38 protein-coding genes and 1 pseudogene (1 of these 39 running past the window's edge) are annotated in these 57,671 nt (G+C 49.3%); 12 read left to right on the top strand and 27 right to left on the bottom strand.

Going from position 1 to position 57,671, the window contains the following annotated elements; genetic code table 11:
• The 4 genes in view from zorD to zorA1 are tightly spaced (at most 13 nt apart) and all read right to left on the bottom strand, a layout consistent with a single transcriptional unit that may run on beyond the window.
• Positions 1–351 carry the beginning of a type I Zorya anti-phage system protein ZorD gene (zorD, locus tag DK872_RS16375; RefSeq protein WP_035886626.1) on the bottom strand. 2,895 nt of this gene lie to the left of the window's left edge, so only the first 351 of its 3,246 coding nucleotides appear in the window; it begins with the start codon at positions 349–351; its stop codon lies off the left edge, out of view.
• Positions 351–2,066 (bottom strand): type I Zorya anti-phage system protein ZorC, encoded by a 1,716-nt coding sequence (gene zorC / locus DK872_RS16370; RefSeq protein WP_161518559.1) that lies wholly within the window; start codon positions 2,064–2,066, stop codon positions 351–353. Before zorC ends, zorD begins: the two co-directional genes overlap by 1 nt.
• The gene (gene zorB1, locus DK872_RS16365; RefSeq protein ID WP_007372952.1) at positions 2,063–2,806 is read right to left on the bottom strand and encodes a type I Zorya anti-phage system protein ZorB1; all 744 of its coding nucleotides are present in this window, start codon (positions 2,804–2,806) and stop codon (positions 2,063–2,065) included. The genes zorC and zorB1 overlap by 4 nt, the downstream gene beginning before the upstream one ends.
• 13 nt (positions 2,807–2,819) lie before the next feature.
• Positions 2,820–5,009 (bottom strand): type I Zorya anti-phage system protein ZorA1, encoded by a 2,190-nt coding sequence (gene zorA1 / locus DK872_RS16360; RefSeq protein ID WP_161518558.1) that lies wholly within the window; start codon positions 5,007–5,009, stop codon positions 2,820–2,822.
• Positions 5,010–5,670: 661 nt separating this feature from the next.
• On the opposite strand from zorA1, the gene hsdR reads away from it, so the two are divergent.
• The 4 genes from hsdR to DK872_RS16340 all read left to right on the top strand — a co-directional run bounded on the left by hsdR (position 5,671) and on the right by DK872_RS16340 (position 12,749).
• Positions 5,671–9,180 carry a type I restriction-modification system endonuclease gene (hsdR, locus tag DK872_RS16355; RefSeq protein WP_161518557.1) on the top strand — a complete coding sequence of 1,170 codons (3,510 nt, stop codon included), beginning with the start codon at positions 5,671–5,673 and terminating at the stop codon, positions 9,178–9,180.
• 71 nt (positions 9,181–9,251) lie between these two features.
• Positions 9,252–10,841: an N-6 DNA methylase gene (locus DK872_RS16350; protein ID WP_161518556.1), complete on the top strand. Its 1,590-nt coding sequence runs from the start codon at positions 9,252–9,254 to the stop codon at positions 10,839–10,841.
• Positions 10,838–12,208, top strand: coding sequence for a restriction endonuclease subunit S (locus DK872_RS16345; RefSeq protein WP_161518555.1), 1,371 nt, complete (start codon positions 10,838–10,840; stop codon positions 12,206–12,208). The genes DK872_RS16350 and DK872_RS16345 overlap by 4 nt, the downstream gene beginning before the upstream one ends.
• A gap of 244 nt (positions 12,209–12,452) precedes the next feature.
• Positions 12,453–12,749: a SymE family type I addiction module toxin gene (locus DK872_RS16340; protein WP_035886633.1), complete on the top strand. Its 297-nt coding sequence runs from the start codon at positions 12,453–12,455 to the stop codon at positions 12,747–12,749.
• Positions 12,750–12,804: 55 nt separating this feature from the next.
• Here the strand turns inward: DK872_RS16340 and DK872_RS16335 are convergent, their stop codons facing one another.
• From DK872_RS16335 to DK872_RS16320, 4 genes are all read right to left on the bottom strand, one after another.
• Complete coding sequence (locus tag DK872_RS16335; RefSeq protein WP_035886634.1) at positions 12,805–13,815, bottom strand: restriction endonuclease; 1,011 nt, start codon at positions 13,813–13,815, stop codon at positions 12,805–12,807.
• A gap of 123 nt (positions 13,816–13,938) precedes the next feature.
• Positions 13,939–20,250 (bottom strand): DEAD/DEAH box helicase, encoded by a 6,312-nt coding sequence (locus DK872_RS16330; RefSeq protein WP_161518554.1) that lies wholly within the window; start codon positions 20,248–20,250, stop codon positions 13,939–13,941.
• Positions 20,251–20,252: 2 nt separating this feature from the next.
• On the bottom strand, positions 20,253–23,549 hold the full coding sequence (locus DK872_RS16325; protein ID WP_161518553.1) for an STY4851/ECs_5259 family protein: 3,297 nt from the start codon (positions 23,547–23,549) through the stop codon (positions 20,253–20,255).
• Between the two features lie 464 nt (positions 23,550–24,013).
• Positions 24,014–24,907 carry a LysR substrate-binding domain-containing protein gene (locus tag DK872_RS16320; protein ID WP_035886639.1) on the bottom strand — a complete coding sequence of 298 codons (894 nt, stop codon included), beginning with the start codon at positions 24,905–24,907 and terminating at the stop codon, positions 24,014–24,016.
• Positions 24,908–25,037: 130 nt separating this feature from the next.
• Between DK872_RS16320 and DK872_RS16315 the strand changes: the two genes are divergently transcribed.
• Positions 25,038–26,387, top strand: a complete 1,350-nt coding sequence (locus tag DK872_RS16315) for an MFS transporter (RefSeq protein ID WP_007372941.1) — start codon at positions 25,038–25,040, stop codon at positions 26,385–26,387.
• A 7-nt stretch (positions 26,388–26,394) separates the two neighbouring features.
• Here DK872_RS16315 and DK872_RS16310 read toward each other — a convergent pair whose 3' ends face one another.
• Positions 26,395–27,015, bottom strand: coding sequence for a DapH/DapD/GlmU-related protein (locus tag DK872_RS16310; RefSeq protein ID WP_227136111.1), 621 nt, complete (start codon positions 27,013–27,015; stop codon positions 26,395–26,397).
• A gap of 510 nt (positions 27,016–27,525) precedes the next feature.
• On the opposite strand from DK872_RS16310, the gene DK872_RS16305 reads away from it, so the two are divergent.
• Together DK872_RS16305 and DK872_RS16300 are read left to right on the top strand one after the other, a co-directional pair.
• Entirely contained in the window at positions 27,526–28,338 is an 813-nt protein-coding gene (locus tag DK872_RS16305; RefSeq protein ID WP_071920146.1) for an EAL domain-containing protein, read from the top strand.
• Positions 28,339–28,343: 5 nt separating this feature from the next.
• Positions 28,344–28,862, top strand: a complete 519-nt coding sequence (locus DK872_RS16300; RefSeq protein ID WP_007372938.1) for a hypothetical protein — start codon at positions 28,344–28,346, stop codon at positions 28,860–28,862.
• A 76-nt stretch (positions 28,863–28,938) separates the two neighbouring features.
• On the opposite strand, the gene DK872_RS16295 is transcribed toward DK872_RS16300, so the two are convergent.
• The 17 genes and pseudogenes from DK872_RS16295 to DK872_RS16215 all read right to left on the bottom strand — a co-directional run.
• Entirely contained in the window at positions 28,939–29,940 is a 1,002-nt protein-coding gene (locus DK872_RS16295) for a hypothetical protein (protein WP_161518623.1), read from the bottom strand.
• 10 nt (positions 29,941–29,950) lie between these two features.
• Positions 29,951–30,880, bottom strand: a complete 930-nt coding sequence (locus tag DK872_RS16290; RefSeq protein WP_035886642.1) for an ACP S-malonyltransferase — start codon at positions 30,878–30,880, stop codon at positions 29,951–29,953.
• 13 nt (positions 30,881–30,893) lie between these two features.
• On the bottom strand, positions 30,894–32,294 hold the full coding sequence (locus tag DK872_RS16285; protein ID WP_370520914.1) for a hypothetical protein: 1,401 nt from the start codon (positions 32,292–32,294) through the stop codon (positions 30,894–30,896).
• Positions 32,279–33,064, bottom strand: a complete 786-nt coding sequence (locus DK872_RS16280; protein WP_161518552.1) for an outer membrane lipoprotein-sorting protein — start codon at positions 33,062–33,064, stop codon at positions 32,279–32,281. Before DK872_RS16280 ends, DK872_RS16285 begins: the two co-directional genes overlap by 16 nt.
• Before the next feature lie 13 nt (positions 33,065–33,077).
• On the bottom strand, positions 33,078–34,382 hold the full coding sequence (locus DK872_RS16275; RefSeq protein WP_161518551.1) for an ABC transporter permease: 1,305 nt from the start codon (positions 34,380–34,382) through the stop codon (positions 33,078–33,080).
• On the bottom strand, positions 34,383–35,039 hold the full coding sequence (locus tag DK872_RS16270) for a hypothetical protein (RefSeq protein ID WP_161518550.1): 657 nt from the start codon (positions 35,037–35,039) through the stop codon (positions 34,383–34,385).
• Entirely contained in the window at positions 35,023–35,730 is a 708-nt protein-coding gene (locus tag DK872_RS16265) for an ABC transporter ATP-binding protein (RefSeq protein WP_161518549.1), read from the bottom strand. The genes DK872_RS16270 and DK872_RS16265 overlap by 17 nt, the downstream gene beginning before the upstream one ends.
• Positions 35,731–35,740: 10 nt before the next feature.
• Positions 35,741–36,697 (bottom strand): ATP-binding protein, encoded by a 957-nt coding sequence (locus DK872_RS16260; RefSeq protein ID WP_202626066.1) that lies wholly within the window; start codon positions 36,695–36,697, stop codon positions 35,741–35,743.
• A 21-nt stretch (positions 36,698–36,718) separates the two neighbouring features.
• Complete coding sequence (locus DK872_RS16255; protein WP_161518547.1) at positions 36,719–37,933, bottom strand: beta-ketoacyl synthase; 1,215 nt, start codon at positions 37,931–37,933, stop codon at positions 36,719–36,721.
• Between the two features lie 4 nt (positions 37,934–37,937).
• Complete coding sequence (locus tag DK872_RS16250) at positions 37,938–40,496, bottom strand: beta-ketoacyl-[acyl-carrier-protein] synthase family protein (RefSeq protein WP_107146932.1); 2,559 nt, start codon at positions 40,494–40,496, stop codon at positions 37,938–37,940.
• Between the two features lie 99 nt (positions 40,497–40,595).
• Positions 40,596–41,756 (bottom strand): aminomethyltransferase family protein, encoded by a 1,161-nt coding sequence (locus DK872_RS16245; RefSeq protein ID WP_007372926.1) that lies wholly within the window; start codon positions 41,754–41,756, stop codon positions 40,596–40,598.
• 35 nt (positions 41,757–41,791) lie between these two features.
• Entirely contained in the window at positions 41,792–42,073 is a 282-nt protein-coding gene (locus DK872_RS16240) for an acyl carrier protein (RefSeq protein ID WP_007372925.1), read from the bottom strand.
• Between the two features lie 19 nt (positions 42,074–42,092).
• Positions 42,093–42,641, bottom strand: coding sequence for a 3-hydroxyacyl-ACP dehydratase FabZ family protein (locus tag DK872_RS16235; protein WP_161518546.1), 549 nt, complete (start codon positions 42,639–42,641; stop codon positions 42,093–42,095).
• 3 nt (positions 42,642–42,644) lie between these two features.
• Positions 42,645–43,406, bottom strand: a complete 762-nt coding sequence (locus DK872_RS16230) for an SDR family NAD(P)-dependent oxidoreductase (protein ID WP_161518545.1) — start codon at positions 43,404–43,406, stop codon at positions 42,645–42,647.
• A 14-nt stretch (positions 43,407–43,420) separates the two neighbouring features.
• Entirely contained in the window at positions 43,421–43,789 is a 369-nt protein-coding gene (gene acpS, locus DK872_RS16225) for a holo-ACP synthase (protein WP_079517002.1), read from the bottom strand.
• Positions 43,790–43,807: 18 nt separating this feature from the next.
• Entirely contained in the window at positions 43,808–45,427 is a 1,620-nt protein-coding gene (locus tag DK872_RS16220; RefSeq protein ID WP_202626065.1) for a ShlB/FhaC/HecB family hemolysin secretion/activation protein, read from the bottom strand.
• A gap of 94 nt (positions 45,428–45,521) precedes the next feature.
• Positions 45,522–48,164, bottom strand: a pseudogene (locus DK872_RS16215) (filamentous hemagglutinin N-terminal domain-containing protein); the annotation flags it as partial.
• 854 nt (positions 48,165–49,018) lie between these two features.
• Here DK872_RS16215 and DK872_RS16210 point away from each other — a divergent pair.
• The 5 genes from DK872_RS16210 (at position 49,019) to DK872_RS16190 (ending at position 55,012) form a co-directional block, all read left to right on the top strand.
• A complete protein-coding gene (locus DK872_RS16210; RefSeq protein WP_161518543.1) occupies positions 49,019–49,585 on the top strand; it encodes a fimbrial protein in 567 nt (188 codons plus the stop codon).
• 83 nt (positions 49,586–49,668) lie between these two features.
• Positions 49,669–50,382 (top strand): molecular chaperone, encoded by a 714-nt coding sequence (locus tag DK872_RS16205; protein WP_072440709.1) that lies wholly within the window; start codon positions 49,669–49,671, stop codon positions 50,380–50,382.
• Positions 50,383–50,430: 48 nt separating this feature from the next.
• Positions 50,431–52,953, top strand: a complete 2,523-nt coding sequence (locus tag DK872_RS16200) for a fimbria/pilus outer membrane usher protein (RefSeq protein ID WP_237656210.1) — start codon at positions 50,431–50,433, stop codon at positions 52,951–52,953.
• A gap of 14 nt (positions 52,954–52,967) precedes the next feature.
• Complete coding sequence (locus DK872_RS16195; protein ID WP_007372912.1) at positions 52,968–54,308, top strand: fimbrial protein; 1,341 nt, start codon at positions 52,968–52,970, stop codon at positions 54,306–54,308.
• Positions 54,305–55,012 (top strand): molecular chaperone, encoded by a 708-nt coding sequence (locus DK872_RS16190; protein WP_072440713.1) that lies wholly within the window; start codon positions 54,305–54,307, stop codon positions 55,010–55,012. Before DK872_RS16195 ends, DK872_RS16190 begins: the two co-directional genes overlap by 4 nt.
• A gap of 161 nt (positions 55,013–55,173) precedes the next feature.
• Here DK872_RS16190 and DK872_RS16185 read toward each other — a convergent pair whose 3' ends face one another.
• A complete protein-coding gene (locus DK872_RS16185; protein ID WP_007372910.1) occupies positions 55,174–57,087 on the bottom strand; it encodes a methyl-accepting chemotaxis protein in 1,914 nt (637 codons plus the stop codon).
• Between the last annotated feature and the right edge of the window lie 584 nt (positions 57,088–57,671).

Raw genomic sequence — 57,671 nt, 5'->3', positions numbered from 1 at the left:
ACGGATATAAATGTTAAAATCAGCATCGCTCAGGCTTCCGCTGCCTGCGAGACAAACCTTCAGCGGCTTAATCTCAGGGATCCCCAGTAATGACAGGCTGGTTTGATGATCCTCATCTGTTGCCAGACGATACAGTTCATCCCAGGTGAGCAACCAGCGATCGGATAACTCAACAACATATTCTTCTTCTGCAAGCTGCTCCATATAGGCGACCAAAGGCCACAATGCATCTTCATCAGCAAGCTTAAACAAAAACGATAGCCCTGACTCTTCAACCTGATAACGATGACTTACCCGTTTTTCTGAAGATATATTGTTACCTTTGAATTTGCTGAGCAGACGGTTGAGCATTATTTACTCCAGAAGGTCAGTGGATCGCCATTTTTTTGTTTAAAACCTAAGCGGACAAGCTTTTCAACGACTTCTGCATTACGTGAGGAAAGCCGAACATGCAGGGCACCGCCAATATTACGTTTGTCACTCACAGTGGCATCGAGCTGTTTAAGCAAGCTGCGAATCGCTTGCTCACGGGAGCCTTGCATTGCATCAGCGGGCGGCGGATTTACCATGTTTGTCGATATTGGCGATGGCGATGGCGATGGCGATGGCGATGGCGATGGCGATACAACTATATCCGAAGGCTGGTATCGGATACCTAATCGGCGAAGCTCATCCTCATAGTTAACCATCCATCCGGTGAGATGATTATCGCTATAGCCATAAGCTGTTGGTGCATGACGATGCTTTATCGCTCCCGCTTTTAATTCATAATTTAAATGCAGGTCGCTTTTTTCCGGGTTAAACGGTGCAGAAGACAACTCATAAACATATAACGCATTGCCTGTACGAGAAAACTCAACAAAAAGATAATTACCGATCTGCATAATTACGGCATTATCTGCACTATTTCCTCCAGACAGAGTGCTTAACCGTCCCTTATTTTTTTGCCTGAATGCAACAAAATCGGAATGCATATTCTGACGGGCATCCTGCCCTATTACTATCCGTGTGAATCCCATCTGATTGGTAAACCGTAACCAATAGAACAAACGGGCCTGATCCACATCATCTTTCCCCTTCAGCAACTGGAAGAAATGCGTTAAATCCTCTTTCGCCAGCCAGCTGCGTACCATGCCGCAAATTTTCTCGCTGGTATCAGGATCTTTCAAATGAGTAAGCCAGAGGTTTTGTTTACTGTGTAATTGCGGGCTTCCCCAGTTTTCCAGTGCCATTTGCTTAAGCTGTGGATGCGGAGTATTTCTGAAAGAAGAGCGGTAATACTGCATTAAACACGCACGTAAGATGAGATTTTTATACCTTTCGCGCTGGCGAGCGAGTTCCAGCAGGTTGGGCAGATGTTCTTTAAATGCGTCATCATCCAGCTCTAAGATCTTTGCCAGCAGAACAACAAAGGCCCGGTACCAAAGCCAGCTATTATCGGGAACCTGAGCCACGGTCTCCAGCGCTGAAAAATCGACCAGCTCGCCAGCACTCATTTTATTTGCCAATAAGTTCCCGGCATCTGGCGTGAACAGATCCTGATATTCATCTATTACCGCCATCCAGCGTTTTTCTCGACGCACCTGACCCTTAATCACGCCATAACCAATACGAAGTTGATCGCGTAACGAACACCAATTGTTATTCTCGTCGGGCTTTTTCGCGTGATAGCCAAAATAACTGCTACATAAAAACTTCCATTCGCGCCGTTTGAGTTTTTTGCTATCAATACGCTGCTGAATCTCTTGTTCAACCCGGTTATAAAGCGAATCATCCTCCAGCAGAACCGGAAATGCCGCATCGGGATCGCTATCAGCCAGGCCCGCAAATATCAGTTGCCAGTCGTACCTCGTTAGCACTTTCAACTGGCGAAGCGCAGTGATCGCTTTAAGTCGTTTTGTCAGCGGAGGGACTGTCGTGCGCTCGCTTTTCTCCATTTTGACGGACAGATATTGCTCTGCAGCCCTGAGCTTAGGGAAATCGCCAAAAGCAGCCGCTTCCGTGTCAATATGCCGTTTAACGGTGGCAGCAATATCTGACGATAAGCGAGATAACGCGGAGATCATAACGGCATCTCCAACTGACATTTTTCGGTTGTAGGTACGGTAACGCTACCCACATCAACTGCCGCCTTATCATGTTCATCTTTCAGACCAAAGAACTGCATGCGCAATTCAACGCGACGGCTGGCCTCTTTACTCTCTTTAGCGTTGTTAAACGAAACACCGCCCGCAAGGAAGAGCTTACGGATCTGCTCCTGCTGCAAGGGCGTTATCTGCTGTTGCAGGCGGCTACGGCTGTCGAGCAGGCTACACATTACCCATTCTGAGCGCTGCAACGAAAGATGCAGGTTATACAGATAGGAACCGTCGGTATCAGTAAAACCTTCAATGACAATCTGTTTAAACCATTTTTGCCCTTCCTCGCTGTTTGCCGCTTCCAGCACCAGCGGCACAACATCCTGTAGCGCTTTCTGTCCGTCAGCATTCAGGAAAAAGCGATTGTGGTCGAAGCGGCCCGCTTCTCCAAAACTGATGCGGTTATCACGGCAATCAACGACAATGGTTTTATTGAGATTGCGGGCGTGCAGCTCTAAACGCTCACACAGACGGGTAATATCTTGTCCACGCAGTTTCTCACCTTGTTCTACCCGCTGGATCCGTTGTGTTACTGAGCTTAATGAAGCCACCATAACGACCAGAAACAGCACCATCATGGCCGTCATCAGGTCCGCATAGGAAATCCAGAAGGGTTTCTCTGCCTCATCCGAACGCCGGGGCTTAATACGAAATGTTTGACCGAACATGATTCAGCCCCCTTTACGCCGGCACTTTAGAAAGCACTTCTTCAAGGTTTTCAATACTTTCACTAAGCTCGTCAATACCGCTTCCCAGACGTTTAACCGCGCTGTCTAAATTCGCGTCCAGCGCCCCTAACGTGGCGTCGAGGCTTGTTTTCATGCTGTCTGAGAATTGGTTGAACCCATTAGCCAGCACTTGTCCTGCGTTTTCGAGGAACTCTTTTGCTTCGCGATTATAGTCATGCAATCCTTCATTGTGCTGTTTCAGCTCTTTGAGGAATTGGCTACGCGCTTCCAGCTCAGATTGCGCATTGGCAATGACACCTTCCAGTAGCGTAATAGATTTCGCCACCGCTTCGCGGTTATTACGATAATCCGCCACCACGGAACTCAGCGCCTGGCTGGCCTGGCTTAACGTATTGCCTGCACCTTGCGCTTTAGTAAGTGCATCAGCGGTAAGAAGATTTGCTTCTTTAACTTTGTCTCCTGCCGTTTCAAAACGCTCGGCAGCCAGGCGCATTTTGTCAGCACCGGTGTGCATATCCTGTAAATGGGCGGAAGTCTGCTCTGCCAGTCTGCGCAGCGTGCTTTCCGTCGCCCCCTGCTGTTCATTCAATGCATTCAGCAGCAAGCGGACCTGCTCGTCGAAACCAGCAATGATCTGCTGCGTTTCCTGATGGAGAGATGTCTGAGTATCCTGTTGATGACTGGCCAGTTGCTGTTGTCCCTGTTCAAGTTGCGTAAACAGTGACCCCAGTTTCTCGCCCAGCGCCTCAACGGACGCCGCCATTTGCTTCATGGTTTCACTTTGGCCTTGCTGGGACGTTTGCTGGATAGAGTCGATAAACGCTTTCATCTGTTCAGCCATCGCTTTTTCACGCGCTTCGCTATCGGCAAACATTTTTTCCAGCTGCTGTGCCATCCGCTCACCTGCGCCTTCACCTTCTGCACCAATTTTGGCGACGGACGATTGCAGGCTGGCCAGCATATCATTCATCCCGGCTTGCATCGCGACCTGTCCGGATTTCATCTCACTGAGCAACTGTGACATCAGCTCAGCACTGCCCTGACGAGTATCCTCGCTGGCGTTACGCATATCCTGCAACAAACCGGCAAAACCTGATTGCATTGCCTCAATGGCCCCCACAGATTGCCCCATCATCTGGTGCATATTTTCGAACTGCTTGCCGAAGGTATTGTCGAGTTTGGACATAAATGCCGTCAGGACATCCTGCAACATATTCTGTACCTGACCCGACTGATCGCCGCTGGCGGTCTGTACCGCACCAGCAATTTTATCTAACGGGGATTTCAGGCTATTTTCGATGGCTCCACTCACCTGCTCGGCAAACTGCTGGCCGGTATCGCGATAAGTGGAAGATAAGGTGTGCGCTAACTTTTCATTTTCAGCGACCTGGCTTGCCACCAGATTCTGTAGCATATCGCGGAGATCGGTCACCAGGCTGTCTTTAAGCTGCTTAGCCTGGGTAGCACTTTCGTTGCTCGATTTCACCAGTTCGGCAAGGTATTCCTCACCCACACCGGTTTCAAATAGCTGATCAACAGCGGCAGTAAACTGTTCAAGATATTTATAACACTTCGCTATCGACAGCTTTTCCAGCCACGTTACGAAGATGGACGCTGCGATGGCGGTAAACGACCCTAAAAAAGCATAAAGCACATCCCGCAAGAGAGAAGCCACGCTGCTGGTAACTTGCTCGGGCGTACTGGGGTCGAAATGATTTAAACCAATCATCAGCCCATAAAACGTACCGATAATGCCGACCCCTGTCAGAATCCCGGGAAGATGTTTAAAAAATTCAGTGTTAAGCGGAATATCGATTAATTGCTGCTCGGTAAAAAATGCCGCTGCGGGAGCCGTTGCCCGAACATCTTTTAATTTCAGTTCGCCATCGACAAGCATTTTTTGTTGATGGAGTGACTCTGCAAACTCACTCCAGGAGTGGGCCAGTGGCGTCCCGGTAAATAACTCGCTCAGCTTCTGTAGTTTTACTGCCGTTGTCTCATTCTTCCAGTCTGAAATGATCCCTGACTGCTTCTTCAGTTTATTGACAATTTTAATTGCCCGATAAACATACAAAGCAGCAAAAAATGCCAGCGCAATAGCAACGACAATAATAACGACCAGCGGAACCTTTTCAGGTTGCACGGAAGTCAATATAGTTAAAAACGAGTTAAGCCATTCCATTTTTCATCCCGAGTCAACAACAGTTATTTTTTCTGATAGCTACCACAGGCGCTAATAACAAGGGGTTATAGCGCAACAATAAACTGATATGCAGTATTCGAATTCTGAAGAGAGATGACGCAAGCAAAAGGAGTAAACGTCCATAATCCTGTGCCCCACAGCGCCAGACCACCTAATCCTTGAGGCAATCAGATTGTTCTCACAAATCATAACCTGCTGCACAGGGATAACAAGTAGCAAATGGCCAGCCAATATCTTTTTCATGAATAATTAAAAAAATCTAATGGATACAGGTTCGGCCTTAAAAATATATAGTATATAGTCGCATAGCAATACGTAACCTTTATAAATAATTAGTTTATTTATGGTAAACCAATGAAATTATCGCGCCATAAATAATGCCTTACTTCTGAAAATTATGGTAAGTCTGAACAAACACAACGCAACTGACACGTCCTGTCATTCCTGCTGCCGATAATACAAACCAGAACACTCATAACCGCGGCTCCTTACTATTTAATTCATATGAAAGAGTAAGTTATCGCATCTTCCGTTGATTGATCGCATTGGCTGCGGGAGGTAACATGATTAGGTCGCTTTTTCTTACCGATTAACGTAACACGTCAGTAGCTCCAGGGGCTGGCCTTAACGCGGAAGGCACATGAACAAATCTAACTTTGATTTCCTGAAAGGCGTTAACGACTTTATTTACGCTATCGCCTGTGCAGCGGAAAACAATTATCCGAACGATCCCAACACCACGCTGGTAAAAATGCGCATGTTCGGTGAAGCGACGGCGAAGCATTTAGGGCTGCTACTGGATATTCCCCAATGCGAAAACCAGCATGACCTGCTGCGTGAATTAGGCAAAATAGCTTTTGTTGATGACAACATCCTGTCGGTATTTCATAAATTGCGCCGCATTGGCAATCAGGCCGTCCACGAGTATCACAACGATCTTGATGATGCGCAGATGTGTCTGCGCCTCGGTTTTCGTCTCGCAGTCTGGTATTACCGTCTGGTCACCAAAGATTATGACTTCCCGGTTCCGGTTTTTGTGTTACCGGAACAGAGTAGCGATCTCTATCATCAGGAAGTGCTGACGTTAAAACAGCAGCTGGAACAACAGGCGCAAGAAAAAGCACACAACCAGGCCGAATTAGAGGCCCAGCAGCAAAAGCTGGTGGCACTCAACGGCTATATCGCCATCCTCGAAAGTAAGCAGCAGGAAACTGAAGCCCAATCTCAGGCTCGCGTCGCAGCCCTCGAAGCACAACTGGCAGAAAAAAATGCCGAGCTGGCGAAACAGACCGAGCAAGAGCGCAAGGCCTACCACAAAGAGATCACCGATCAGGCCATCAAACGCACGCTGGATTTGAGCGAAGAAGAGAGCCGCTTTTTGATCGATGCCCAGTTGCGTAAAGCGGGCTGGGAAGCAGACAGCAAAATGCTGCGCTTTTCCAAAGGCGCGCGGCCGGAACCGGGTGTCAACAAAGCAATCGCCGAATGGCCCACCGGTACCGATGAAACGGGAAAACAGGGTTTTGCCGACTACGTATTATTCGTTGGCATGAAACCCATCGCGGTAGTGGAAGCCAAGCGCATCAACACCGATGTCTTCAGTAAACTGAATGAGGCGTATCGCTACAGCAAACGTTTCGATAATGCCCTGCTGCGTAACATTTTACTGGAGCAGTATCCTGCAGATGAAGTGCGGGAAGCGGTACCGGAATATGAAGTCAGTTGGGCGGATACCAGCGGCAGCCAACGCTATAAAATTCCTTTTTGCTACTCCACCAATGGCCGCGAATACCGCGCAACGCTGAAAACCCGCAGCGGCATCTGGTATCGCGATGTCCGCCATACCAGCAACATGTCGAAAGCGCTACCGGAGTGGCATCGCCCGGAAGAACTGATCGCCATGCTGGGCAGCGATCCGCAAAGGCAAAACCAGTGGTTTGCAGATAACCCAAATATGAGCGAGCTGGGGCTGCGCTACTACCAGGAAGATGCCGTTCGCGCCGTTGAAAACGCCATAGTCAATGGGCAGCAAGAGATCCTGCTGGCCATGGCCACCGGCACCGGGAAAACGCGTACCGCTATTGCCATGATGTTCCGCCTGATCCAGTCCCAGCGCTTTAAGCGCGTGCTGTTCCTTGTGGATCGCCGCTCGCTGGGTGAACAGGCGCTGGGCGCCTTTGAAGACACGCGCATCAACGGTGATACTTTTAACAGCATTTTCGACATCAAAGGGCTGACGGATAAATTCCCGGAAGACAGCACCAAAATTCACGTTGCGACCGTCCAGTCGCTGGTTAAACGCACGCTGCAATCCGATGAGGCAATGCCGGTGGCACGCTACGACTGCATTGTGGTCGACGAAGCGCACCGTGGCTATATCCTCGATAAAGAGCAGACCGAGGGCGAGCTACAGTTCCGCAGCCAGCTGGAGTATGTGTCGGCTTACCGCCGCATCCTCGATCATTTTGACGCGGTGAAAATCGCCCTGACCGCCACGCCAGCACGCCATACGGTAGATATCTTCGGCGAGCCGGTTTACCGCTATACCTACCGCACGGCGGTGATCGACGGCTATCTGATCGACCAGGATCCACCCATCAAGATCACCACCCGCAATGCGCAAGACGGTGTTTATCTGTCGAAGGGTGAAGAGATCATTCGCGTGACGCCACAGGGTGAGATGATCAACGACACGCTGGCTGACGATCAGGATTTTGAAGTCGCAGATTTCAACCGTACGCTGTTGATCCCCGGTTTCAATACCGCCGTCTGCGAAGAGTTAACCAAACACCTCGATCCGACCGGCAAGCAAAAAACGCTGGTATTCTGCGTCACCAACGAGCATGCCGATATGGTCGTCAATGAGCTGCGCACCGCCTTCAAAAAGAAATATCCGCAACTGGAGCATGACGCGATCATCAAGATCACCGGTGATTCCGATAAAGATGCGAAGAAAGTGCAGACCCTGATCACCCGTTTTAATAAGGAGCGGCTACCGAACATTGTGGTGACGGTTGATTTGCTGACTACCGGCGTCGATATCCCGTCAATCTGCAATATCGTCTTTCTGCGCAAGGTGAGAAGCCGCATTCTCTACGAGCAGATGAAAGGCCGCGCCACCCGTTTATGCCCGGCAGTAGATAAGATCCGCTTTAAAATTTTCGACTGCGTCGATATCTACAGCACGCTGGAAAGCGTCGATACCATGCGCCCGGTGGTGATGCGCCCGAGCGTGGAACTGCAAACGCTGGTGAACGAAATCACCGACTCGGAAACCTATAAAGTGACCGAAGCCGATGGCCGCTGCTTTGCCGAACACAGCCATGAGCAGCTCGTCGCCAAACTGCAACGGATCATTGGCCTGGCAACTTATAACCGCGACCGCAGCGCCGGCATCGATAAGCAGGTGCGCCGTCTGGATGAATTATGTCTGGATGCCGCTGGCGTCAGCTTTAACAAGCTGGCTTCGCATCTGCGTGAAAAAGGCCCCCACTGGAGTGCCGAGGTGTTCAATAAACTCCCCACCCTGATTGCGCGTCTGGAGAAACTCAAACTCGACATCAACGAACTGCGCGAGCGCCCGATCTTCCTTGATATTCCGGATGAGGTGATCAACGTCGAGCCGGTTTACGGCGCTTACCATAATGCGGAAGATTTCCTCGAAGCCTTTGATGATCTGGTCAAGCGCTCTCCCAATGCACAGCCCGCGTTGCAGGCAGTGATTGCCCGCCCGCGCGATCTCACCCGCAAAGGGCTGGTGGAGTTGCAGGAGTGGTTTGACAGCCAGTATTTCGAAGAGTCTTCCCTGCGCAGCGCGTGGAAAGAGACGCGTAACGAGGATATCGCCGCCCGGCTGATCGGTCATATTCGCCGTGCGGCAGTGGGCGATGCGCTGAAGCCGTTTGATCTGCGTGTTGATCATGCCCTGGCGCGCATCAAAGGCGAAAACGACTGGAGCAGCGAACAGCTGAAGTGGCTGGATCGCTTAGCTACCGCGCTGAAAGATAAAGTGGTGCTCGACGACGACTCGTTTAAAACCGGCAACCTTCACCGCTTCGGCGGCAAAGCCGTGTCGCAGCGCGTGTTTGAGGACGACCTCGACGGCGTGCTGGCGAAATTCAGTGATTACATCTGGGACGAACCCGCCTGACGCGTTAGAATCCCCGGCAATTTCTTCTTCTGCGGCCCGTTCAGGGCCGCTGCTTTTACACGGAACCTGTGATGAACAATAACGATCTGGTCGCTAAACTCTGGAAACTCTGTGACAACCTGCGTGACGGCGGCGTTTCCTATCAGAACTATGTTAACGAACTGGCTTCACTGCTGTTTCTGAAAATGTGTAAAGAGACCGGCCAGGAAGCCGAGTATCTGCCTGCTGGCTACCGCTGGGACGATTTGAAAGCGCGTATCGGCCAGGAGCAATTGCAGTTCTACCGTAAACTGCTGGTGGAATTAGGCCAGGACGAGAAAAACCTTGTACAGGCGATTTTCCACAACGTCAGCACCACCATTGAGCAACCGAAGCAACTGACCGAACTGGTGAGCTATATGGATGCGCTGGACTGGTATAACGGCAGCAAGGGCAAATCCCGCGACGACTTTGGCGATATGTACGAAGGGCTGTTGCAAAAGAACGCCAACGAAACCAAATCCGGCGCGGGCCAGTACTTCACGCCGCGCCCGCTGATCAAGACCATTATTCATCTGTTAAAACCGCAGCCGCGCGAAGTGGTGCAGGATCCGGCAGCCGGTACCGCAGGCTTTTTAATCGAAGCGGATCGCTACGTTAAATCGCAGACCAACGATCTGGAAGATCTCGATACCGACACCCAGGATTTCCAGATCCGCAAAGCCTTTGTCGGCCTTGAACTGGTGCCCGGCACTCGTCGGCTGGCGCTGATGAACTGCCTGCTGCACGACATTGAAGGCAACCTCGATCACGGTGGCGCAATTCGCCTCGGTAACACGCTGGGCAGCGACGGGGAAAACCTGCCGCCAGCGCATATCGTGGCAACCAACCCGCCGTTTGGCAGCGCGGCGGGCACCAACATCACCCGTACCTTTGTTCACCCGACCAGCAACAAACAGCTCTGCTTTATGCAGCACATTATTGAAACCCTGCATCCGGGCGGTCGTGCAGCGGTGGTGGTGCCGGATAACGTGTTGTTTGAAGGCGGTAAAGGCACCGAGATCCGCCGCGATCTGATGGATAAGTGCCGTCTGCACACCATTCTGCGTCTGCCGACCGGCATCTTTTACGCCCAGGGCGTGAAAACCAACGTGCTGTTTTTTACCAAAGGCACGAAGGCAAACCCGAACCAGGACAAGAACTGCACCGACGACGTCTGGGTGTACGATCTGCGCACCAATATGCCGGGCTTTGGTAAGCGCACGCCGTTTGGCGATCAGCATCTGCAACCGTTTGAGCAGGTGTTCGGTGACGATCCGCACGGCCTCAGCCCGCGCACCGAAGGCGAGTGGAGTTTTAACGCCGAAGAGAGCGAAATCGCCGACAGCGAAGAGAACAAAAACACCGACCAGCATCTGGCCACCAGCCGCTGGCGCAAGTTCAGCCGCGAGTGGATCCGCACTGCCAAGTCGGACTCGCTGGATATCTCCTGGCTGAAAGATAAAGACAGTATCGATGCCGACAGCCTGCCGGAGCCGGATGTATTAGCGGCAGAGGCGATGACCGAGCTGGTGCAGGCGCTGGGCGAGCTGGATGCCCTGATGCGCGAGCTGGGTGCAGGTGATGAAGCCGATGCGCAGCGTCAGTTGCTGGAAGAAGCATTTGGTGAGGTGAAGGCATGAGTGCGGGAAAATTGCCGGAGGGATGGTCGCAGATCGTTTTAGGCGATGTGGTTGAAGTAAATAGTGGAGTTGGTTTTCCTGAAAAATACCAAGGGAAAAATGCTGGAGATTATCCAGTATATAAAGTTCGAGATATATCAGTTGCAGTTCTAGAAAAAAAAGGTTTCCTTAATAGTGCGGGCCATTATGTAACGGAAAATGAGGCATTTGAACTTAAAGGAAAAATTTTCCGTTCTGGTTCAACTTTATTTGCCAAAATTGGTGAGGCCGTAAAATTGAATCGCCGCGCTTACGTTAGGACCGCAGGATTGGCCGATAATAATGTAATGGCTGTTAGTTCCATATTAGAAGATATGGATAAATTTATATATTACATATTAAATACGGTTGATTTAACTGAGACATCAAGGTCTACAACTGTTCCTTCTATTCGAAAAGGTGATATCGAGAATATTACATTATCGCTTCCACCACTTGCCGAACAAAAAATCATCGCTGAAAAGCTCGATACGCTGCTGGCGCAGGTAGACAGCACCAAAGCACGTCTTGAGCAAATCCCGAAAATCCTGAAACGCTTTCGTCAGGCAATATTGGTTGCCGCGGTTAATGGGAAATTATCATCTGAGTCAAGAAGGCTTCAAAAATATACTATTGGTTCTTTATGCGTTAGTTCATTTGATGGTCCATTTGGCTCAAAGTTAAAGACCTCAGACTATACAATATCGGGGGTGAGGGTCGTAAGGCTCGAAAATATTGGACATTTAGAATTCAAAAACGATAAAAAAACTTTTATCAGTTCAGATAAATATGAAGAACTGCAAAGTAATACGTTGTGCGAAAATGATCTGCTATTTTCCTCGTTTGTTGATGAGGATGTAAGGGTATGCCTCGTTCCTAAAAGTAATGAGACCTTCATCAATAAAGCTGACTGCTTTTGCCTCAGAACTAACCCAGATCTTGTGTCACCACATTACCTGGCATTCATTTTGGCAAGCAAGGCGTCTTATGATCAAATAAAGAATAAAGTACAAGGTATCACTCGTCCTAGAATCAATCTTGGGACACTCCGCTCTTTAGAATTTGAGCTCCCACCACTCCCCGAACAACACGAGATCGTTCGCCGTGTGGAACAACTCTTCACCTACGCCGATACCATTGAAAAGCAGGTCAATAGTGCCCTTGCCCGGGTGAACAACCTCACCCAGTCGATCCTCGCGAAGGCGTTTCGCGGGGAGCTTACCGCCCAGTGGCGTGCTGAAAACCCGGATCTGATCTCCGGGGAAAATAGCGCTGAGGCACTGCTGGAAAAAATTAAAGCCGAGCGCGCGGCAAGCACAGGTAAAAAGGCGTCGCGTAAGAAAGCATAAGCTCTTTATTATTTTGCGCACGGTTAATGCCGTGCGTTTTTATTTTTAGGGATTTTTAAACACATTTTAAATATTTCAGGCGTGTTTTTCTTATTATTCCGAATGGCGTCGATTATTGTCTGTTTTTTTCTGGACTTTTATTTTTGCACTGGTTAGGTTTACAGCTGTTATTTAGCGCGGTGGGGATGTGCGGCAACACACCCGCACCGCTGATCACAATCACTATTGAAAAGGAATAGTAATTATGACTGACGTGGATTGTATTGCAGTTTGTGAGAATGAAAAAGCCCGTTCGGTAACGTACCGTCATTTAACCGTGAGTTATGCGGGCCGTCACAGGGATAATGTTTATACCCCGGCAGTGATTATGAAGGGGTTATGGCTGGAAGCGGCGGGTTTTACGATGGGTGCGAAAGTTGATGTACAGGTGATGCGGGGTTGTATTTTGCTGACCACCCGGCAACCGCCGAAAGAGCCGGAAATAAAAACATCATTAGAGCTGGCAGCCCTGTTAGCGGCGGGTAAATCGATCACAGCCTGAAAACAGCGCTCCCGGTTCTGGCCGGGAGCGATTAATTTCGGGGTGCACAACAAAATTAGTTTACCGGGCGGAAGATTTTTTTCAGCGGTACCAGCAGTTTCGTGTCGATATCTACCTTCTCGTAATTTTCAATCAGCGCCCGCACCAGATCGTCCAGCGTCCAGAGCATCAGCGGTATCGTTGAGCGGTCCGCTTCATAGCGCGCCTCTTTGGTAAACCCGCCGGTGCTGACATACAGCCCGCGATCCTCTTTATGCCGCCCACCAATAAAGCTGCGGATCTGCTGGCTGCCCATCTGCTCGCGACGATGTTTTACTTCGACGATAATACGTGGATTATCAAAACCAAAACCGTCGGGCGAAGCAATAATGTCTTTCCCGCGATCGGCGCCCGCCGGCGAAACCTGGGTTTTATACCCCATACTGCGTAAAACGCCCGCCACCAGATCCTGCATTTCGTCCCAGTCCAGAGAATTAATCCGGTCTTTAATCGCTTCAAAAGCCAGGCTTTCCATATCCCGTAAAGGATCGGATGACACCTCTTCGTCTTCGGTCAGAAGCGGTTGTTGCGCCAGCACTTCAGCGGCAGGCTTTTTGTCTTCGAGCAATTCCTGCGCGGCAAAATCCGGCAGCAAAAACACCGTTAACGTTGAGCCCAGCGTATTTTTGGTGGCGGTAGATAACCGGTCACGCTCGATTTCTTGCGCATTCCATTTCACCTGGCGGGCAATGCCCATCCCCTCTTCCTGCCATTCCGGGTGATACTGGAAATCAGAGGTAATTTTGCCCAGCAAATAGGTCCGGTTAGCGGGAGAATAGGTAATGACCCAATCGCCTTGCTTAATTTCGTTCACAAAGCGCCAGACCTGAGAAGCCCCGGAACGCGCCGTGCCCAGTTTAGTTAACGGGTCGGCCTCCTGATATAACGCCGTTAGTTGCGCCCGCGACAGACCCGGTTTAACTAACGGTGCAAGCTGAGACCAGCCGATACCAACGATTTGTTTATCGCGAAAGTCATCATAGAGCTTTCCCGCATCCCCGCGTATCATCCACATTTTGTTATCCATAACTGTCCCCTGATCAATATAAGGAATTGCGCCGGTTTCTAAACCAGCTCTGCTGGCCTGTCTGAATCCGGCACGGTATTTTGCCGTTAAGACAACCCCGCCTTACGGCGGGGCATCTCTGTTTTACTGCTGCTGAATTTCCACCAGCACATCCGTTGGCCAGCGCTCTTCTTTATTGCTGACCCGGGCTTGTTCCAGCGAACGCGCCATATTGAAGATCTGATCCTCTACTTCAGCCATAAAGTTATAACTGTCAGGGCGGAACTGAATGAACCAGTACCCCATTCCCTGATCGAAACGGATCTTCAGCGCTTTGCCGTTATCAAACTCCACCAGCAGTTTACGATGATGAGGAATATCCCGGTTGGAGTAATTCAGCGTGACATCAACCGGCTTGCCCATCAGCGTGGTAAACCACTGCTCAGCAAAACCCTGGAAATCATCTTCGTTTGCCCAGTCGTGTGCCGCCTTGAAGCCCGGTTTCTCTTTCGCTTTGAACAGCGTATTGATGGCGACCTGTGCATGGCCGCTCAGACGCGGTTTCAACTGATTCATAATCGAACCCAGTAATACCAGCGCCGCCGGGTTCTGAATATAGCGGTCGGTGTAGTAGACACGCGTTATCTGATTGTTTTTCAGCAGCGCAGCAGTCTCTTCATTGGCTTTTTCCAGCTCGGCCCAGAAGCGGCGACCAAACTGCGCAATCGGGCCATTCAGTTCAGTAGAGAGGGAAAGATCTTTTACCCGCTCGCCTGCCGGTTCGCTCCAGCGTGCCAGATCCACTGCTTTCAGTTCGACCGGCGCAAATGTCTGCGAACGCACAACCAGGGCCTGCGTCAGGTGCCAGTCAGAACCAGGAATGGCCGCTTGCATGTCACGCGTTGCCAGCGTTATAACGCTCTCGCCACGCAGCAACTGAGCGATAACAGGCACCGTCAACGCTACCTTGTTGCAGCAAATTCGTATGCCCGTCGCGGCAAACTGAGCCAGCTCGCCCAACACGTCGGCATCGGTAATACCGGCCGGGATCACCAGCGTCACATCCAGATTATCGGTTAACCGGTAACGCAGGATCGCCCTGCGGAACTCGCTGGCATACAGATCCCACTCACTGAGCGGCTCGTTGAGCCACACCGTCAATGATGTGGCACCTTCATTGATCACGCGCCGAATGGCATCTTCTATGCTGCCGGGGCAATATTGCGCATCTACCAACGACAGTTTTTCCTCTTCCGGCAAACCAATATAGTGTGTGAAATCCTCACCCAACCAGGCCAGCGCCGCTTTACGATCCAGCGCATCGTGATCGTGACGGGTTTGCGAATCGAGCAGGCACTCATTACAGGCCGTATCGCAATGGCTACAGCCGAGCTGTTTCACCATGCCTCTCAGCAGAGCATCAATATGTAATGGCGCGCTGGAGGCAAAACCGGCCCCGCCACTAATCACGTCATACAACTGGATGGCCAGTACAGACTGTTCGTTATCCAGTTTCACCGGGCGAATGGAATAACCCAGCTCCGCGGCGGAAACCCCCAGCACACCGGCCAGTGCGCGACGCAAAGCGACGGCCAGCGTCATTGCAACGCTGCGACCTTCGTCGGAACCATCCGGAATATACTCGCCGCTCTGCGGACGCCTGAGAATAAGCTCAAACACATCCGTCTGCGCTACGGCACCCAGTGTCACTTTGGTTCTCAATGCTGTGGAACCCGGGCAGATCAGGCGATGGTTCTGGCTATCACGATCTCCCTTACCCGGGCGCGGCGGATAGTGGGCTTCCATCGATTTTGGCGCATCAGTTTCGTTAATCATCGACTCCGCGCGGCCACAAATCATGCACAGTGCATAACCATGTCCACCTTCACCCATACTTTGCTGGAATACACGACCATCAGGCCCGGACGCCATAAACCCGGTTAGCGGATTCGGCAATGGTACACGTTCTGCCTGCACAAACACCCATGCCGGCACAACCGGGATGAACTTCATCGTTTCGATGTTGTTGGTTACCGGATAATAAGCATCGGTCACAAAACCCGCTGGTTGCAGTACCTGGCGTTTGTTTGCAGAAATAATCCGCTCGCCGCAGGCAGCATTGGTACAAAACAGTTCGCCCTGACCGCTAATTCCCTCTCCATACCCCAGCGTCCCGCATTTATGGCAACGCCAGGCAACATCCAGCCGCTGAGGTTCATTGGTATCTGCGTTCAGGTTATGCCAGTGCAGCGAGACACCGGCGGAGCGGAACACGCGGCCATCGAGAATAATTTCCGCACCCGGCGCGTACTCACGGATCGCCACGCCCAGGTTGCGTGAAGGCAGCCCTTTATAGCGCGAGACGTTGTCTTCACGATCGCTCTTATCACGGCTTCTGAATGTTTTCTCACGGATGTAATCTTCCATGTTGAAGTTATCAAAGGTGACAACATCGGTAGGGAAGCCATAGCCAGGCAGGAATGTTCTCGCCGCCAGATCACGCAACAGATACTCGCCGCAGTGTCGTTTTTTCTCCATCTCCAGGCGCTTACGATACGGTGTATCGGGCTGCGACTCGCGTTCCTGCCGCGAAAGATCCTGGAAAATATCAAGCCAGCGTTTCTGTAGGGAAGAAATGGACCCGAGCGTATTTCGGCGCAGATTGTCGGGGCTGACACCGTGTAGCGCAGTGCCTTTTACTAACTGTTCCAGTGCGCCATCGACCGGTAAGGTAGTACGCTCCAGCCAGACTTTAAAGCGATTACAGATGGATTGTTCATGCTCTTCGCCAAAGAACCACTGGCTGTTGAGATTGGTGCGCTCTTTTTCCGTTTCCCCGATCACGTGACACAGGAATTCTGAGAGCAGCAGCGAATTAACATGCCGCTGCACCAGACGTTCAGAATTCATAGCCACCATCGGCGCCGGGATCGTCGTCTCAAACGGCCAGAGCGTATTAGCAAATACCTGCTGATCGTGTGGGTTACCCTTACACAGGGTATAAGAGATGGCGCGCGATTCCTTACTACGGCCCGCGCGACCGGCACGCTGTAAGTAGTTGGCGGGGTGCGGCGGCACGTTATTCATCACCACGGCAGAGATACCACCAATATCTACGCCCATTTCCATGGTGGTTGAGCAGTTGAGAACGTTAATGCCGCCCTCTTTAAACATCGTTTCGTACTCTTCCAGGCGTTCAGCAGACTGCTGCGCCGAGTGTTCTGCGGTGCGGTAGTAGAAGCCGCCTTCAATAGCCCGGTCGTTAATATTGGTCCACAAGTTCTGTGAGCGCAGCTTTTGCACCAGATCGTCTGCCGCACTTTGCTGTCTGATTTTGCTAATGCCGTTATCGTAATCATCCTGCGAGCGGTCAAAATGCCAGACCTCCGGCAACATTACCGGCTCCGCGTGATACGACAGCCGTTGTGTATCGCTCAGGTTGTCAAAATCGATATGCGTCGGCAGGTAAGGCGTTAAGCCTTTGAAAGCCGTGTCCAGTAATTTATTAGTTACCGGGCAAATATACGCTTTTGTCACCAACGAGAAAGTCATATGCTCGCGCGGCAAGTAAAAGCGGTTACCATCCGAACGTAACACAGCAAGATTCCCGGAAAGCGCCTTCCAGGCCGCTTTCAACCAGGCATTCACCAAATCGATATCAGCCGTTCTCTTCACATTCAGCCCGGCGCCCAGCAGCAAAAGCTTGATCAGCCGCTGCGACACATTGCCATGGCGAATCTGCGGCCAGCGCTTGATCTGATATTCGTCATGCTCATCTGATTCAGGGCTGCGCAAGGAACGCGGCGCAAAACGGCTACCAATCCACTGCCGCCAGTCATCTTCCAGCTGAATATAGCTGCCTTCGCGAACATAAAAATCGAGGGATATTTTGAGGAAATCCTGCCAATCCTGGAGTGACAACCCCTTTTCCTGCCAGTGGTCAGGAACAATCTGCGCCTTATCAAGCCCCTGATAACCGATCTTCACCAGTCCCTGGGTTTCAAGGCTGTTGGAACGTTTAGGACGACGCATAAACTCGCGAAATAACAGCATTTCCGATAATTTCACCGGGCCATCATGCTCGCGAAAAATTTCCGGTTTGTGGTATTTGTTGTAACGCAGGATCGGACCTTTGATATCAAAGGTTTTTTGTAACTCGCCAACCATCTCTCGCCAGTTGAGTGACACCAACGGCGCACTTACTTTTTCGCCCAATGCCTGTTTCAGACGCTGTTCAAAACGCAGCGCTTTTTCCTCCGCTTCTGCCGCCTCACCCGGCATGCCCATATCACGGTACTCTTTTGCTTCTTTGCGGGCTTTATCGGCCAGTTCACGGAATTTCTGCGGATCAATATCGGCAGCAACAACATCGCCTGTCGACTGTTGTTTCTGATACCACGACAGGATTTCAACCACACTGCCGCGCAGCCGGTTACGTTCGGCTTCTTGCTGCATGCGCACTGCCATTCGCGCAGTGCCCTGGCGACTATCGGTAAAGGTAATTAAGCGTCTACCGCGCCCCGGTAGAGTTTGTTGACCATCACCTTTTTCATTTTTCCCGGCAAAATCCGGACAGTACTCAAGCACCGTAGGAACAATATGCGTGACATAAAACGGGCTCCCCAGGATAGCACGTCGGAAAGGTGATATTCCTTTTACGCCCCGGTAGCCGCAACCCTGGGCGCTACAGACCTGATCGATGTCGTTTATGGCAAGAGAAATGCTGTTATCGTGCACGACACCGATACTGTGCGTTTGACGATCAAGACGTTGAAGCGTGTAGCCAGCGGCTTCATTATGTTCCGCCGCGATAATGTGCGGAGTCTTGATGACAATCTCTTTTTCGACTTTTTCAGCAACCGGCTCAATCTCCTCCGGCATATCGTCCTGCAGAGAGAACTCGTCACCACCTTTATTTTCCCATTGGACAAGCCTGCCCCTTTTTTCTCGGGCCAGCAGATGGGGTTCATTACACTCATTACAAAATGCCAGTTCAAATACCGGGCTACCGCATGCGCAATTCTGCCGTTGGTTTACATAGACATAGCCAAATGGCCAGTTCTTCTCCAGAGCCGTGCCGTGCTTCGCCGCGCAGTGTTTGTCAGCACAGGCCCAGAGTCCCTGTGTATTTCGCTGGAAAATATGCGCCCTGACCTTGAGAAAAGCGGGATCCTGTTCATTGGGACGTGTACCGGAACAGAGATCAATCCAGCGTAAAGTGTCCTGCTGGCTATAGCGTTGTTTAGTCAGTTCATTAAGGCGCGCGGTCAACGCATCCAGTTTCATTGCCCGCTGGCTAACCAGCATTTCACGTAAGTGACGCGCTTCCGGTGAGTGAGTTAATGCGCTATAGCGCTCCGAGCTAACCTCTTTTTCGCCAGCATCAGGAATAGCTTCGAGCACATCCAGAGAAACAGCGCGATTCAGGCTAGCCTCAAGTTCAGGCACAATGCGTTTGCCTCCCAGCACATCAATCTGTTCCAGTGGCACGCCAGAAAGCTCAGACAAGAATTTTTTCAGCTGCTTTTCTGCATCGCTACCGGCAATGGTTGCCGATGTTGCAACAAACCGGACATCCCTCGGCGTAACACCAAAGGCATTCATTACGCGACGCAACTGCAACGCCAGTTCGGCAGCCTGCGAACCAACATAGGTGTGTGCTTCGTCCAGCACGATCCAGCGTAATGATTTTTGCGCTTTAGATTGCTGAATAATCGGCGCATCAACCTGGCGAACCATCATGTATTCCAGCATGGTGCCATTGGTAACCAGAATAGGTGCAGGTTCTTCGCGCATCTTCTCACGCGAAAGCACTTCATTTGGCTTTTTCTCTTGCTCGCTTTTGACGGCCGCATGTTTCTCTTTGGTGTTGCCGTTATACAGGCAATAGCGAATTCCCGTCCCGAAGCTGCGCGTCCAGGCATCAAGGCGTTCGCGCTGGGAATTAATCAGCGCGTTCAATGGATAGAGGAACAGCGCCCGCACGCCCACCAGCGGCTTATTACCGTTCCCACGTAGTTCCCGGTAGAGATCTTCCAGAACCGGCACCATAAAACACTCGGTCTTACCGGAGCCTGTACCACTGGTCACCACAATAGAATGCTTCTGCTCAAGCAACGCTTTCCAGCTGGCCAACTGATGTGTAAAAGGCTTCCAGCTTGCGCCAAAACGATAGCGGCCATTTTCCTCGCTATCCAGAGAAGCGACGACTTCTTTACTCAGCAACGTTTTTTCCGTTGCCAGCTGGCGCATCGTGAAAGCGGACTCTTCCCAACCAAAGGTTTGCTCGAAAACCGGCGATGCGAGAAATGAACCTTCCGCACCGCATTCTGCTGCCATTTGCTGTGCAAGATGCTCACGCAACTGGGGATTGGTAATACTCAATATACTGAGTGTCGCTTCCGTTGAGCGAGAGAGTGATTGTTCAATGAGTGTCGAAAAATAGCGTGTAGTCATTTTTATTTTTCCGTAACGTTACGCAGCAAGCAGTACTGGAACAAAGCGTTAAACCAGCGAGAGTCAAAGTCTCTCACCTGCCGTAAGAAAAATACGGCGCCAGGTTCATTGCCAAAAACGCTGGTAAAGGTGGTTTTGCCGCTGGCTACTGCGGCGGCAAACACCGGCAGCCATGCAACGGCATAGCGAAAATGTGTATCGGAAGAGATTTCAATAATGGGATCGGCTTGCGACTGGATCCAGCGAGAGAGACGTGGGCCACCATATTCCGGCCAGCGGGATTCCCCGTGTTCACGAAGTAACTCCTGATACCAACCCTGAATAATCTCTTTCATGACCGGTTGTGGGAAAAGCCTCGGGGCCTTTCCCTCGCTTAACCAGCTATGCACATCGCTGGCATAGGTAGGAAAGATCATTCCCAACCTTTGATACATTTTATTCAGGAAATTACTCTGCATTTCTATAGATGCGCCTTTGCTCACCATAAAGGCCTGCATTTTTGCTGCTGCATTTTTTATTTGCTGTATCGGTAAGAACTCCCAAAACACGGGGAATTCAGATTCGATTCGACCAAGATATTCGGCCGACATTTCAAATTTGAACAAGGAGAGCGTTAGTGCCTGAGGATGCTGAAATAACGCACGCCAGACCTCGAAGGTGGCCAGAGGTAAATAACTGAACTGGCTGTAAAGATTTTGCAGGAATTGCCAGCCAGAATGCGCCGGATCGTTCGCCATCTGATCCAGAACCAAGGAAATGGTATTAACCTCAGCACCAGGTTTGAAAAGCTGAGTGGCTTTTTGCAAGGAGTGAATCGTACCGGCTTCCGCTTCTGGCAACTGTTCACCACGAATAAAACAGGGACGGAATGCAGTTTCTTCGCCAGGTTTCGGCAGAACCAGCCAGGGGCCGTTTTTACTTACAATTGAGCCCAGCTCAAATTCACCGACCGGGACACCTTCACTCATTCTTGATGTCAGAGGAATGGATTTTCGCTCTGGTTCGCTCAGCAACATGATAACTGGCGAAGGCACTTTCCCTGATGCATTGTGAATCGAGTTGGAACGCAGTATCTGTGAGGCCGGATCATATTCCAGGCTGTATTTGTAGCGCCGGATTTGCCAGTTGCCGGTACCGCCTACGCCGCTAATCCGCATATCCACAATCTGATCAATCCCTGAACCGAGGGAAAGTAAGTTCTCAATATGCTCTTTCAGGCTGTAAAGATTAATTTCAAGCGGGCGTTCACTGGCGTTATAACGCCATTCATGCCATGCCTGCTGCCCACTGTTGGAACGCAAGCGTAGTTCCAGGGTAAAGCGGGTCGGTTCTCCATTTTTGCCAAACAGGAACACTCGAGAGCCCAGCAAATCGGTAATGGTGATATTTTTTGCCAGCGGCCGACCTTCGGCATCAAAAGCAAGACAGCCACTTGAGGGAAAAGGCATAACAATCCCAACGGGCGCTTCCATCAAGCTTGGGGTAACCTGCAATTGTACTGATGAGGGCGGTACCCCTTCCGCTTTGATCAAAATTTCCGTTCTGTTCCCGGAACGCTTACGGCCTATTTCAAGTGTTTTGTCCTTTAACGCATACCAACATTTGTGCTGCGTCGAGATAGCAATGATTCCTTCGTTTGCACGCTCACCGCTCTTAATTTCAACCTGAAAATCCGCAGGTAATATGCCAATTTTGCGACGCAGTAACGTTTCATTGTTCTCATTGCGGATGGACAAAAAATGCGTCCCCATGGTGTCATGCAACTCGCACACATCAATATCTTTACCGCTCAAAAAACGCCTGTAGCGAACTTCAGGTACCCCCATTTTTCGCATAACTCGCGGAGTGCCAAGAAACACCTCTTCAGGAAAGGTCGTCCAGTTCAGACGCTTACCTTGTAACTCCAGACCTGGCAGGCGCACCTGCTCCAGCCCAGCACGTATGCGATAGGTTTCCTCACCCTCAATGAGGATATCCTGCCCTCCTTGCACCACTAAAGCAGGGTAGCCGAAAGCCCGGCAGGTAAAATCAGAGGGGGTATTTTCAGCAGACATCGTCCCACCTTCCGGCAGAATGATTAGCATGTCGCTACTGCGGACACTGCATGAGGCAATCCCTTGCAAGGACCAGTCATCACCCTGACGCACAAAGACAAGAGGAACATCGCCAACCGGGATTTCACTCTCAGCAATATTGACAATGCCAATAATCACCCCACCAGCCCGGGCGACCAGAGACAATGTGGTGGCAGGACGACGCCGGTGAAAACGAACATCACTTTTGCGCAGCCGTAATCTGGCTTGCATATGCTCAAGCGTGGCGTAAGCGCTTCCCAGGCTGACCATGTCTTCCCCGTCTTCACACACTGCCAGTTCAAAGCGAGTAGTCGAAGGTTCACTCAATAATGGAAAAACCATTTCTTCCGGCAGTGAAATGTAGGTATGTAAGGCATCGGGCTTTTGCTCTGACCAGGAAAAAAAGCATTCAATAATCTTACTTTTGCGCTGCCGGGGCTTATTTTCCACCGATGCAGTGCGAAGCAAGCCGTTGAGAAAGCTGGTTCCCGTATCATCGTCAAGGGGGATGGGAAAACTGTCGCGCCATTTAGGGTGTACGCGCTCAAGCTCTTTAACCGGTTCAGCATGGGTGCTGAGCTCATAGAGTTGCACCAACGAAATGAGTTGTTCAGCCATCCGGGCGATGAATTCTATGGATGTGTCTTCCCGAAATCCTTGAGGAAGCGATGATTTTTCAACCATCATTTGAACCAACATCGACGTTGAGTAACCCAGCGATGAGGCCTGTTCGTATTGATTAAGAATACGGGAAAAAACAGACTGGAAGCGGCTATCCGTTTCTTTCAGCAGCTTGAAAGGCAGACCACCTTCACTGAAAAGTGACCCCAGAAAATTACGACGTTCCGATTCATAAAAACGAATTGGACGTTCCCAAAAACCTTCCAATCCTTTTGGTACGACCAAACCTAATTCCGAATGAGACAGACTAATATTCAGGGCTGCATGAATAGGATCCCAGCTCCATTTGCAGTCGCGCCCGTAGTCCCGGCGATACCATTCGGAGCAAAAAAGGGTAAAACAGGCTGCATAACCTTTATCGTTTTTTAGTTTTTCTGGCTGCCCTATTTCCCGAAGAAGCCGTTTCAGATCGGCATATTCATCGCTGGTTGCATGATATTCATAAAGAGGCCTACTATCAGCTTTTTTTAATCCACGACGAGTAAGAAACTTCGTCAACCAGGGGGGGCATTTAAATACTGAAACGAGTTCAGACTGACTCAAAGCAAACTCCTTGCTATTAGTGCAGTAGTAGAATCAGGGTTATTATTTACGAGGTGGACAGCCTGTACATTTAACAATAAAAAACATTACAGAATATACTCCAATAAAGTTTAATCAACCTACCAAAGTTGGCAGGCAAGGTGATAAATCCGCTACTTCGTCATGCACAGGGCAGGAAATCGCCTTTCCAAACATGGTCTTATTGATGCTGTATGTCATCGTTTACCATGAAGTGTTACACGGAAAATACTTTACCTTATTTTCCACAGTCAAAAAGATCTATTTCTAAAATTCGTGAAGGATTTACAAAATTCTTATGCCGTTAACTATTATGATTATCACACCTAATCTAAGTAATGGTTATAAAGGATAGAAAATAAATTTCACTTAAGAAGTATCAACGACATTTTCTAAATAAAAGATGAATGAATACACAATATATAATTAAACTTACTCCGCCGCGATTATTCACCCTCAGCAAATGCCTGCTGCAACCACGCTTTTATTATTCTAACCTCTTCACGCTGCGCTTTTTGTTGGCTGGTTACGAAATAGTAATTCCCGCCGGGTAATGTTCCCGGCAGGGCAACGCGCAACAATCCTTGTGCCAGCGCATTCTGGATCAATAATTCGCTGGCGAGCAGTACACCCTGCCCGGCAATCGCCGCCTGAATGGCGTGCGTCTCATCATCAAAATGAATACCAGTATGTACCGGTAAATCGGCCGGACCAAAGGCCGCTTTCCAGTGTGGCCAGTCCGGCTCCGGCTGCGGAACATGGCGGTTTTCGATATGAAACAGCGTAAAACGGGAAAGATCTTCGGTCACCCGCAACGCCAGTTGCGGGCTGGCGACCAGCACAAAGCGATCGCGGTAGAGCAGCGTATTCTCCAGTGCTTCATCAGCCTGCATGCTGTAGCGGATCGCACAATCCGCCATATCACCACGAACATCCACCAGGTCGGTACTGCTGTGCAGACGCAGCTCCAGCGATGGGTGCTGTTGATGCAGCGACGGCAGGCGCGGCACCAGCCAGTTAGTCAGAAAGTTGGAGGTAGTGCTCAGCGTTAACGCTCCCGGTTGCCCGGCCCTGTCGATGGCCTCCACCGCTTCGCGCAGCGTGGCAAAGATATTCCCCGAGGCGCGAAACAGAATTTCTCCGGCGTTAGTGAGCACCACGGCGCGCGCCGAGCGGGTAAACAGACGCTGGTTGAGCGATGTCTCCAGCACGCGGATCTGGTGGCTGATGGCGGTCGGCGTCACGCCAATCTCCTCCGCGGCAGCTTTAAAACTGGTGTGGCGGGCCACAGCATCAAAAGCACGGATGGCAGAAAGTGGTGGCAATCGGCGTGTTCGCATAGCTGAATTTAACTCATCTTAAGCTGAAAACTATGACTTTGCTTACGTCATGAAACAGGGGGTAGCCTGTTACTCATCGGGAATGATCCATGAGGATTATTCACCTTAAGCAGATTAACAGGAATACCCCATGACGCAAATTAACACGCTGGCTACGCACTCATCGCCACACTATCAGGCGCTGCTGGCTCCCGGCATCGCTCAGGCATTGATTGCGCTTGATTACGCCATTATTTATGTTGCGCTACCCACGCTGGCGCAGGCGTTGCACTTGTCACTGAGCGAAATGCAGTGGGTGGTGTCGATCTACGGTTTGACCTTCGCCGCACTACTGTTGCCTGGTGGAAGCCTGTGCGATCGTTTCGGCGCGCGCCGAATCTTCAGCATCGGCATGATACTGTTTCTTTTTTCATCAATACTGGGCGGAATGGCCGATAACGGAACATTGTTACTGATGGCCCGCTGTGGACAAGGGATCGCCGCCGCGCTGCTGCAACCGGCAGTGCTGGCCTTAATGGCGCAGCGTTTTCAGGGAGAATCACATCGCCGGGCGCTGGCGATCTGGAGCGCAATTGGCGCGCTGGGCCTGGTGGCGGGTGTGGTGCTGGGCGGCATGCTGACGGCCCTGAGCTGGCGCGCCATTTTCTTCATCAACCTGCCGCCTGGTTTGCTGGCGCTATGGCTGGTGCAGCGCAACTTTTCGAAAACACAACCACAAGGTGGCGTGCAACGCACGGGTTTTGGCGCGCTGCTTGGTTGTGCGACAGCCGGCACGCTGGTGTGGGCGATGATGCGTTATGCCGAACAAGGTGCGCCGGATTTCTTTGCGAATCGACTGGCGGCAGCCATGTTACTGCTGTTGATTCTCCATGAACGTTTTGCTCCGCAGCCGCTGCTGTCACGCACACTGCGTGACATGCCGGGTTTGCAGACAGGCTGGCTCAGCAGCGCCTGCTATATGGCCAGCGTCGGCAGCCAGTTTTACGCCATGACATTGCTGTGGCAGCAAACGCTACAGCTTGATGCCGTCACCACCGGATGGTTATTTACCCCGCTGGCAGTGCTGATTGTGGCGGGAAATGCGCTTTACACCCGACTCTCTGCACGCTTTAGTAGCCAAAAGGCGCTGCTGGTGGGGTTTGCCTGCGCGGCAGTTGGCTTATGGCTGCTGTCGATATCGCTTAGCGCCCCGTTCTCCGTCGGGTTCATGTCCGGACTCGTGCTCAGCGGTATCGGCCACGGATTGATCTATCCGGCAATGTTCGCCGTCGGGCTGAGCGCCGTACCAGTGCAGCAACAGGGACGCGCCAGCGCGTTGATGGTCACCAGCCAGTACATCGCCGGCGCGATGATGCTGGCAGTGATCTCCGTTTTACTGGCGATGCAGCCGGATCTGGCAAGCTGGTCTACGGTATTTCGTGGGCTGGGTGCTGCCGCGCTACTGGGCATGCTGGTAGCGCTCTGTGCGCCGGAGCGCTGAGCGCGGCTTACTGGCGTCCCCACTTTTCGCAAAACGCTTCTATATCCTCATCCTGAAAATCGGCCAGCCGTTCGATAATGGTCTCCAGCGGCCACTCCCACCAGGCGATCTGTTGTAACTGCTGGCCAATATGCGGTGAGAAGCGCAAACGAATAACCTTTGCCGGAACGCCGCCAACAATTGTGTAAGGTGCCACATCCTTACTGACCACGGCGCCAGCCGCAATGACAGCGCCATCGCCTACCGTCACGCCGGGCAGCACAATAGCAGCATGCCCGATCCAGACATCATTCCCGATGACGACGCGATCGCCTCGCCGCTGAGTAAAAAAGTCATGATCGCGTACCGCGCTGGCGGAATAGTACTCCGGGCAATAAGTGATTCGGTGCTGGGATGGCCGCCCCATCGGATGATTGGGCGCGCCAATACGCACATTATTGGCAATCGCGACAAACTTTCCTATCCCAGCATCGGCAATGGTGCAATATTCACCGATATAGGAAAAATCACCTAACGTACTGTATTCCATCAGACTATTAGCCAGCACTTCACATTGCTGACCCATTTTGCATTCGCGCATACGAACGCCGGGATCGATCCAGGTTTCCGCTAATTTGGCATGTTTCATCGTCATTCCCTCTTCTCAGGTTGCGCTACTGTATAACGCTTCTGTGTAGGGTAAATGACGGTGACCCACTATCAACCATCTGCAGCTTCTACCCGCTTGATAAGAATTATCGAAAGGGCCCGCTCACATCGGAATATAAGCACTAAGAATAAACAAACTGCGGGTTTTTATTCGCCTTACCCTAATATCTGATGACGGAACATGATCTAAAACATAAATTAATAGTCACATGGAATTAAATCACATATTATTTAACTTTAAATTCACAATTAAAATATATTAAGGACCTTTATTCAGACACCTAATATTTTTTAACTTCATTTTTTGAAAAATCTGATAATAACATACATAGATTGCATGCTTCGCAAAATCAAACATAATACAATAAATGGATGTAAATCAAAAAATGCCCATCTAATACAAATTGCAATATTTTAAACTCATTCGGTTACACAAGTTTCCTTTTAGATATTTGCTTTTTGATGTTTGTTGGCGCGTAATGGACCAGCTATGAAACAATTCAATGATGAAAGAGATTACCATGACATGTTCGATGACATTTTCGAGAAATGGAATGTCACGACATTTTTTCAACCAATCATTGATACCCGAGCTAATCGTGTATACGGCATTGATGCAACGGCGTGGTTGCAAAGCAAAGGCTCCAATTGCACGGATTTTATTTCACCCCATGACTTCCTGACCGCAGCAGAGAAAAGTGGTGAAATCATCAGTATTACAAAAGAACTATTGCTGCAAATCCAGGATTATCTGGCCAACCATGGTGATATTGATAAATGCCGTGAGTTGCGTTTTTTTATAAAAATTAGCCCATTGCATTTATTCAGCGAAAATATTATGGAGTTCGCAGAAGATTGTATTCAAACTGCCAAAAAGCTCGATAAACTAAACGCCAAACTGGTTATTGAAGTCAACTCCCGCATTCCGTTCGACTTAATTCACAAATTAAAATTACTCTCCGCATTGTTGACTATACAAAAAAACACCTTCTTTGCCCTCGGCGATTTTGGTGCCGGACACTCCAATATTGAAATGCTTTTTGGCTTCGACTTTGATTATATAAAAATCGATAAAAGTATGTTTTTCCCGTTGACGGACAAAGTCATCATGCATGGTTTCGCCGATGATTTAATGAGTGGTTTAAGCAAACAGAACACAGATATCATCGTTAGCGGCATAGACTCAGTTTACCATTTGCAGTACTTTTTAAATAAAAATGTGTCATTGTTCCAGGGGGAACTATTCAAAGCTCCTGTAGCCTATAAAAACTTTAACGGATTAGATTATTTCGACTATGGATGACAGTTATGAACGTGATATGTAAGATCCTCGACCCTTTCAAAAAAATAGCAATCGAATCTTTTTTTTCAGGTACGGATATTGAGGGTGACAACCAGACGCTCATCTTCATTGAAGAGATCTACTTCGATGATATATTTGGCATCATCGATGAACTCCTCAGTTGTATCATCAAATTCCCGGACGCGCTGGTTATCATCCTTTCGGAACGAGATAACAGCTACACGACCAATGCACGTCTGGGAGTTGCGGAGTTCATCGAAGATGTTAAGAAGAAAATTAATGAAAGAAAATCGACGGCGAATCTCTATCTCTACTATTACGACATTTTAAAACCCCGTAAAAAAATTCATCTCTATCTCATGATATTCAAAAAGTATATGCAGATTGGCAATGTTAATAGAGTAGCAAAAATGTACAATCTGAATGAAAAACAAGTCTACTACTATATAAACAGATTAAAAGAGATATACGGATTAAAAAGCTTCCAGAATCTCGTGCCTTTTTTGAAGTGGATAGGCAGATAGAATCAGATATCCTCATGCGCTTAATGATTCCGTCTGTGCATTGCGATGCACAGACGGAATTAACAGCTAAGACAAATTACCACACCCCCGATTTCTTTTTAATCTCATCCCAGCGAAGGTACATATCGCATGACATCATAAAGTCGTTATGCCACCGCCAGTATGCGTGATAATAGTAGTAGATAAGGCAAGGTGTGTAGCACAATAAAAACCAGACCTCAAACCAGATTTTTATTGCGGAAAGCATCATCACCAGACACAAAAATGAGATCCAGAAAAACTCCACTACCGATAATAATAGCAACCTTTGCCAGAGCGGTTTTGCGTACAAAGCGCGTAATGGTAAAACGGGAGAAAAAAACAAATTAATCTCGTTGAGAAACAGGCGCCCAAGAAAAACATAGCGTTTTGTGAAACGTAAAAAGAGCAGGTTAACCGCCAACACAACCGCACACAGAATACACATGGTAATAATTGACTTTAGCGTGAAATAATTACCAGATAAATCAAATTGTACCTTATCGCGCAAGGGAATGATGGTCAACAGACTCAACGCCGTACTGGCTACTACGGCAAGCAGTAAATATTGTGACAGATTTTTGTAACGGACCTTTTCAACAACGGATGTCGGCATCTGCTTTAAATAACTATGGCGCGCAACAAAAAACAGGGCGTAAATGACAGGCGGAACGCTAACGGCCAAAAAAAGTGCTGCTCCGGCCGGATAAATCAACATAATGAGCCCAGCAGAATACAGCGCAAAAATAAAAGAAGACAACGCTGCGGCGATAAGCGGGTGCGTGAATAACCTCTCTTTCGGGCCGCACGCTTTACCTTTGAAGCAAGAAAAATCAATATTCTTAATTACGCATTTGTATGCCCAGTATGCTTTCAGATCGGAGATAACGTTATAAAACACCAGTGCGCAGATGCCGCCGATGAAACCTGCATCGCGCAATGAAAGAGTAAAATCCGCATTGCGCCAGTAAAAACCCAGCAGCATCAGGGTCACAATATAGAAAAATAATATATTGCGTTTATCCTGGAAGCGGATGAAGGTTAAATAATCTGGAATCATCATTACACCGCTACATTGCTATTGCTTTTCGGCAATGGATAACCTGCCCGACATCAAACCCGGCGAAATCCTGCAACATTTGCCCCAGATAAGGTTTATTGCTTATTTCCACAAACCGGACAGGCTGTGCGCGCTGTAAAAAGTGCGACAGAGAATCTCGCCATTTCACCGTATGGGTCAGATGCAAGGATAAGTTTTCTTTGATCATGGCGGGATCTGCTTCGGATTTTGCTGTCACATTCATCAGAACATCATGCTGTGGCGGGAGGATCGCGATCCCGGCCAGATAGTCCCGCATTGGCTGAAGGCCTTCAGCCATTAAACACGTGTGCCATGCGCCGCTCACACCCAGTTTAATCGCCTCGTGGCCTTCAGCGAGCAACACTCTGGCGAAATCATTCAGCGCCGATACCTGCCCGCCAACGACTTGCTGGCGAGGAGTATTATCGCAACTGATGTCCAGCTCAATACCTGAACGGCTGATGATGTTGCGTAGCGTGTCGTAATCCACGCCTTTTAACGCCAGCATTGTTCCCTTATTTTTCTCGCTTTGCTGGTGCATCAGGTTGGCCCTGAACCGTATAAGTTCGAACACGGTTTCCAGTGTGAGCGCCCCTGAAGCATATAACGCGCTGTATTCCCCCACGCTATGCCCGCAAGATCCGACAACCGGCGCATCGGCGAAACGTTCGCGCCAGAGGCTATACAACGTGACGTTAATCGCCGTCACGGCAATTTGTTGCACGGTAGTCTGAATCAGCCGATTCATCGGCCCTTTCAGACAGAGCCGACGCAGATCCACACCAGCAATATCGCTGGCGCAATCCCAGATGGACTTAGTGGTCTCATTGATATCCCACAGATCGCTGCCCATACCAATAACGGGATTCCCCTGGCCAGAGAATAACAATACAACCGGTTGTGATAGAGTATTTGTCATTATATTGCCACCTTTACATATAGTATTTAAGGCCTAAATAGACACCGAACATATCGCCATATAATGCGAATTCAGAGTCAGAACTTCCCGTCGACATAAATGCGCCGGTATAGCCTTCAAGCCGATCATCAATAATATTTAGCGGTGTGTTGTAGTTAACACCTAATACTGAACTGTGATCGACAAGGTTAAACACCACATAAGGTTGTAGCGTTGACTGGTTATCCATCTGAATACTTGACCAGGTATTAAGATAATGTTTCCCCTGAAGCATCTTTTTATTTGCAGTATTATTTATCTCTGAGGCCATCAAATACTTATAAGAGTCAAAAATATCATCAATGAAGAAAAAACCGGTGCGGCTATTTAATGACTGAATAAAATCAGTTTGTTTACGCCATTCCGCCCGGGAATACCCTTCGCTCTGATAATAATATTCCAGGCCAAACAGGTTAAAGTTATCCGTCGCATATTGCCCACCCACGGCCACTTCAACCCCCTCTTTCTCCTGCGTGCTATAAAGGGAAGAAGGGAACTCGAACTCTTCGACCATTGCTGCATTTTCAGGGGAGAAATGACGCCACTGCTGCTCGGTGTGATAAGCCGCTTCCGCGTTAATCACCAGTTGCGGCGTCAGGTTATAGCTATCCGATATGGCTACAGAGCGCGTCTCGCCAAGCAGCAAGCTCGCCGTAGGAAGGTGTTTTTCAAAGCGATGATCGGTGTAATTGAGCAAATAATCTTCACGGCTATTGCTTCGCACATTGGCAGACCAGTCGCCAGAAGCGAGATGGCGCTTACCGGCATCCGCTAATTTCGGAACGACTGAGAACGAGAGCGAATAATCCTGCGTATCTTCAGATAGCTTCACCTGCCACGGGGATTCCTGGAACACTGGCTCCATCAGCGGATCGTAAAGACGCGTGCTTTTGAACCCGGCATAGTAGCTATTGCGTAAATCAGCAGGCGATCGCAGGAAAAAAAGCCCGGCTTTTTGACTGAACTTGCCCGCCTCAAGCTGAACGCTGTCCGAGACGTTATAAATAACACTGAGCCTGTCGATCAAAGCGCGTGAATGGCTTCGATCTTCTTCAAAGCCACTGTTGGCATGCAATGGACGGTAAGTGATCCCATACAGTGAGAAATTCAGATCCAGCTGATTGTCGATGATTGCGCAACCGCCTTTGAGGTTGATGCCGAAATTATTATAAATATTGCTTTTGCTGAATGGATTATTGCCACCGACCTGCCAGATCGACGGTTGTTTATTCACATACGATGTCTGCGCATAGAGCACAACATCCGTGTTCTGTGCAACTTCTTCGCCGGATAAACAATCAGCCCACAGGGTTGTTGGCAAAGCAGAAAAAACCAGCGTAATCAACGGGAGTGAATATTTCATTTTGCCTCCCACTGAAGATGTTCACGTGTAAAGTGAGATTCAGGTAACGACTCCAGACGAACATCACTGTAATCCATGACGGAAAAACTTTTCTCATGGCGTACGTCCTGCACAATAATCCGCATTGGCCTCATCTTCCCTAATACCGGCTGATAATTCAGATACCGAACTTCTTTAAGTAATTTGTCATCAAGAGAGTAATAATCAGCTTTATAAGGCCGATTTTCATCGCCAGCTTCAACGTAATAGATAATTTTTGGCCAGGTTGCTTCGGCATAGGTTCGCGTCAGTTCCAGTTTGTAACATTGATTATCGCCACACTTTTCCATGCCCTGCAGAGTCGCCTGATAGGCATATTCAAAGTTAGTCACAATCACATCACTATTAGATATTTGCCCCATCAATCTTTGCTGGCGAGAAATTGGCACCGGTCGCCGTAGCCCTGGAGAATAAAACCATAAGTCATACCAGTCGGAAAGCATCACTTTACCTTTATCACGCGGCGGATAAATAAAGCGAACTAAAGAGCGGGCATCTGCTTTCATCTCCCCTTCAGGCTTCATAAAACGCATTGAGATATCCAGCACCTGTCTGCTTTCTGGTTTCTCTTCGCCATTTTTATATTCGCTCACCGCGAGCGTATAGCGGAAAGGTTTATTGGGAGAACGGATCTCATCCGCACGACGAATAATATCGATAGCGTTATCGCCAGGCGCGGCGAAGGCACAGGCTGAAAGAAGCCCAAGGCAGGCAATTCCTTTGCCAAATAGCGTAATTTTCATATTACGAGTTTCCCTAAGAAAATTTAAAAGCATCCGATATGTTAAGACGAGAGGCACGCAACGCCGGTAAAACAGAAGCTGCAGTCGCGGTTAACAGCGGCAGCATCAGCGTAATAAATAACAAATCATAACTGCTGGTTTTAATAAAAGCGGTGTAGCCTAAAGTTTGCCCAGGCGACGGCGGCATTGCGATGCCGTAAAGATTAATCACTGAAGCGATAGCAAAACCAATGCCGAGGCTTCCAACAGCGCCAATCATGCCGACAAAAATCCCTTCCAGTAAAAACAATCGGGTAACGTGGAGAGGTTTTAAACCAATGGCGCGCAGCGTCGTGATCTCCCTTGTCCGCTCGACGATATTCATGGTCATTGAATTACCGATCATAAAGATAACGATCAATGCAACAATCAGTTTAATAAAGAAATAGATCCCGGATAATAAGCTCTCAACCTGCTGATAAAATAGCGAGGTATCCTTCCACTCTTTCACAATTAGCGGCAGATGGTTTTTCTCGATAAATTTTCTAAGCCTGACGCTGAATGCGGCTGTATTATCCTCTTTCAGTAAAATTAACACCTTACTCACGCCGTCGGTTTCCATCATGCGCTGCGCGGTTTCAAGCGGCATTTTCAACGCCGTGTCGTCGTAATCTTTGATGCCGGATGCAAAAATGCCACGGATCTTCAGCGACAATGCGCCCTGTCCGCCTCGCGAATTAACCGTAATGGCATCCAGCCAGTCATCGTAATGAGCGCCGAGCGTTTGTGCCAGTCCGCGTCCTAAGGTGATGTGATCGGCTTTTATACGTGATAAGTCACTGCCAGAAATAAGTTTATCAAAGGATCCCAGTTTTAATGCCGGTAGCGGTTCGATACCCAGCGCGGAAAAATAGCTGGAGGTTTCATTTTCGTAATGAGAAATAACCCCGGTAAACTCCAGTTGCCCGGCAAGTGTAGAAATATCTGCCGCCAGTTCCGGTTCGCTTAATATCGCCTGTTTTAAAGACGGGTAATCCGCAATCAGGCTTTTATTTTTATTGGACGTGGCGAAATAATTCTGGTGGTAGATCTGCACGTGACCACTATTCGTGCGGACCGTTTGCTCTTTTAAGATCCAGAACGAGTAATCGATAAATCCGCCATACAGGAAAATGGCGACGCCCCCCAAAATAATCGCCGACAGGGTCGAAAACGAGCGGCGCTTATGTCGGAAGAGGTTGAGAAATGCGAATTTCACGTCCCGCGCATGCATCACGGTACACCACAACAGAAAAAGCAGAATCAGTAGCACAATAGCGTTAATAAAGATCATGCTCATTTACTCACCCTTCACCAGCGGCAGCAGCACCTGCGCCACTTCATTCTCATCCCACGCAGGCGCAACGTTGTTATGTAATTCCAGTGCCTTTGCCGCGGCAGCGTCCTGGCGTTTTATTTGTGCCAAAAGCTGTGCGGCTTGCGGGTATTTTTTGCAGTTATAGAGCGCGAGATAACGCATATGCTGGATCCGCGCAATTTGTGCAGGGTTAAAGAGCGTCTTATCTTTCAGCATCCATTCGGTATCCTTGATCGTGACCGCGCAGCGTCCCATTTCCGGCGCCAGCCAGGCATCGACGCGTGCACGCATATAGCGCACCCGTAAATTATCTTCATGGCTGTCAATAGCTTCATCGAGGTATAAAAAACCGGTTTTGGCATATTCAGACGCGTTAATGAAGTCGTTCACCGCTGAGGCGTTTTCCGCCTGGCGCAGCACGCCCCAGGCATAAAAGATTAACGAGACGACATTTTTTGTTTCACCATACTCTTTGAACAGTGCGCTGGTTACGATGGCCAGTTGATCGGGCTGTGCCGGGAAACCGCTCCGCATAACGCTTTCAACCGCCGGTACGCTGGAAGCATTGGCCACACCCGCGCAGGTAATGCTAAGCAGCCCTGCGCAGATAACGTCCCGCCATTTACGCCCTTGAGTCATACACCAATCCTCCATCCTTAATTTCTACCACCCGGCGCGCGCACTCCTTTAAGTGCGCGGAATGCGTGGAGATGATGAATGTGGTCTTCGTCTGCTGATTGATGTGCAGCAGAAGTTCCAGAATGGCTTCGCCGGTTGCCATATCCAGGTTACCGGTCGGTTCATCGGCGATAACTACCGCCGGGTCATGCGCCAGGGCTCTGGCAATCGCCACCCGCTGCTGCTGCCCACCGGAGAGCTGGCCAGGTTTACGGTTGGCAAAACCTTCCAGACCAACACGATTCAGTAAGTCACGCGTTCTTTCACGCGCCTCTTTTTTACCGAAATGACCATTCAGGATCAGGGGATAAAAAACGTTATCAAAAACATTCAGAACAGGAATGAGATTGAAAAATTGAAAAATAAATCCCAGATGCTTACCGCGCACCGTTGATAACTCTTCTTCCGGTAATACATTGAGTAATTTATTCAAAAACATCACCGCTCCGGATGTCGGCTGATCGATACCAGACATGATATTTAGCAACGTACTTTTGCCGCTGCCCGAAGGGCCGCATAATGCCAGAAATTCACCTTTCGCGATTTCCAGATTAATATCCCTCAGCGCGTCGATTTTTCCCTCGCCGGAACCATAGCTCTTCGAAATATGACTAAGTAATATTGCTGGTAGTTCTCTGATTATGTCACTCATCGCAATGTCGTTACCCTACAGAATATTCAATATCAAAATAGTGATAACCAGATAAATTATCCGGCACGATAGTGCGAATTTTTCCGGCAGCAACAGGATGTTGACGCAAATATTCAAAGCTTAGTGCAGGAGTCAGACAACCGCTGTAACCATAAATATCGGCAAGGCGAATAACCTTTTGCTGCAGCTCTGCCGGAAATGATTTTTCCCGTAAGCCTGCAAATGCCATGATTTCGACATCCTCAGCGTTGAGCTGCGAAATATCGGCACGTCCGGCCGCCATATAGCGACCACTATTCACTTTCAATGCACTTTCGTGACGGCTGAAAATAAAACATCCCACGCGTTCAACCGTCAGGTTAACCCCATCAGCTTGCTGAGCGCTTTTCGCCCACCGCGCAACGGCAATATCTTCCTCAGAAAAAACCATGATCGGGATGGCGCGATAGGCACAGCAAATCACCACATAATCGAAAACATCCCAGTACAGATAATCCTGCGCCATGCTCATTGCCTGAGTGAATGCATATTTCTCACCGCGCATTTTGCAGGTCGGATCGTTAACAGAAAATTTCTTCACCAGATTTTTCGGTAACGTGTCGAGCATCGAAATATGCAATGCGCTGGAAATACTCTCCAGCAGTCCGGTTTCTCCCCACGAATCCGCATAGATAAATGCCGTTCGCGACTTGAACAATTTCATCCGTTCTTTCGTGGATAAAGCCTGTAGCGCAGCATCTGCGGCCTGCTCCATCGCCTCAAGGTATTTTATATACTGCGGGTTACGGATCATCTCACCGGCATAGAGCGAGCCATCGGTACCAAAACGTTTAAGTCCCCACCCATTCTTCCGGGTAGACTTAAGCGCCAGATTATATAAATGCGCTTCCCAGGCATTCAGCCAACTGGGTTGATAGAAATAAAACCTGTCTTCCGGCTCAATAAGAGCAAACGATGATAAGTACATCAAACCTTCCATGGTTATTCATCACGCGGGATTAATTGCAGACAGCACAATCCCAATTACCGAGCCATCCACACCGACGCCAACCTTCAGCAAATGATTTTTTTCATGCCCGCATACGCCGCGATCAATCAGCATAAACGGTGCCATCACATCCAAAATGGCGTCATTACTTACCGGAGCAATTAATTCGCGCTGGGTTAATGAGTGATGGGCAATAATCAAATCGATAATGCCGGAGCCGGTCGCGCAGTAACCAATCTGCCCCTTATACGCCAGCACAGGAATCACGTGCGCATCAGCAAATATTTCAATCGCTTTGGCTTCGGCTTTATCGCTGACGGAAGAACCATTGCCATGCGGAATAATGGCGCATAAATCCTGCACATTAACGCCCGCTTTATCGGTCACCGCACGCATGATTTTCAGGACATTCAGACTCAGCCAGGAAGCATCATTACTTCTGCCGGCGCTAATTTGCGCGTAGGAGGATTGCAGGCGCACGCCGCCCGTGACATCTCTGTCGCGACGGTGGCGCAGGCTCTCCAGCACAACAACGCTGAACCCTTCGGAGAACAATACGCCTTTGCTGTTTTCACCAAACGGCTGGACTACTTCACTGTCCAGCATCGACTGAGAATCAAGGAACCAGATATCCTGGGTTTTAATTTTCGAACAATTAATCACCACAACCAGGTCGATACCGCCCTGCTCGATCGCCTGGCAACCCAAATGCACGGCCGTCAACGATGAATTACTGGTGCAGTTCATATTTGGCGGCAAATACTGCAACTGGTATTTCTGCGCAAGGCTGCACGCTATCGTATCCTGCGACATATTCGATACGTGCAGGCGGGCTAATGAGCGGGTGAGCTTAATATCTTCAACGTCATTGCGATCGTAAAAAGCGTGATAATCGATGCCATCGACGCGACTGCCCAGCCCGGTTAAATAAACCCGCACGTTATTGCCTGCGAGAGAGTGTGTATCCAGTTTGGCCTGCGCAAGTGCCTCCTCGATCAACTGATACACAATCTCTAATGCGCCATCATTAATGTGCTCCAGCCTGGCGACATATTTATTGCCATTAAACCCGCAGGTAATTGCCTCGTCATCAGAACGAAACCAGGGTTTCCTTTCCACCCGCTTCCCCTGACGAAGATACTCGATAAGCTGAACACTATTTCCGGCAAAGGGTAAATGTGCACTGTAGCCTGAAATGATGGCGGCATTTTCCACAGTCTTATTCCTTAATTACCAGTGCGTAATAGTTCCCACCTTCCGTTGCCCCTACCAACAAGACATGCTTGATTGCCAGTTTCATCGGTTGACGGACAAAGTTCACGCGTTCATCGAAGAACGCCACGGTATTAGGAATCGCCGGAACGGACTGTTTTTTAATGCAATCGATGATGACTGCAAGGTTGAGCAAACCCGCCGCTGAGGCGACAAAACCAAAGCAGGCGTTGTAGTTAACGACCGGGACGTTCGGCTGTTTCTCGCCAAACACCTCGCGGATAGCGTCAATTTCAATCCGCGAATGCTCGTCGCTGCCATTGCTGGTGCCGCACACCAGATCGATCTCGCGCGCGCTGATGCCAGCGTCCGCAAGCGCACGGGTCACCGCCAGCGCCATTGAGGACGATTTTTCCGCCAGCTCGGCGACATCGAAGTAACTGTTGCTGCATGACTTCCCGTAACCCACGACTTCCGCCAGCACTTCCGCACCGCGCGCTGCGGCTGTCTGCGGATCTTCCAGCAGCAACATACAGGCGCCTTCACCCGGCACATACCCTTTGGCGTCTTTGCCGTAGACCTGATAATCGCTTGCCGCCGAGGTCATCTGGATCTTCTGCGTGACAGCATCCATATAGAGCGACATTGAGGGAAAATATTCATCCGCGCCGCCAACGATCACCTGCGGTTGCAGGTTCTGGCGCACAATCTCATAGCCGTAGGTTAAGGCGCCGAGCGCAGCATTTTCACCGCTTGCCAGCGTCGTGGTATAGCCTTTGATCCCTTCTGAAATGCCGCAGAAGGTGGGAATCGCGTTCATCAGAGAACCCGGAAATTCCGAAGTTCTCACCTTACGCGGATCGGGTTTCAGGCTCTGCAAATATTTATAAGTTGTTTCCTGCGGACCACGGGACATTCCCATAATCAGGCCCAGCGCATCGCCATCGCGTTTAATTTTACGTTTCCCCTGCTCCAGCGCTTCGCAGAGCGCGATAAGGGCAAACGTACCGCCCCGCGTTGCCTTACGCGGATCAAAACGACGTAAGTGCTTGCGTGGCTCCAGGCCCCTTACCTGGAAAGTTTTGAAATTCTTTTCGCTCTCTGGCAACGTGGCGTTGCTGAAAGAGAAGGCGTCACCGAACAGATCCGCGCACTGCCCGGTCTCATCCAGCACTTTGAGCAGTTCTTTCGCTTCTTCCAGCGTATCGTCCGGGAAAGTCACTCCGCCCAGTTCAACGTTCTGCTTGCCTTGCCAGACGTTTTCGAGGATCTCATTGAGCGTATGGCCGATAGCCGATACCGCGCCAATGCCGGAAATCGCCACGCGTTTGGCGTCGTAGGTGCTGACAGGAACGGACGCCGGCTCCATGCTGACGATCATGCAGCAGTTGTTGCCGCCGAACGCATAGTTATTCTTCATGAAGATATTGATTTTCCGGTCAAGGAAATCATTCGGCACATAGTCCAAATCGCACCCCGGGCGCGCTTTCGAGAAGTTCAGCGTCGGCAGTACCTGATGACCAGGCAGCGTCACCAGGCAAGCGATTAATTCCACGATGCCCGCCGCGCCGATGTTGTGTCCGAAGTAGGATTTGGTTGAGCTGATCAGCAGGTTTTCGTGGTTGGCAAAAACCTTTTTCATCGCCAGCGTTTCGATGCGGTCGTTGGCTTCGGTGCCGGTGCCATGCGCGTTGACGTAGTCGATCTGCTCAGGCTTCAGCCCGGCATTCTCCAGCGCCTTGTGCATTACCTGCACGGCACCGCTGGCGCGCGGATCCGGCCCGGTTTCATGGAATGCATCGCAGGAGGTGGCATAAGAGAGGATCTCGCCGTAAATCGTCGCCCCGCGCGCAACCGCATGCTCATACTCTTCAAGCACGACGGCGCCAGCGCCTTCGCCAATTGACATTCCCGACTGCCCAGAGAAAGGGGTACAGGAGTCCGGATGCATAACGTTCAGCGCATAAAAACCGGCGAATGTCGGCAGGTAGATTGGCTCAGTCCCCACGGCCAGCATGGTTTTGCTCTTGCCGTTCTGAATAAAATCATATGCCATGCCCACTGCGTTGGGGCTGGCCGTACAGGCGGTGGCGACCAGTTCAACGCCTCCTTTCAGACCGAGCAGCGTGGAGACGCTGGAGCAGCAGGAAGAGAAGCCGCCGGAGAAGAGCGCCTTGCGCAGGGAAAAGTCTTGCAGGCGTTGCTCAAAGAGCGGCAAAAACGCTTCGGTCCCTGCGGATGAGACGCCCACGATTAAGCCGGTATCGCGCAGGCTTGCCGCGTTATCCGCCAACCCTGCCTGATTGAGCGCGTCTTTTCCCACTTTATAAGCCCACAGCGCAGCGTTATCGAGTGAGTCCGCGAGCCCTTCTGGCAGGCCGGAGTAATCGATATCATGCAGCACTTCCGCCGCTCTGGCGTTTTCAAACCATGTTGAAAAACGCTCACTGTCAGCAACGCCGCACTTCTTATTCAGCAACGCTTCTCTGAAATCCGCGACATTTTCTGCCAGCGACGACAAAATCCCGATGCCGGTGATGACAACCCTTTTCCTGCTTGTCTGCATAAATATTACCTGGAGTTAACGACGAATAGGCATGAAATAACCAGGCACGGGAAATATCCGCTACCTGCTCTTTATTTCCCGGCTGGTTATTTTCAATAATCAAACTGCGCTTTTTCTTTTGCTGGTATCGATATAACTGTGCTCAGTTGGGCTAACCAACATGCTCAAATTATAAATAAACGGCATACCTTTCGTTTGCGCAGCGACCTTTTCATTCGCGGTTTGAATATGGAAGCCGCTAATATCGGACCATGCATATTCATTATCGATAAGCGCCAGAGCAATATATCGTTGTAAGGCGGGTGAAAAGAGGGCTTTGACAACTTTACCAACCTCATTGCCATCCACCATGACGCGATCGCCAGCGTAAATACCCGCACACGCTTCTGCGGCGATCATACCAATCATTTTCGATTGATGAGTGTCGTGAGACAGCGCTTCGACAGCCGCTTTACCGACAAAATCTTCTTTGTCGTATTGCACGGCCCATTGCATTTGCAGCTCAATGGGATTCAACGTGCTGTGCGCCAGGCTGCGACCATCCCAGCAAGGATTCTCTACCCGCGCGATGATCTGGTAATCAAGGCCGCCGGTCTGCAAGCGATATTTGTCGCCGATATCGACAAGTTTCTGCCACTGTTCCGCCAGCGCAGGCTGTTGACCAATCGCCATGTAAGCAAATTCGCCGTGTTTACCACAGCGGAAAATCATCAGCTCATCATCGGTACTCATATACTCATAATACGGCAGACCGATAATATCGAAGCCATGAATTTCAGCCATGACTTCCCAGGCGTATGGACCTTCCAGCAGAATAGCGCCCCAGTTCTCTTCACGCATGGCGCGAATTTCCGGGATCTCCTGGATATCGAGTTCATCCGCTTTTTGCAGACTTTTATTCAGACGCTCAATCAGTTCGCCTGCCGGAATATCTTCTGAAAGCAGGTAATAACCGTCAGCAGCGCAGAGAACATACACATCACCACGGATCGTGCCATCGTCATTCAGCACCAGAGAGTAGATGCCCTGCTCATCACGAATAATCGAAACATCGGCGGAAACCAGATGGTTAACCAGCGCCCATGCGTCATCGCCCATCACGCTGACAATCGCTACGTGCGAGTAATCGACCAGCAGCGCATTTTCGCGCATCGCCTTATATTCGACCATCGGTTCGTTATAGGCGAAGGGGATGGAATAACCGTTATAAATGCCCATCATGGCATTATTTTTTAAATGAATATCATTAAGAGATGTCATATAAGCATCCTGTTAAATTCCCTTTTAAATGCAGATTACGAATTTTTCTTCTGAATGATAAATGTCGCCAGGCTATTGATACTTCTCATATATGAAGGATCGTCGCTTTCCGTGACTTTAATATCGAATACTTTATCCAGCAGAACAACAATCTCGGTGGCATCCACAGAATCCAGCTTCAAACCATTACCAAATAGTGCTGTATCATCATCGATTTGAGATTCATCCCTTTGAATATTCAATCGCTGAATAATTTCAGTTTTGATGGTCAGCAATACATCTTTGCGCTTTTCAATATCGTCTTTAATTGTAAGCATAACTAACTCTCCATGTTAATTACTTAGATTCACGAAAATTAATAATCGTACCGTGGCTTATCAGTCGTTTCCCTGCATGGGCCGTAACAGAATAGTGTTTAAAACCATTGGCATCGGAAAATGATAATTTACTTACGACCTCAATAGAATCACCGGGAAAAGCTATTTCTTTAAATTTCAGGTTTTGCGCAGCAAGCACACCACGCACCTGCGCACGCCGCGTACGAATAATCTCCAACATTTCAAGCTCATTTATCCGCGCATGGATATCACGTAACGAAGTGAGTTCGACATGATATTTCTCACGATAAATGTCGCAAATATCCGTCAGAAAGGAGAAATACTCGCTGGCCTGACCAAATATTTCTGAAATAATGACGCCGGGCATAATCGGATCGTCAGGGAAATGTCCGGACAACCACGGATCGTTATAGGTGACATGTTTGACGACTTTCACGTAGCCATTTTCACCGTATTTATAGTCATCAATTTTGTCGACCATTATCAGGGGCTGTCGCCAGCCGCCCATCTTAAGGAAGATCCTGGCGGGAATCGTGTATTTAGACATAAATCACCGCATTACCAGACCACCATCGATAACGATAGTTTGGCCGACGATATAACTGGAGGCAGAGGAACTTAAGAAAACAATGGCGTTTGCCACTTCTTCGCACGTACCGAGCCGTTTTAAGGGAATGGAGCCAACCACGCTGCGCACAACGGTGCGCGAGACTTTTTTCACCATACGCGATTCAATCATACCCGGTGCGACAGCGTTAACGCGGATGCCATAAGCAGCCAGTTCGGCCGCCAGCGTGCGGGTAAAGCCCAGCATGGCCCCCTTGGAGGCGCTGTAATTGGACTGTCCGACACTCGGGATAATGGCGGCAATGGAGGCGACATTGATAATTGCCGGGCTCTGCGCTGAACGCAGTAACGTCAACACGGCTTTGATTAACCGGAAGACGCTGAGCATATTGGTGTCCATCACCTGGCTGAAATCCTCAAAACTCATTGAGGCAAACAGGCTGTCTTTGACAATACCCGCGTTATTGACCAGAACATCAATCTTTCCGGCCACTTCAGAGAGATGGGAGCATAGCGCCGCTACGCTCTGCGGATCGGCCAAATCGCACTGCATAATGTGCAGTTTGTCACCCGCCGGATGTGACGCTTTCAGCGCGTTGAGTTGTGTGGCATTCGATTTATAAAGCGCATAAACAACACAGTTTTGCTCTAAATACTTTGCGCAAATGCCCAGCCCAATATCGCCACTCGCGCCCGTCACCAGCACGGTGTTTTCATTAAGATCGTTGTATTTATACATATTCATGATAAAAATTTAAGTTAATAAATAATGACTGTCGCCACGGCGTGAGTCCGGCAATGCGAAATACTCAGGGATACATTCTCCATCCCTTTCTCTGCAAGAATCTCTTTCAGTCTTCCGGTAAAAACAAATTGCGGGCAACCATACTCGTCATGAATAATTTCGATATCATGAAAGCGAATACCATCGCGAAAACCACAGCCTACTGCTTTTACCACCGCTTCTTTCGCTGCCCAGAAACCGGATGCGCGTTCATAATTTATATCGGAAGGGTTAATCTTTATGATTTCCTTTTCAGTATAAACGCGCTCAATAAAATCCATTTTCCCGTTGGCAATCGCCCGACTTATGCGCGCAACTTCTACAATATCCGTACCAATACGCATCGTACTGCACACTCAAAATTATAGCTGATATGAGAAGTTGAAATTAAAGTTAGCCTTGTTCACTACCAAATCACCAGGATATTTCAGCGGCGTAGTGATGGAGAAATCATATCCCAGGCTCTTTATATTCCCTTCGATACCCATGGCGCCGCCAGCAATAGTTTCATCGCCATAGTAACCATCTTCTTTCACCTGCCCAAAATCCATACCGAAATAGAGTCTGGCATTAGCCGTACCTATGGGCCGATAGAATGTATTTTGCAGATAAAAACCGCTGTTCCCTGTCAGGCCATAGCTATTTTCAAATCCACGCACACTCCACCGATCGCCCGCGGTCATCTGATCCTGCAAGGTCAACTGGCGCGGCGCATATTGCGCATAGAAGCTCCCGTTGTAGTAACCATTGGCAAACAGCTGAGTATAATTTCCCTGAAAGTTAAACAACTGACTTATTGGGCTGACTTCACCATACTGCATATCCGGCGTTTGTTCGCCGCCAAACCATGTTAAGAAACGCTGCCACGAGAGGGTGGCGTCCAGAGAAGCATCGGCAAACTGCTGCTTATAATTAAGCCCGAACTTCACGTTCCCCATATCGCGGCTCTGTAATACCAGCTCTTCGCCGTCGAGAGTATATCCGGAGGTTCTGCGGATAAGCTCGGCACTTGCCGCGATCTTCCTGCTTTTATCACGATAGACCGTCCTTGCTGCTTTCGCGCTCAGGTACTCGCTGTTACCGGCGTAATCCAGCGAAAAGTAAGAGAGCGGAACCGTTTGTCGCGAATCACTCTTACTGTAGAAAAATGTGTAATTCCAGTAGCCGACCGGGAATGAATAGTAGCCACTGATGTTTTGATACTTACCGGTGGTGCTGCTGGTGCCGGCCAGGTAAAAGAGATCGCCTAATTTCGCCGTATTAAAAAGATAGCCTACCGCAGAGGTTAAATACTGACCGGTCGCTTCATCGCTCCAGTTGTTATAACTTGCTCTGACGCTCCACTTTTTAAAACGGTTAGTGTTAATACTGACGTTGCTGTAACCATTTTGGCTACCCGGCTCTATATTGATTTTAACATTCACGCCGGGAACAAATTGCAGGTTTTCCAGCCCCTGTTCAATATCACGGATATTCAGAATATCTTCATTTTTAAAAGGTAACATCCACGCGCGAATATCATCACCAGCAACAATGACATTTTCAATCTTACCTGCTTCGACGGTAAATTTGAGTTCACCGGTAGAGATATTCTGTGTCGGAATGATAACCCGCGTAGTTACATAACCCGCATCAATATAATAATCCTGCAAAGCTGATGCGACTGTATTAATACCTGCAACACCGATACAGCGCCCGGCAATGTTCTCATTAATAGATTGCGTAATTTTAGCTTTTAGAAAATCATTTTCAAGAAGAACATTCTTAACAGTAAAACAATTTTCTTCCCTGGGAAGATCTTGCAGAGTAAATACTTTCCGATCGGTATTTGAGAAAACATCTTTTTTCTCAAACTGTTGTTCATGCAGCACGCTGGCATCTGCATTCTTTTGCTGTTTTATCAGGTTATCAACATTATCCTTTGCTGATACCTGAGTGCCCACAATCATGAGCATACAAAAAGCTATAAATCGCAATTCCATGAATTCACTCTGAAAGAAGTAAAGGCAGCAGCAGTTTGCCACTGCCTTTTTTTACACTTTACATACCAAGAACAGTGCCGGTGTTATTCAATTTCTTCACATCCTGAGAGAAATCTTCATACGCACCTAACAATGCATCTCTGCCGCTGTTAGTGACAGTATTGGCCGTTATTTTTGCCGAACCATAGCTCAGCATATTGAGATAATTGTAGACGGTACCGTTAGCGGTGACATCCATATAATTATCACTGACGATATTGCCATGGTTCGTAATATTTTGACCAGCAGAAATGATAACCTGCTTACCAACAACATTGCGATTGGTACGGTTTGTCACACTGCCTTTCGTTTTCAGCGTCAGAATTTCACCGCCAGCAATATCACCGTTATTATCAATACCATTCAGCGCATCAATAGCCAGGTCTTTACCCGCGGCAATGGTATTCGAGTTATACAGAATACCTTTACTAACGTTGAATTTCAGATCGCCTTCTGCATTAATAAAACCGTAGTTCGTGAAACTATTATTCACGTTCAGATTCAGATTCTTATCAGAAGAAATAATCCCGGTCGCATTATTATCAATAATGGAACCGTTACTGTAGTTTTGCAGAGAAACGGTGCTGATATTCATGTTGCCAGCGCTGGCAGTTGTCGCATAGTTATTGTAGAACATATAACCAACGTCAATCGCCATATCACCCGCACTGTACAGCAAACCACGCGTATTATTCAGCGTGCTGGCAGCTTCAAGTTTCATATTGCCGAAGTCGGAAATAATACGACTATTGGTGCTATTGATATTTCGGGCAGAAAAAGAGACGCCTTCTTTACCAATCATGCCGCCGATTTGCTGAGGAATACCGAAATATTCACCATATCGGGTACCAAAATCGTTACCGTTGTTATTAGAAATAGTACCTAATACATTCACGTTCAGTAATTTTCTGGCCACAATCAGCGCAGTATCATTGTTGACGTTGTTTTTAGCATTCAGGGTGATATTTTCCCCCAGCATCAAACCACCAACATTATCGATATCGCCAGCATTCAGCTCCACATCACTTTTGTTCGAGCTGATAACACCGATGTTGTTGCTCACCGTACCGCTAACAGCAATATCTACGCCACGATCTGCGCTCAGGCCGCCCCGGTCATTATTCAAAGAGGTGCCACGGGCCAATACTTTAACGCTGGAGACGATCTTGCCGGTGTAGTTATCGATATCACCGGTGCTCTTAACAGTGACAACGTCGTTCGACGCGATCTGACCGCCACGGTTAACGATCCTTTTGGCTCCAATATAAAGTTCTTTCTGCGAAATGATCCCCAGAGAGTCAGAACTGTTGGTATCTGCCGTTTTGGTCGTTTCATTGCTGATCGTACCGCCAGAACCGAGTGTGAGATGGCCGTTAGCTGCGCGAATCAACCCTTTGTTATTATTGATATTGCCTGCGCTTAAGATGTCGATATCACCAGCGGACTGCAAGTTACCGCCAGAGTTATCGATTGACGCCGCGTCAATACCGACATAACCACCGCTAATCTGCCCATTGCGGCTGTTCAGATTGCCGGTTTTTAACGCCACGATACCCGCTTCAATACCCACGGTTTTACCTTTACCCGTGTTGGTCAGCGTAGCTTTGTTGGTATCGACAGCCAGCATACCGGCGGCAGCGATTTTGCCATTACTGTTAGTCAGCGCGCCGCTGTTAATGTTGATATTACCGTTAGTGGCAATACGACCTGCGCGGCTGTTTACAATCTCGCCCTTGTTAGTATTGATGGAAATAGTATCAATTGAAGAGATTTCGCCGGTCGTATTATCAATTCTGCCATTGGTTTTGATATCAATAAGCCCGGCAGACTGGATTTTCGCATTACTGTTTAGCAGGATGCCTTTGGTATCAATTTTGATGCCATTTACGCCGCCAGCAATTGTGCCCTGGTTGCGAACGCCGACACCGGCTTCGGTACTTACCAGGTTAATCTTGTTGGCATACATCCCGCCAAGCGCAGAAACGTCGACGCTGTAATAGTTGCGCAGCCCGGATGCCGCAACCGTACCCGCAACCTCACCTCGCGCATTAACATAGTTATTTCCCGCTACGATGTTCAGTTCATCAGCGGTTACTTTTCCATTGATGACAACATTGCGTGACAGGATCTCTGTCGGGCTGGCACTGCTCAGTTTACCGACGGTAATGGTGCCGCCATTGACGTTGTATCCCGCCAGTTCGCCATCAGTCAGCTGCGCTTTCCCGGTGGTCAGCGTTAATTTGCCGGTATTGATGGAGCCACCGCCATTCACCGTAATGCCATTCGGGTTAGCGACGATTAAATCTGCCTTATTGCCCGCAACTTCCATCATGCCATTGATGACGGACGCATTTCTCGAAACCACTTCGTTCAATATTACTTTGGCCGGGCCGCCAACCAGATTACTGTTCCCTGCAATCTGGCCAGCCAGCACGGTATCCGAGGCCGAAGTACCGTTATTGAAAATGAGGCCGTTTTTATCAACGTTCAAATCATCCCAGAAGTTATGAGACAACCCACTGGAATTTGGCGTGTTAATATCAACGACCGGCACCCCATTGGTGTTATAAACGGTACCATTTTTCATTACTAATCCGGCTGAATTTGCCACTGCCGGCAATGCGCAAATCATCGCAACTGTTAGCGGCCCGAGTTTTGACCTGACAAACCGTTGAACTTTTTTATCCAATGCACTCATGTTATTGAATTCCTTTTACCTGGTTTAAAAATTTAATATGTATATTTTTTTGCTGTATTCTTTTAAATGAATATCGCAATACATCTTCCCGAAGTAACATTTAATTTGATAATTCAGTTATATCGAAGAAGTTTCAATGAATAGAAAAGCGGCTTATCGCAAGCCACATTAATACCATGACTTATTAAAAATAAGCGTCTCATATTATTGAGTGATGTAACAATCAGATGCAGTAAACCTTATTTAAGGCAGAGAAAACCTAACAGGAAAAGAAAGATAAAACAATATATCAGAATCCAAATAGGATTTTTCAGATTAATTAAAAATGCAAAAATAAAAAGACAAAGTTATATTGATAAAGATGACACCAAATAACTTGAAATAAAATTCAAAAATGATTCCCAGGATTTAAAACAGAAAATAGTGAAAAAAAACTGTCTGTCACAATACAGCCTTTAGACTACCGCCTGCCTCCTCATCATCACATTTCATAACCCTCGCCACTTCCATTTCGCACCCCAACCAGGATTTTTCAATATGTCGCTCCCGAATCACTTATTTCACAAGCACACCGTTGATAAACAGATCACATTTATCACCCTCTGCGGTCATCTTTTTTATTGGCTTCGCGTATTAATTAATAGAAAAATAAGATAAAACAAATAATATAATTGCCATTTCTGAATAATCCCATAATTAAAGTCAACATATTGCCTATAGTCTTTACTTTAAATAATATGTAATAAAATCCCTGGGCGGTGATATTAATGATGGAATGACAAAAGCTGCCATCGGCAAATATTATTTGCCATATCATTATTTCTAAATGGGTTTTAAAACATAAGGATATATATATGCGAACCGGAATTAAAAAAACGTTACCGTTACTGGGCGTTATGACATTACCGTTACCACTTTTTGCCGCGCCGACAGTGACCTTTCAGGGCGAAATCTCAGGCCAGACCTGCGACGTACTCATCAATGGCCGCACAGATTCCGTCGTCTTATTACCTACCGTGTCTCTGACCGACTTCAGCCCTCCTGGCACGCCGTTAACCCAGGGCCAATTTTACGGCCAGACTCCTTTTACTGTTTCAATTAGTGGCTGCCAGTCAACATCCAGCGTGACCAATATCAACACCAATTTCCTTGGTTATAACGTTGATCCTATGGGTGTACTTGGCAACAGCTATTCGGGTGGTGATGCGGCGACAGGCTTCGGCATTCAGTTGATGGACGCAGGTTCCGGGGGCACCGAGATCCGGCTTTCCGGTGTCACCTCCGTGCCTGGGCTGAGCCTTCCGGCCAACCAGACAGAAGCCAGTTATGATTACGGCGCACGCTATTATGTCCTCAATAGTACCACTGCCGCCGCCGGTAAAATTACCGCCATTGCTGAATATTCGCTGAGCTATCTCTAAATCAAAACTGGCTGCGTGACGACGTCAGCCAGAAATCCATTCAATATTACGCAATAAATAACCAGCGCAGGGATAATGTGAAAATGAATAGGTTAATGTCTTTTACTGTATTTTTATTTTCCATCACCATTTCTGTGAACGCAGCCGCAAACGTGATCATGACCGGGACGCGAATCATCTACCCTGATGATATCAAAGAAAAAACAATTCAATTAAGAAACACCAGTTCACAGCCTTTTATCGTCAGTATTCAGGTTGATGATGGTTCCGGTATTGAAAAAGCAAAACATCCTGAAGCACCTTTTATTACCACCCCGCAAATATTCAGAATGGAACCAGAGAGTGGGCAATCCGTGAAACTGATCTTCACGGGGGACAATTTGCCTCAGGATCGTGAATCGATTTTTTACTTCAGTTTTAGTCAATTACCTTATCTGGAGAATAAAGATAAGGATCGCAATCAATTAGTATTGGCGCTAACTAATCGCCTCAAAATTTTCTATCGTCCGCATACGATTCCCGGAAATTCGTATGAAACCGCAGAAAAGCTGTCATTCCAGCTAAAGCCGCATGGCATTGAGGTAACAAATCCTACCGGTTATTACTCCGTTATTCGCCGCGCCGAGCTTATTGCTAACGGCACAAAATATCCACTTGCCGATGCGGTCATGGTTCCCCCTAAAAGCAAAGTCGAATGGCCTTTACGCGCCAATACGGTAAACACCCGGAATGCATCTATCGCGCTGGTGACGGTGAATGATTACGGCGTAAATGTGGATTCCAGACACCCCTTATAACGTTTGCTTGTGCTAAGGCAGGACTCTTTTCGGTATGGGCAATCTTCGATGAATAAATTCGCTGTTTTACTTTCGGCTACCGCCTTTTTTTTTATTTTATTGCCCGCCTGGGGTAAAGAAATAGCCGCAACTCTGGCTGCCAGCGAAGACCGTTACACCTTTGATCCACAACTCTTTCGTGGCAGCCGTTTCAGCCAGGATTCATTAACGCGGCTTGCCACGCCGCAGTCGATTGTTCCGGGCAATTACAAGATGGATGTGTACACCAATAATAAATTGACGGGGACCTATGATGTCTATTTTAAAGGCTTTGCCGACGGCACAAGCCAGCCTTGTCTGAGCCCGGAGATCCTTGAGTCCACGCACATTAAAAACGCCAAAAGTCCCGCTTCCGCCTCGCCTGAAGATAATTGCGTATTAATTCAGGAGGCCGCACCGGGCGGCACCAGCCGGACAAATTTACCGCAACTGCGTCTGGATCTTTCCGTACCGCAGAACCAGATACGCATTCAACCGCGCGGATACGTTGACCCGAATGAACTCGATAATGGCGCATCGATGGCGTTTATCAATTACCTCGCGAATTACTACAACGTCTCCTATTCAGAGCCAACTACCCCGAATCAGCATTCGTTGTGGATGTCGTTAAGCGGCGGTATGAATCTTGGTTCCTGGCAATACCGGCAATTATCTAATTTCACATGGAATAACCAAAACGGTAACCGCTGGAAAAATATCCGTAGTTACGTCCAGCACCCGCTCCCAGGCCTGAATAGCCAACTGATGTTCGGCCAGCTCATCACCAAAGGGCGTTTTTTCTCCGGACTGAACTACCGTGGCGCCAGCATCGCCACCGACGAACGAATGTTGCCGGATTCGATGCGCGGCTATGCGCCGGTTATTCGCGGCGTGGCGACGACCAATGCCCGCGTCTCCGTTATGCAGAATGGCAATGAAATTTATCAGACTACCGTCGCGCCGGGGCCGTTTGAAATAACCGATCTCTACCCCACCAGCTTTAGTGGCGATCTTGATGTCTCGGTAACTGAGGCCAACGGCTCCGTGAGCCGCTTCAGCGTGCCCTTCTCCGCCGTTCCGGAATCGATGCGGCCGGGCATTTCCCGCTTCAATCTCGAAATGGGCAAAACCCAGGACAACGGCGATGATTCGTTTTTCAGCGATATGACCTGGCAGCACGGCCTCACCAATGCCGTCACCTTCAACACTGCGACGCGCGTCGCCGACGGTTACCAGGCGCTGATGCTCGGCGGCGTATATGCCAGCACTTTCGGTGCCATCGGCGCGGATCTTACCTGGTCACATGCGCGGCTGCCTGATACCGGCTACACCGACGGCTGGATGTCGCAGCTTCGCTGGAGTAAAACCTTCCAGCCGACCAATACCACGGTTTCTATGGCGGGATATCGCTATTCCACCCGCGGCTATCGCGACCTGATGGACGTGCTGGGAGCGCGGGAAGCGCAGCGCAATAATCAGTTGTGGGAATCAGATAGCTGGCGCCAACAATCGCGCTTTGACCTGACCATGAACCAGAGCCTGGCAGATTTCGGCAACGTTTTTATCTCCAGCTCCATGCAGAATTATCGCGGCGGAAAAAGCCGCGACACGCAACTTCAGCTTGGTTACAGCAACAGTTTCCGCTACGGGATTTCAATAAACCTTTCCGTTGGCCGACAGCACACCGGCGGCTATCAGAATGCCGGGGATATGCAGACGTTCACCGCGTTTTCCCTCTCTTTCCCGCTCGGCGGGAGCAGCCCGCGCGTACCCAGCCTGAGTAATTCATGGATGCATTCAACGGACGGCAGCGATCAATATCAAAGCTCGCTTTCCGGCATGCTCGATACCGGGCAGACCGCAAGCTACAACCTGGATGTCATGCGCGACCAGCAATATCACCAGACGACGCTCAGTGGCGGTGTGCAAAAACGGTTCTCGCAAACCACCGTCGGCGTGAACGCCTCGCGCGGGAATGACTACTGGCAGGCTTCCGCTAATGTCCAGGGCGCGGTGGTGGCGCATTCCGGCGGCATCACATTTGGCCCGTATCTCGGCGATACCTTTGCGCTGGTCGAAGCCAAAGGTGCTGCCGGGGCGAAAGTGTTCAATTCCGAAAATCTTGCGATCAACGACAGCGGTTATGCGCTGCTCCCGGCCATTACCCCCTACCGTTACAATCGCATCACACTCGATCCGCAAGATATGGAGGGCGATGCCGAGCTGGTCGACAACGAAAAACAGATAGCGCCGATTGCCGGGGCGTCGGCCAAAGTCGTCTTCCGTACCCGCAACGGGAAAGCATTATTGATCAAATCGACGCTGCCGGATGGCTCTGAGCCGCCAGCAGGCGCGGATGTACTTGATGAGAACAACACCCTGATCGGCATCGCCGGGCAAAACGGGCAAATTTACTTGCGCACCGATCGACCCAAAGGGCGATTAACGCTGCGTTGGGGAGATGCCCCCCAGGATCGTTGCTATCTCTCGTACGACTTCTCCGGAAAAGATACCGCGAGCCCTTTAATCCGCCTGAATGCAATCTGCCAGTAAAGGGAGAAACCGGCATGACAAAGCACGCTATTTTGTTCCTGAAACTCCTGCTCGCGTTGTTGGCACTGCTGCACGCGTCGGCGTGGGCCATATGTACCAAAACCAATGTTAGCCAGACCGATGATTTCAACTCCGCGCAGATCAAGTTCGGCAAGATTAACCTGATCGATACCTACTTCGCGCCCGTCGGAACATTAATTGCCACCACGGTAACGCCACCAACCAACTACACTGCCGGCGGCGCTTCGGGCGCATCGGTATTGTGGGAGTGCGATCAGGCCGACCTGGCCAGTATCCATTTTTTGGTGGCGATCAATGGTGACGATCGAGTGGGCGGCTATTACAACATCGGCGCAAACGACAATTTGACGAATGTCTACGCCACATGGTTTGCCTATGTTGGCATCAAGCAGTCAATGTCGGGCATAACGTTGACGCGCAACTGGCAAAAAATCCCCGTGACGACTTACGCCACCGTCGGCTCAAAAATTCAGATCCGCTTACAGGATATTCCACCGTTGCAGTCTGAGCTTTACCGGGTCAGTACGTTACCCGGTTTGGGCGCAATAACCAGCTATTGCGGCAACAACAATAACAACGGTTCGGGCATTGTCTTTGCCACCCCCTCGGGTGAGCTGTATACCTGCACGCAACCGAATGCCTATATCCAGCTTTCCGGCCCCGGCGCTATCGTACCTTTTGGTCATGATGAAGCTGGTGAGGACAGCGCCACAAACTCAGACTTTTGGCTTGCTGACAATGGTTTTGGTTACGGCATGCGCATGGCGAACAAACTTTATAACAATCCCACCTGCACGGTACGTAACGCAACGCCGCTGGTGCTGTTACCCACCATCAGCGTGAGAGATCTGGACGCTGGCATGGCAAGCAGCGCGAATTTCAACGTGCAACTGGAATGCAACAACACGGTCGTTTCCGGCCTGAACGATACCCAGGTTGCGCTGGGTTTTCAGGTTTCCGAAGGCGCTTACCGCGCGGCGCAGAGTCTGAATCTGGTCAACGCCAGCGGCGGCGTCAGGGCGCTGGTTTCTGATAACTATAATGCGCCGGAGATGGCGAAAGGCGTGGGCATAACCATTGCCAACAGCGTCAACCCGGGCCAGCCAATGACGTTTCTCGGCCAGTCCACGAATGTGCCGCTTTCGCCCACGCCCGCAGGCAATAACGCAGGCTGGTATCCGGTGCTCACTGGCGCAACGCCGAACGGCAGTTCATACCCCGGCTTCAGCAATTACAGCCTCTCCTTTATCGCCAGCCTGCAAAAACTGCCTGGAATGACGGTTACCGCAGGCCGCGTTCATGCCACCGCGTACGTGATTGTGAAAATGCAATGAGCCGGTTTTTCATGCTGCTGTTCGTCCTGTTCGTACCGGCGACGTTGGCTGGCGTAATGCCGGCCATGACACGGGTGATTTATCCACCGAATGCGCGTGAAAAAACGCTGATGCTGGTGAACACCAATGCCTGGCCGGTGATAGTACAAACCTGGGCAGATAACGGCGAAGGCTCGCCGGATAACGGCGCTGCGCCCTTTGTCATTCTGCCGCCGGTTTTTCGCCTGGCCCCCGGAAGCACGCAGGGGTTGCGCATCATTTATAACCGCGATCCGCTGCCGACGGATCGGGAATCGGTTTTCTGGCTCAATCTGTATGAAGTGCCGCCGGACAACGCAGGCCTGGACAAGCCGTTTCTGAAGCTGGCAATGAATACCCAGCTAAAGATCTTTTACCGCCCACAAACCCTCACCCTGACACCCGAGGAAGCGATCAGCAAACTGACCTTTCGCCTGTATGCGGAGGGTGAAAAGTCCTGGCTCGAATTCAACAACCCAACGCCGCTGGGCATTTCGTTTACCACAATCAGCGTGACAGGCCACACCGGGCAGACGAAAGCGCACCAGCAGGACGATATGATGATTAGACCCTTCAGCCAGCGGCGTTACTTGCTGGAGCGCAATGTCGGCAGCGAAGCAATAAACGTGGAAGCGGGCTGGATAAACGATAGCGGGGAAATATTGAAACATCGGTTTATGAAATAAACCATTTGCATTTTACTGCAATGGGAGGGTTAAAATTCAGCGAAATCACCTGACTGTTTAAAATATAAATTCAAGTTATTCACGGGGTTATTTAGCGCGGCGTAAATTGTAATAGCAGTGCCCTCACTCATCAGGAGGGCACTTTTTTGATTGGGTGAGTGTCAGAAAGACTCCCAGTCAGCCCCATTGCTTGTTGACGTTGCGGGCCTCAGGCTAACCTTGCTGCGAGCCGCTGCGGGTGCGTGTTTCGGCTTCGCGGTCTCTGAGCTCAGCTTGAACACGGAAACCAGTTGAGTGAGCTGTTCAGCCTGTTGTTCCAGTGATAATGACGCCGCAGACGACTCCTGAACCAGCGCAGCATTCTGCTGGGTCGTTGAATCCAGCTCCGTCACTGCTTTACCAATCTGATCAATACCTCTGCTCTGCTCTTCTGAGGCGCTTGAAATTTCATTCATAATCCCGCTCACGTTGGTGACTGAGGATACAATCTGCTCCATGGTCGAACCGGCTTTATTCGCCATTTCTGAACCGGTCATCACGCGTTGCACGGACTCTTTTATCAGCCCTTCGATCTCCTTAGCGGCATTAGCGCTGCGTTGGGCCAGGCTTCTTACTTCGCCCGCCACCACCGCAAATCCGCGCCCTTGTTCACCTGCGCGTGCCGCCTCTACAGCAGCGTTAAGTGCAAGGATATTGGTCTGGAAAGAAATGCCATTTATTACGCTGATAATATCCGTGATCTTGTTTGAGCTTTCAGTGATAGTTTCCATCGTGCTGACGACGTCCCAGACAATTTTCCCACCGGAACGCGCATGCTCTGCCGCCACCCCTGCGAGCTGACTGGCTTCACGCGCATTGTCTGCATTGCGCTTAACCGTTGAGGTCAACTCTTCCATACTTGCCGCAGTTTCAACCACCGCAGCAGACTGCTCTTCCGTGCGGGAAGCCAGGTCAATATTGCCTGCCGAAATATCCGACGAGGCATTAGCCACATGAATTACCGACTCTTTAATTTGGGTGATCATGTCGCGAAGTCTGTCATTCATCATGCCCATTGCCTGCGTCAGGCGGCCCAGTTCATCGGTTGACTGCGGCTCAATGATGGCGGTCAGGTCACCACCGGCAATACGTTCAGCCAGCGTCAAATTATGTTTTATCTGGCGTGTCATCTGCCGGGTAAGCAGCCAGGCGACCAGTAACCCCGTCAGCACGGCGCAAATGGCAACGATACCCATAATTATCATTACCCGCTGAATAATATCGATATTTTTCTGGGTCTGGCCGGTCACCAAATCGGCAGTAATGGTGTTAATTTTTTCTGCGATACCGGTGAGATCCGTAGCAGCTTTCTGCGATTCCTGCAGAGCATTCATATAAGAGACAACGTTATCCTGCATCCCGTTAAGAAATGCCTGCGCCAGTTCTTTGTCTTCCGCATTGAGGCTCAGGTTTTCTGAATGGACGATCTTCGACGCGGCATCGGATTGTGCCTTGAAAACATCTACCCCCTGCTTACCTGCCGATGACTGGATTGCATAAGCGGCACCCCAGATATTATTGAGGCGATTGAGTAACGTTATTTCATCTTTAGACGTATTTTCTTGCTGCTCTATGCGGGTACTGAATTTATCCAGCAAGGTTTTCAGCTCGGGAGAGGTCAACCCCTGCGCTTTCCCGACAGTCACTTGTTCCAGTTTAACGAACGTGTCGCGGTGGCTGGCATAGTCAGGAATAGTACTGCGCAATTCTTCAAACAAAACGCGGGCATCGCTGTCCCAGGTAAAGTCCAGACCAGTGATTGCTTTTTGATCCATCTTTTCAATGGCGACTTTATTCGCCTGAAGTGATGTTTCATCATGGTTTAATTGATAATTCAAGCGGCTACGTCGCGCAGTATTAAGCTCCGTGCTGATTTCATTGATTAATTTGCCCTTTAAGGCATGGTCACGGATATTGGCAGACTGTTGTATGCTGATGAGTGAAGACAGCACAATAATAACGATTAAAACTGCAAACCCGCCAAACAGCTTGGCAGCCACAGGCAGATTTTTTATTGACGGTAACAGCTTAGACATAGAGGTATCCTCAGTAATCTTTCTTAATTTTCGAAAGATGGTTTCATTTTTACTTCTTATCTGATCACAGGTTTATTCACTTGTTTTTGAGGACTCAGGAGAAGTTGGCCATCTACTTACTTATCGTCAATTACGCAATTTCTTTTAATAAAATAATGGGAAAAGAGATCCACTGAAAATATATCCCAGACAAATGAATAACGTTGCAAAAAATAATGTGGGCAAGTCTACATATTACTATGCGGTTATCGTGGTAATGATGATCCCGCAAAGTTATTTATTCTCTGATGCCATAGCCTGGCGTAAACCTATTAATGAGTTTTCACTATCCGAAGGATATTTTGGAGTGGCTGATAGCGTGTTATTAATTATCGTTTCGCACTGTCCGTGAAGCCTGTTTACGATAATATGCTGAGCTGCTTCACTATTTACCCTGCCGGGATATGCCCCAGGCTTGTTTTTCAGCACTCACCATCGACAACCTTCATCGTGCCAGCAAAGAGCGAAATATAGACTTTCATACCCTGAAAATTACGCTATTAGGTGATTCAGGGTATGCGCTTGCTGGTTACGAATATTGAGCG

The sequence above is a fragment of the Kosakonia sp. MH5 genome (assembly GCF_009935945.1).
GTDB classification, from domain to species: Bacteria; Pseudomonadota; Gammaproteobacteria; order Enterobacterales; family Enterobacteriaceae; genus Kosakonia; species Kosakonia radicincitans.
Note: the sequence above shows the minus strand (reverse complement) of the source record. Positions and strands in the feature narration are given on the sequence as shown.

Coding starts and splice junctions, on each gene's coding strand:
- DK872_RS16195 (WP_007372912.1), top strand. CDS start 52,968: ATGACAAAGCACGCTATTTTGTTCCTGAAACTCCTGCTCGCGTTGTTG.
- DK872_RS16230 (WP_161518545.1), bottom strand. CDS start 43,406: ATGAATATGTATAAATACAACGATCTTAATGAAAACACCGTGCTGGTG.
- zorA1 (WP_161518558.1), bottom strand. CDS start 5,009: ATGGAATGGCTTAACTCGTTTTTAACTATATTGACTTCCGTGCAACCT.
- DK872_RS16250 (WP_107146932.1), bottom strand. CDS start 40,496: ATGCAGACAAGCAGGAAAAGGGTTGTCATCACCGGCATCGGGATTTTG.
- DK872_RS16295 (WP_161518623.1), bottom strand. CDS start 29,940: ATGATTCCAGATTATTTAACCTTCATCCGCTTCCAGGATAAACGCAAT.
- DK872_RS16330 (WP_161518554.1), bottom strand. CDS start 20,250: ATGACTACACGCTATTTTTCGACACTCATTGAACAATCACTCTCTCGC.
- DK872_RS16260 (WP_202626066.1), bottom strand. CDS start 36,697: ATGTACTTATCATCGTTTGCTCTTATTGAGCCGGAAGACAGGTTTTAT.
- DK872_RS16275 (WP_161518551.1), bottom strand. CDS start 34,382: ATGAGCATGATCTTTATTAACGCTATTGTGCTACTGATTCTGCTTTTT.
- zorC (WP_161518559.1), bottom strand. CDS start 2,066: ATGATCTCCGCGTTATCTCGCTTATCGTCAGATATTGCTGCCACCGTT.
- DK872_RS16200 (WP_237656210.1), top strand. CDS start 50,431: ATGAATAAATTCGCTGTTTTACTTTCGGCTACCGCCTTTTTTTTTATT.
- hsdR (WP_161518557.1), top strand. CDS start 5,671: ATGAACAAATCTAACTTTGATTTCCTGAAAGGCGTTAACGACTTTATT.
- DK872_RS16320 (WP_035886639.1), bottom strand. CDS start 24,907: ATGCGAACACGCCGATTGCCACCACTTTCTGCCATCCGTGCTTTTGAT.
- DK872_RS16240 (WP_007372925.1), bottom strand. CDS start 42,073: ATGCTTACAATTAAAGACGATATTGAAAAGCGCAAAGATGTATTGCTG.
- DK872_RS16350 (WP_161518556.1), top strand. CDS start 9,252: ATGAACAATAACGATCTGGTCGCTAAACTCTGGAAACTCTGTGACAAC.
- DK872_RS16340 (WP_035886633.1), top strand. CDS start 12,453: ATGACTGACGTGGATTGTATTGCAGTTTGTGAGAATGAAAAAGCCCGT.
- DK872_RS16220 (WP_202626065.1), bottom strand. CDS start 45,427: ATGGAATTGCGATTTATAGCTTTTTGTATGCTCATGATTGTGGGCACT.
- DK872_RS16265 (WP_161518549.1), bottom strand. CDS start 35,730: ATGAGTGACATAATCAGAGAACTACCAGCAATATTACTTAGTCATATT.
- DK872_RS16185 (WP_007372910.1), bottom strand. CDS start 57,087: ATGTCTAAGCTGTTACCGTCAATAAAAAATCTGCCTGTGGCTGCCAAG.
- DK872_RS16270 (WP_161518550.1), bottom strand. CDS start 35,039: ATGACTCAAGGGCGTAAATGGCGGGACGTTATCTGCGCAGGGCTGCTT.
- DK872_RS16305 (WP_071920146.1), top strand. CDS start 27,526: ATGAAACAATTCAATGATGAAAGAGATTACCATGACATGTTCGATGAC.
- DK872_RS16315 (WP_007372941.1), top strand. CDS start 25,038: ATGACGCAAATTAACACGCTGGCTACGCACTCATCGCCACACTATCAG.
- DK872_RS16205 (WP_072440709.1), top strand. CDS start 49,669: ATGAATAGGTTAATGTCTTTTACTGTATTTTTATTTTCCATCACCATT.
- acpS (WP_079517002.1), bottom strand. CDS start 43,789: ATGCGTATTGGTACGGATATTGTAGAAGTTGCGCGCATAAGTCGGGCG.
- DK872_RS16290 (WP_035886642.1), bottom strand. CDS start 30,880: ATGACAAATACTCTATCACAACCGGTTGTATTGTTATTCTCTGGCCAG.
- DK872_RS16235 (WP_161518546.1), bottom strand. CDS start 42,641: ATGTCTAAATACACGATTCCCGCCAGGATCTTCCTTAAGATGGGCGGC.
- DK872_RS16280 (WP_161518552.1), bottom strand. CDS start 33,064: ATGAAAATTACGCTATTTGGCAAAGGAATTGCCTGCCTTGGGCTTCTT.
- DK872_RS16345 (WP_161518555.1), top strand. CDS start 10,838: ATGAGTGCGGGAAAATTGCCGGAGGGATGGTCGCAGATCGTTTTAGGC.
- DK872_RS16210 (WP_161518543.1), top strand. CDS start 49,019: ATGCGAACCGGAATTAAAAAAACGTTACCGTTACTGGGCGTTATGACA.
- DK872_RS16190 (WP_072440713.1), top strand. CDS start 54,305: ATGAGCCGGTTTTTCATGCTGCTGTTCGTCCTGTTCGTACCGGCGACG.
- zorB1 (WP_007372952.1), bottom strand. CDS start 2,806: ATGTTCGGTCAAACATTTCGTATTAAGCCCCGGCGTTCGGATGAGGCA.
- DK872_RS16310 (WP_227136111.1), bottom strand. CDS start 27,015: ATGAAACATGCCAAATTAGCGGAAACCTGGATCGATCCCGGCGTTCGT.
- DK872_RS16245 (WP_007372926.1), bottom strand. CDS start 41,756: ATGACATCTCTTAATGATATTCATTTAAAAAATAATGCCATGATGGGC.
- DK872_RS16300 (WP_007372938.1), top strand. CDS start 28,344: ATGAACGTGATATGTAAGATCCTCGACCCTTTCAAAAAAATAGCAATC.
- DK872_RS16335 (WP_035886634.1), bottom strand. CDS start 13,815: ATGGATAACAAAATGTGGATGATACGCGGGGATGCGGGAAAGCTCTAT.